Source organism: Pseudoxanthomonas sp. SORGH_AS_0997, assembly GCF_031453535.1.
Lineage (GTDB): Bacteria > Pseudomonadota > Gammaproteobacteria > Xanthomonadales > Xanthomonadaceae > Pseudoxanthomonas_A > Pseudoxanthomonas_A winnipegensis.
This window is the reverse complement of the sequence record NZ_JAVIZI010000001.1, coordinates 3,464,120-3,521,181: the sequence shown is the minus strand read 5'-3', so window position 1 is coordinate 3,521,181 and position 57,062 is coordinate 3,464,120. Positions and strand designations below refer to the sequence as shown.

The 57,062-nt window shown below is 69.5% G+C and carries 49 protein-coding genes and 2 pseudogenes (2 of these 51 running past the window's edge); 17 read left to right on the top strand and 34 right to left on the bottom strand.

What is annotated here, in order from left to right:
- The 7 genes from QE438_RS15370 to QE438_RS15340 form a co-directional block, all read left to right on the top strand.
- Window positions 1–316 carry the 3' end of a restriction endonuclease gene (locus tag QE438_RS15370; protein WP_306994441.1) on the top strand. The gene continues 518 nt to the left of window position 1, outside the view, so only the last 316 of its 834 coding nucleotides appear in the window; its start codon lies off the left edge, out of view; its stop codon occupies window positions 314–316.
- Window positions 317–377: 61 nt separating this feature from the next.
- Entirely contained in the window at window positions 378–2,066 is a 1,689-nt protein-coding gene (locus QE438_RS15365) for an RNA-directed DNA polymerase (protein ID WP_306994443.1), read from the top strand.
- A complete protein-coding gene (locus QE438_RS15360; RefSeq protein WP_309735196.1) occupies window positions 2,059–2,271 on the top strand; it encodes a hypothetical protein in 213 nt (70 codons plus the stop codon). Before QE438_RS15365 ends, QE438_RS15360 begins: the two co-directional genes overlap by 8 nt.
- Window positions 2,216–3,631 (top strand): DNA polymerase, encoded by a 1,416-nt coding sequence (locus QE438_RS15355; RefSeq protein WP_309735190.1) that lies wholly within the window; start codon window positions 2,216–2,218, stop codon window positions 3,629–3,631. Before QE438_RS15360 ends, QE438_RS15355 begins: the two co-directional genes overlap by 56 nt.
- Window positions 3,632–3,736: 105 nt before the next feature.
- Entirely contained in the window at window positions 3,737–4,069 is a 333-nt protein-coding gene (locus QE438_RS15350) for a hypothetical protein (RefSeq protein ID WP_306994447.1), read from the top strand.
- A gap of 160 nt (window positions 4,070–4,229) precedes the next feature.
- Window positions 4,230–4,667: a DUF6393 family protein gene (locus QE438_RS15345; protein WP_306994449.1), complete on the top strand. Its 438-nt coding sequence runs from the start codon at window positions 4,230–4,232 to the stop codon at window positions 4,665–4,667.
- Window positions 4,668–4,684: 17 nt separating this feature from the next.
- Window positions 4,685–5,611, top strand: coding sequence for an XVIPCD domain-containing protein (locus tag QE438_RS15340; RefSeq protein WP_307184095.1), 927 nt, complete (start codon window positions 4,685–4,687; stop codon window positions 5,609–5,611).
- Between the two features lie 111 nt (window positions 5,612–5,722).
- On the opposite strand, the gene QE438_RS15335 is transcribed toward QE438_RS15340, so the two are convergent.
- The 5 genes from QE438_RS15335 to QE438_RS15315 all read right to left on the bottom strand — a co-directional run bounded on the left by QE438_RS15335 (window position 5,723) and on the right by QE438_RS15315 (window position 17,131).
- The gene (locus QE438_RS15335) at window positions 5,723–6,736 is read right to left on the bottom strand and encodes a virulence RhuM family protein (protein WP_309735185.1); all 1,014 of its coding nucleotides are present in this window, start codon (window positions 6,734–6,736) and stop codon (window positions 5,723–5,725) included.
- A gap of 75 nt (window positions 6,737–6,811) precedes the next feature.
- Complete coding sequence (gene recD, locus QE438_RS15330) at window positions 6,812–8,842, bottom strand: exodeoxyribonuclease V subunit alpha (RefSeq protein ID WP_306994456.1); 2,031 nt, start codon at window positions 8,840–8,842, stop codon at window positions 6,812–6,814.
- Between the two features lie 250 nt (window positions 8,843–9,092).
- Window positions 9,093–12,851 carry an exodeoxyribonuclease V subunit beta gene (locus QE438_RS15325; protein ID WP_306994458.1) on the bottom strand — a complete coding sequence of 1,253 codons (3,759 nt, stop codon included), beginning with the start codon at window positions 12,849–12,851 and terminating at the stop codon, window positions 9,093–9,095.
- 178 nt (window positions 12,852–13,029) lie between these two features.
- Complete coding sequence (gene recC / locus QE438_RS15320) at window positions 13,030–16,434, bottom strand: exodeoxyribonuclease V subunit gamma (RefSeq protein ID WP_306994460.1); 3,405 nt, start codon at window positions 16,432–16,434, stop codon at window positions 13,030–13,032.
- A gap of 274 nt (window positions 16,435–16,708) precedes the next feature.
- On the bottom strand, window positions 16,709–17,131 hold the full coding sequence (locus tag QE438_RS15315; RefSeq protein ID WP_306994462.1) for a hypothetical protein: 423 nt from the start codon (window positions 17,129–17,131) through the stop codon (window positions 16,709–16,711).
- 611 nt (window positions 17,132–17,742) lie between these two features.
- On the opposite strand from QE438_RS15315, the gene QE438_RS15310 reads away from it, so the two are divergent.
- The 6 genes and pseudogenes from QE438_RS15310 to QE438_RS15285 all read left to right on the top strand — a co-directional run bounded on the left by QE438_RS15310 (window position 17,743) and on the right by QE438_RS15285 (window position 21,883).
- The gene (locus QE438_RS15310) at window positions 17,743–18,531 is read left to right on the top strand and encodes an ATP-binding cassette domain-containing protein (protein ID WP_306994464.1); all 789 of its coding nucleotides are present in this window, start codon (window positions 17,743–17,745) and stop codon (window positions 18,529–18,531) included.
- Window positions 18,532–18,542: 11 nt separating this feature from the next.
- Entirely contained in the window at window positions 18,543–19,292 is a 750-nt protein-coding gene (locus QE438_RS15305) for an MlaE family lipid ABC transporter permease subunit (RefSeq protein WP_130520537.1), read from the top strand.
- Between the two features lie 10 nt (window positions 19,293–19,302).
- Window positions 19,303–19,839, top strand: a complete 537-nt coding sequence (gene mlaD / locus QE438_RS15300; protein WP_131660521.1) for an outer membrane lipid asymmetry maintenance protein MlaD — start codon at window positions 19,303–19,305, stop codon at window positions 19,837–19,839.
- Window positions 19,836–20,501, top strand: a complete 666-nt coding sequence (locus QE438_RS15295) for an ABC transporter substrate-binding protein (RefSeq protein ID WP_130520533.1) — start codon at window positions 19,836–19,838, stop codon at window positions 20,499–20,501. The genes mlaD and QE438_RS15295 overlap by 4 nt, the downstream gene beginning before the upstream one ends.
- Window positions 20,502–20,508: 7 nt before the next feature.
- Window positions 20,509–20,810, top strand: a pseudogene (locus QE438_RS15290) (STAS domain-containing protein).
- Window positions 20,811–20,860: 50 nt separating this feature from the next.
- A complete protein-coding gene (locus QE438_RS15285) occupies window positions 20,861–21,883 on the top strand; it encodes a VacJ family lipoprotein (RefSeq protein ID WP_306994469.1) in 1,023 nt (340 codons plus the stop codon).
- A 72-nt stretch (window positions 21,884–21,955) separates the two neighbouring features.
- Here QE438_RS15285 and QE438_RS15280 read toward each other — a convergent pair whose 3' ends face one another.
- The 6 genes from QE438_RS15280 to QE438_RS15255 all read right to left on the bottom strand — a co-directional run bounded on the left by QE438_RS15280 (window position 21,956) and on the right by QE438_RS15255 (window position 26,956).
- Window positions 21,956–22,498 (bottom strand): glutathione peroxidase, encoded by a 543-nt coding sequence (locus tag QE438_RS15280; protein ID WP_306994471.1) that lies wholly within the window; start codon window positions 22,496–22,498, stop codon window positions 21,956–21,958.
- Window positions 22,499–22,600: 102 nt separating this feature from the next.
- Window positions 22,601–22,864, bottom strand: coding sequence for a hypothetical protein (locus QE438_RS15275; protein ID WP_130520527.1), 264 nt, complete (start codon window positions 22,862–22,864; stop codon window positions 22,601–22,603).
- A 61-nt stretch (window positions 22,865–22,925) separates the two neighbouring features.
- Window positions 22,926–23,207 carry a hypothetical protein gene (locus QE438_RS15270; protein WP_130520525.1) on the bottom strand — a complete coding sequence of 94 codons (282 nt, stop codon included), beginning with the start codon at window positions 23,205–23,207 and terminating at the stop codon, window positions 22,926–22,928.
- 434 nt (window positions 23,208–23,641) lie between these two features.
- Window positions 23,642–25,228, bottom strand: coding sequence for a DNA recombination protein RmuC (gene rmuC / locus QE438_RS15265; protein WP_306994474.1), 1,587 nt, complete (start codon window positions 25,226–25,228; stop codon window positions 23,642–23,644).
- A 54-nt stretch (window positions 25,229–25,282) separates the two neighbouring features.
- Window positions 25,283–25,780, bottom strand: a complete 498-nt coding sequence (locus QE438_RS15260) for a hypothetical protein (protein WP_131660515.1) — start codon at window positions 25,778–25,780, stop codon at window positions 25,283–25,285.
- A gap of 165 nt (window positions 25,781–25,945) precedes the next feature.
- Window positions 25,946–26,956: a zinc-binding alcohol dehydrogenase family protein gene (locus QE438_RS15255; RefSeq protein ID WP_306994476.1), complete on the bottom strand. Its 1,011-nt coding sequence runs from the start codon at window positions 26,954–26,956 to the stop codon at window positions 25,946–25,948.
- A 100-nt stretch (window positions 26,957–27,056) separates the two neighbouring features.
- On the opposite strand from QE438_RS15255, the gene QE438_RS15250 reads away from it, so the two are divergent.
- Entirely contained in the window at window positions 27,057–27,971 is a 915-nt protein-coding gene (locus QE438_RS15250; protein WP_306994477.1) for a LysR family transcriptional regulator, read from the top strand.
- Between the two features lie 230 nt (window positions 27,972–28,201).
- Here QE438_RS15250 and QE438_RS15245 read toward each other — a convergent pair whose 3' ends face one another.
- The 4 genes from QE438_RS15245 to QE438_RS15230 all read right to left on the bottom strand — a co-directional run bounded on the left by QE438_RS15245 (window position 28,202) and on the right by QE438_RS15230 (window position 33,921).
- Entirely contained in the window at window positions 28,202–28,708 is a 507-nt protein-coding gene (locus QE438_RS15245; RefSeq protein ID WP_306994479.1) for a hypothetical protein, read from the bottom strand.
- Between the two features lie 67 nt (window positions 28,709–28,775).
- A complete protein-coding gene (locus tag QE438_RS15240; protein WP_306994481.1) occupies window positions 28,776–30,221 on the bottom strand; it encodes a heavy metal sensor histidine kinase in 1,446 nt (481 codons plus the stop codon).
- Window positions 30,218–30,901: a heavy metal response regulator transcription factor gene (locus tag QE438_RS15235; protein WP_130520616.1), complete on the bottom strand. Its 684-nt coding sequence runs from the start codon at window positions 30,899–30,901 to the stop codon at window positions 30,218–30,220. The genes QE438_RS15240 and QE438_RS15235 overlap by 4 nt, the downstream gene beginning before the upstream one ends.
- A gap of 272 nt (window positions 30,902–31,173) precedes the next feature.
- Entirely contained in the window at window positions 31,174–33,921 is a 2,748-nt protein-coding gene (locus QE438_RS15230) for a TonB-dependent receptor (RefSeq protein ID WP_306994483.1), read from the bottom strand.
- A 257-nt stretch (window positions 33,922–34,178) separates the two neighbouring features.
- Between QE438_RS15230 and QE438_RS15225 the strand changes: the two genes are divergently transcribed.
- Complete coding sequence (locus QE438_RS15225) at window positions 34,179–35,612, top strand: glycoside hydrolase family 30 beta sandwich domain-containing protein (RefSeq protein ID WP_306994485.1); 1,434 nt, start codon at window positions 34,179–34,181, stop codon at window positions 35,610–35,612.
- A 15-nt stretch (window positions 35,613–35,627) separates the two neighbouring features.
- Here the strand turns inward: QE438_RS15225 and QE438_RS15220 are convergent, their stop codons facing one another.
- The 7 genes and pseudogenes from QE438_RS15220 to QE438_RS15190 all read right to left on the bottom strand — a co-directional run bounded on the left by QE438_RS15220 (window position 35,628) and on the right by QE438_RS15190 (window position 44,639).
- Entirely contained in the window at window positions 35,628–37,616 is a 1,989-nt protein-coding gene (locus QE438_RS15220) for a S9 family peptidase (RefSeq protein WP_306994487.1), read from the bottom strand.
- On the bottom strand, window positions 37,613–38,596 hold the full coding sequence (locus QE438_RS15215; RefSeq protein ID WP_306994488.1) for an alpha/beta hydrolase: 984 nt from the start codon (window positions 38,594–38,596) through the stop codon (window positions 37,613–37,615). The genes QE438_RS15220 and QE438_RS15215 overlap by 4 nt, the downstream gene beginning before the upstream one ends.
- Entirely contained in the window at window positions 38,593–39,234 is a 642-nt protein-coding gene (locus tag QE438_RS15210; protein ID WP_306994490.1) for an FMN-binding negative transcriptional regulator, read from the bottom strand. Before QE438_RS15210 ends, QE438_RS15215 begins: the two co-directional genes overlap by 4 nt.
- Window positions 39,234–40,685, bottom strand: coding sequence for an amidase family protein (locus QE438_RS15205; protein WP_309736342.1), 1,452 nt, complete (start codon window positions 40,683–40,685; stop codon window positions 39,234–39,236). Before QE438_RS15205 ends, QE438_RS15210 begins: the two co-directional genes overlap by 1 nt.
- Window positions 40,685–41,701 (bottom strand): amino acid permease, encoded by a 1,017-nt coding sequence (locus tag QE438_RS15200; RefSeq protein WP_309735159.1) that lies wholly within the window; start codon window positions 41,699–41,701, stop codon window positions 40,685–40,687. Before QE438_RS15200 ends, QE438_RS15205 begins: the two co-directional genes overlap by 1 nt.
- A 160-nt stretch (window positions 41,702–41,861) precedes the next feature.
- A pseudogene (locus QE438_RS15195) lies at window positions 41,862–42,071 on the bottom strand (amino acid permease); the annotation flags it as partial.
- A gap of 318 nt (window positions 42,072–42,389) precedes the next feature.
- Window positions 42,390–44,639: a TonB-dependent receptor gene (locus tag QE438_RS15190; protein ID WP_306994496.1), complete on the bottom strand. Its 2,250-nt coding sequence runs from the start codon at window positions 44,637–44,639 to the stop codon at window positions 42,390–42,392.
- Between the two features lie 317 nt (window positions 44,640–44,956).
- On the opposite strand from QE438_RS15190, the gene QE438_RS15185 reads away from it, so the two are divergent.
- The gene (locus QE438_RS15185; RefSeq protein ID WP_130520497.1) at window positions 44,957–45,445 is read left to right on the top strand and encodes an Lrp/AsnC family transcriptional regulator; all 489 of its coding nucleotides are present in this window, start codon (window positions 44,957–44,959) and stop codon (window positions 45,443–45,445) included.
- A 10-nt stretch (window positions 45,446–45,455) separates the two neighbouring features.
- On the opposite strand, the gene QE438_RS15180 is transcribed toward QE438_RS15185, so the two are convergent.
- From QE438_RS15180 to QE438_RS15125, 12 genes are all read right to left on the bottom strand, one after another.
- Window positions 45,456–45,665, bottom strand: a complete 210-nt coding sequence (locus QE438_RS15180; protein ID WP_131660505.1) for a hypothetical protein — start codon at window positions 45,663–45,665, stop codon at window positions 45,456–45,458.
- 80 nt (window positions 45,666–45,745) lie between these two features.
- Window positions 45,746–46,171, bottom strand: a complete 426-nt coding sequence (locus QE438_RS15175; protein WP_130520493.1) for a VOC family protein — start codon at window positions 46,169–46,171, stop codon at window positions 45,746–45,748.
- A gap of 69 nt (window positions 46,172–46,240) precedes the next feature.
- A complete protein-coding gene (locus QE438_RS15170) occupies window positions 46,241–46,852 on the bottom strand; it encodes a nucleoside deaminase (protein ID WP_306994503.1) in 612 nt (203 codons plus the stop codon).
- Between the two features lie 149 nt (window positions 46,853–47,001).
- Entirely contained in the window at window positions 47,002–47,529 is a 528-nt protein-coding gene (locus QE438_RS15165; RefSeq protein ID WP_306994505.1) for an AAA family ATPase, read from the bottom strand.
- A 141-nt stretch (window positions 47,530–47,670) separates the two neighbouring features.
- On the bottom strand, window positions 47,671–48,018 hold the full coding sequence (locus QE438_RS15160; protein WP_306994507.1) for a hypothetical protein: 348 nt from the start codon (window positions 48,016–48,018) through the stop codon (window positions 47,671–47,673).
- 240 nt (window positions 48,019–48,258) lie between these two features.
- Entirely contained in the window at window positions 48,259–49,092 is an 834-nt protein-coding gene (locus tag QE438_RS15155) for a trypsin-like serine protease (RefSeq protein ID WP_306994509.1), read from the bottom strand.
- Window positions 49,093–49,115: 23 nt separating this feature from the next.
- The gene (locus QE438_RS15150; protein ID WP_307184097.1) at window positions 49,116–49,367 is read right to left on the bottom strand and encodes a hypothetical protein; all 252 of its coding nucleotides are present in this window, start codon (window positions 49,365–49,367) and stop codon (window positions 49,116–49,118) included.
- Between the two features lie 16 nt (window positions 49,368–49,383).
- Window positions 49,384–49,791 carry an MAPEG family protein gene (locus QE438_RS15145; protein ID WP_306994513.1) on the bottom strand — a complete coding sequence of 136 codons (408 nt, stop codon included), beginning with the start codon at window positions 49,789–49,791 and terminating at the stop codon, window positions 49,384–49,386.
- 50 nt (window positions 49,792–49,841) lie between these two features.
- Entirely contained in the window at window positions 49,842–51,083 is a 1,242-nt protein-coding gene (locus tag QE438_RS15140) for a dipeptidase (protein WP_306994515.1), read from the bottom strand.
- Window positions 51,084–51,156: 73 nt separating this feature from the next.
- Window positions 51,157–53,247 carry a S9 family peptidase gene (locus QE438_RS15135; RefSeq protein ID WP_306994517.1) on the bottom strand — a complete coding sequence of 697 codons (2,091 nt, stop codon included), beginning with the start codon at window positions 53,245–53,247 and terminating at the stop codon, window positions 51,157–51,159.
- Between the two features lie 2 nt (window positions 53,248–53,249).
- Window positions 53,250–55,397, bottom strand: a complete 2,148-nt coding sequence (locus QE438_RS15130) for a TonB-dependent receptor (RefSeq protein WP_307184098.1) — start codon at window positions 55,395–55,397, stop codon at window positions 53,250–53,252.
- A gap of 264 nt (window positions 55,398–55,661) precedes the next feature.
- Window positions 55,662–56,630, bottom strand: a complete 969-nt coding sequence (locus QE438_RS15125) for a LysR family transcriptional regulator (protein WP_306994520.1) — start codon at window positions 56,628–56,630, stop codon at window positions 55,662–55,664.
- Window positions 56,631–57,049: 419 nt separating this feature from the next.
- On the opposite strand from QE438_RS15125, the gene QE438_RS15120 reads away from it, so the two are divergent.
- Window positions 57,050–57,062 carry the 5' portion of a hypothetical protein gene (locus tag QE438_RS15120; protein WP_306994522.1) on the top strand. The gene runs 485 nt beyond the window's last position, so 13 of the gene's 498 nt are visible here — the first part of the coding sequence; the start codon lies at window positions 57,050–57,052; its stop codon lies off the right edge, out of view.

Sequence of the window (57,062 nt, the reverse complement as noted above, 5' to 3'; positions counted from 1 at the left end):
CGCGGTGAAGATCGTCTGCATCGGCACGTACACCAAAGACGCGGAGCGCTTCTCCCACGGCAAGCCGATTGAGCTAATCGGTGGTCCCCAGCTATTACAGATGATCCGAGCAGCGCAGCAGGATGCCGCCGTCGCCGTGCCGCCGGCTGCTTCGCAACGGATCGAGCCCGTGTTGATGATGATCACACCGCCAATCGCTGACCCGGCACCCAGTTGCCCGCGCTGCGGCAGCGCGCTGGTGCCGCGCACGAATCGCCGTACCCGCGAACCCTTCCTCGGCTGCAGCCAATTCCCCAAGTGCAGGGGAACCGCGTAAGTGAACTGAGCCCGCTTCTTGGCGCGGCGCTTAACCTTCTAGACCTGAGGGATTGATTAGAGTGGACACCAGTGATGGAGCCGACTATGTGCTTAGTCCTGCTTTTTGGCAAAACGGCCAAGCGCTTGGATTTCCAGTTCAGTTCGATTTGGTGCTGAAGCATCTCCGCCAAGACATGCGCGACGACTGGTATTTCGACTGTCTACAGTACGACGACCTATTTAAGCATCCTGCCGAAGCGAGGAAAATTATCATCTCGCTCCTGCAGGAGTGGAACGGCGTGTATGAAGGCACTCGTAGCGTCGTCCGGAACATACCAAAGAATGGGTACGGAGAGCGCTACGGACTAGAAACTGATTTCTTTGACCGCTTCGTCTATCAGGCGATCTGCAGCTTCTTAATCCCGTTCTACGACCCTCTCCTCGGTCACAGAGTACTGAGCTACCGCTACGAATCGGCTCCGATAGATTCGAAATACCTGTTCAAAAACAAGATCGACCGCTGGTTCACGTTCGAGGGTGTGACCCTTACGTTCCGCAGATCCGAACGCCATCTTCTGGTCACTGACCTGAGTAACTTCTTCGAGAACGTATCGCGCGTACAAATCATTGAGGCACTCGAAAAAGCGGTCCCCGATCTGTCAGCATCCGGCCCGGAAAAGCTACAAATCCGCAACGCGATCGCCACGCTCGATCGACTACTCACTCAATGGACGTTCAGCGGTAATCACGGTCTCCCTCAGAACCGCGACGCATCCTCTTTCCTGTCCAATATTCTGCTTTCGTCCGTGGACAGGGAAATGGCTAGGAAAGGCTACGACTACTATCGGTACGTGGACGATATCCGCATCATCGCCGACTCTGAGCTCCACGCACGACGCGCACTGCAAGACCTGATCAGACAGCTGCGGACAGTCGGTCTGAACATCAACGCAAAGAAGACTGAGATACTCGCTCCAGATGTTCCTATCGAGAAGGTTGCGGAGTACTTCCCCTCGCAGGACAGCTCTACAATTGCGATCAATCAAATGTGGCAGTCCCGCAGTCGCCGCATCGTGACCCGATCGGTAACTTATATCTTTGAAATTCTAAGCCGGTGCATCGCTGCCGGAGATTCGCAGACGCGGACCTTCCGCTTCGCGGTGAACCGCGTGGCAAAGATCGTCGAATCCGGCCTTTTCGACGTGGGTGACGCTCTATCAATTGAACTGCTCGACACCCTGTCACGTTCGCTGTCCCAGCACGCGGTGACGACCGACCAATACTGCCGACTAATAGCCACGCTGGACCGCAATGGTCGATGCATGCCGGCGCTGGAGGCGTTCTTGCTTGCAGAAGAGGGGGCCATCCACGACTGGCAAAACTACAACATTTGGATGCTGCTCGCGGTGCGAAAGTACCGTTCCGACGATCTCTTGGCGCTAGCCGACCGAAAGCTACTAGAGGACGTGAAGTCGGGCGAGGCGGCAGCGATCCTCATCTGGCTATATTGCGTGGGCGAGAAAGCCCTTGTCGAGAGGTGCGTTGGAGAATTCGTCTCCCTGCCTTACCAGAACGCTCGCTATTTCTTGATCGCATCTTCTTTGCTTGATAAAGAAGCGCTGCGACCCCTCCACGGCCATGTGCCAATCTATCTGAAGGGAACCAAAGATAGGGCCGAGCGCCACTACAACGAGGACGGCCTTCCCTTCGCCATCCGCGAGCGCACGGACCTGCTGAACCTTGTCGACGAGGTCAGCGGGTATGACTGAATTGGACTTCAGGCTGATGCTCTTCGTGAAGGACTTTACCGGTAGAGGAGCCGACCTCTTTTATTGGTTCTTTGATGGTCAACTCCAAGAGACCGATGCCACCAGCATCGTCGAGTTTGCCGGGATCGTGGTGTGCCACGATGTTTTGGATGATCCGCGACGTGTTATTCGACAGAACGGAGACTCTGCCTCTCAAAATCGTTGACCTGGACGAGTTTCGCATCTCGATCAGCGGCGTCCCTGATGACCGGCTCATGCGCGAGAAGCGCGACGTGACGATACAGCTGGGACGCTATGGGATAGAGCAGGAAGTCTGCGAGATCTATCAAAAAATGTTCTACAAGGGCACGGCGTTCGACGTTTGTATCGCCGCCAAGGCCGCGACGGCGATCTTGGCGATGTATCTGGATCTCTGTAAGCAGGCATCTGCCGATGGCGAGTCCGAGCGATTTTTTACCGTCGAGGTGCCCGCATATCGCCTGCTCCAACTCTCTATGACAGCCGGTATCTCAATCGACGCCACCGGGCTTTCAGAGAAACGATCGCAGGCGGAGCACGACTACTTCCTGTCGCTGAAGAATTACTCAGCCAAGCACAACATGCCGCTCGAGACGCCGAGCAGGCGCGCCATAGAAGCCAAACTGCTTTTGGAGGGTTTCGCCCTAGATGAGGTTTCGGTCGAGTACCTTCTCGAGTTCGTTCCTCACGACCGCGACTTCGGTGGCGAAACTATGGCACTGCTCGCTCTCGATGCGGCGCGACGCGTGCTCGGCTCCTTGACACTGAGCAGTAGAATTAGTCGACCGGTCGTAGACGTCTTCGGCTCGCGCACGTCCCGCGTCCAACTCCGCAGCCCCAGCCTCCAAAACATCCCGAAACTGTATCGCTCCATCATTAGTGCGCGCCCTGGGACCCAACTTAGCTACGTCGATTTCGACCAGTTCGAGGTCGGAATTATGGCCGCCCTCTCTGGCGACAACGAGCTTAAGCGGCTCTATGCAGCAGGCGACATGTACGATCTGTTCGCGAATACGCATCTTGGGTTAGTCAATAACCGGAAAGCCGCCAAGCAACTGTTCCTTTCCTACGCTTATGGAATGAGCCGGCCTGCCCTGATCGATGCGGCCGTTTCGCTCGCAGTAGACCGCCAGAAGGCCAAGGAGGCGTTCCGGGTCTTTCAGCAGTATGAAGAATGGAAGAAGTCCATATTGTCCGAGTTCCAGCGTACGGGCCGTGTGGCCACAGTTTTCGGCAACCACTACCGACGGACCGGCGTGGGTCCGCTAACGGGCAAAGAGCAGCGCTCAGCCGTTAGCCAGGTAGTCCAAGGGACCGCGTCATTAATATTCAAGCGCGCGCTCTTGGCGGCGGCCTCCATCGTCGACGTGAGGATTGTCTTGCCAATGCACGACGCGTTGCTGTTCGAACATACTCATGCAGAAACCCCAGCCAAGGTTATCGGCGCCTTCGAAAGCGCAATGACCGACGTACTTAATTCTCAAGTCACAGGTAAAGCCTCGATCAGCGACTTTGCCGAGCGTGAGCAACCCCTTTTAACCCCATGAGATAACCCTTGACTACATGGAGAATCATTGCCAATAAGGCATTGACCTCGCGTACATCCACCCTCACCCATCCTCACCGTCAGCTCAACTAACGGAGTACACACAATGATGAAGTGGATGGGGGCCGCACTGGCCGCGGCGTTGCTGGTGTCCGGCTGCGCCAAGGTAGAGGGCGAGAAGTTCGTGGGCCACTGGGTCAACGTGCAGACGCAGGACGAGACGATGGACATCGAGCGCAGCGGCGAGGCCTTCATGGTCCGCAGCACCACGCCGAAGTTTTTCAGCCGCAAGCCCCAGACCGACAGCTACCCGGCCATCTACAAGGACGGCGCGCTGCAAGTGAACAACGACGGCGAGACGGTCACCTTCGCCATCGACGAGGCCAACGGCCACCTCAACACCGGCAGCGATCAATACCGGCGCGTCGAAACCAAGTGATGGAAAGGCTGCCCCCCCAAACGTGGGCTCAGCCGACCCGATCAGGGGTACGCTGTGGTCCTCGCATGGAATGCGGACGCGCTCCACCGGCGTGGTCCGGGACTGGCAGACGCCATGGCGCTCGCTCCATGCGGTGGACCTCAGGAAAAGGAAGATCGCCATGCCACGCTTCACGCCTTGCGGCTGGACTGCATCGATGGCCTTGATTGCCGCCGCGGCCCTGCCGCTTGCATCCTGCACCAACACGGGCACGGCGCACCGCGCGCCGACACAGGAAGCCTCCATGAAATCAGGAGTTGGTCCCATGCTGGAAGAGATCTACGCGTCCCGGAAACCTGTCCGGTTCGAACAGTTGGATGTCAGCGACATCGTGCGCAGGCACTTCCCCGCCGGCACCGACAAGGCCACCGTCATTGATGCGTTCGCAGACTCCTCCACCTCGAAGGTGGTCGAGGACACGGCGGACAAACTGGTGGTCCGCGACAACCATGGTCAGGCCATGCTGGACCCTGATGCGCGCTCTGTCGTGATCACCTTCCATCTGGATGCGGATGGCAAGGTGTCCGGGATCGAAGCGCTGCACCTCAAGAACCAATAGGGATCCTGGAGCGCCTCATGGACGAGAAGATCGAGGTCGGGTACCGCAATATCGGGTCGCAGCTGGGCAAGGACTATCACCACAAGTTCCTGCTCTACACGGACAAGCAGGGTCACCAGCACACCATCAGTGGATGGACGGGGGATCCTCAGCCCGGCCTGCCCTATGGAAGGATGCACGTCGAAACCGACCTTCCCTACGACAGGACAAATCCCGACCATCCCGCCAACCCCAACGCGGTGGGCCAGAAGCAGTATCGGGAGGGCATCGCGCACGGTCCGGACTTGTCCAAGACCTGGCAGCAGATGATCGCCAACGCCAGGAGCAAGGACGACAGATACCCTTACGACCCGCTGGAGCAGAACTCCAACACGCTGGCAGACAGCGTGCTGCGGGACGCAAAGCTGCCGGAGCCCAAGCAGGATGGGTTCACCGGTCATTGGGCGCCCGCATCGGGACGGCAGCTGGATGAGTCGATCAAGCCGGTCGTGCCTGGACTCGGCAATTCAGGCCGGGTCTCCAGCGCCGGGCAACCCGCCCTGGATGCCGATCGCGAGGCCCAGCTGCGCAACGACCCGTATTTCAGGCAGGCGCTGGCAGGACTGGACAGGCTTGGCCCCGAGGCAGGCGTCTACACGAACCAGCAGGACAAGCAACGGATGGCAGGTGCGCTCGCGGTAGAAGCCAAGCAGGGCCGCCTGCCGGGGATCCAGGAGGTAGTCGCCAATCCGGCCAACGGCAACCTGTTTGCGGTCTGGAAGAATCCGGGAAACGATCAGGACGTCATGCGCGTCCACATCGACAGGGGCGAAGCGATCAAGCAGCCCTTGGCCGACCATCTGCACAGGCTTGAAATCGCCAACCAGCAGGCCGTGCAGGCGCCCACTCAAGAAGCCCATTCGCGCTCGATGGAGCAGCCCCACCACGGCGCACTCGCGCGGTAAGTGGCTGTTGAGGGCCAAGAGGCCCCCGCCTTTACGGGGACGAGTGCTGGCATGCGTCGACTCGGTGCGCGACGGTAAACAACCCCGATGGGCGGCGCCTGCAGTGGCTGGCTAACGCTTCTTCCGACCGGGGCCGGGCTTCGTGCCACGCACAGGCTGCTTGCGTGCTTGCTCGATCTGTTTCAGATCCCGTGTCGCCGCGTCGAAGTCGCGCTCGACAGGCGAAGGCTGGTTCAGCTGGTGTCGCTTGAACCTGGCGAACTGCGCCTTGCCATGTTCCAGCGACTGTTCGCTGCTGACGCTGCCTGCGTGCGTCAGGACCGCGCGATCGCTCAGACGCAGAAAGTCATCGAGCTTGGCGATCCAATCGGCCATGGTCATCGGTTTGCGGTTGAGTGCCTGCAGCTCGGCGAACTCCAGATACGCCGTCACGATGCGGTTGAGCGCTTCCAGTTCATCGGCCTGCAGATAGCTCTTGGCCACCACCGCGTCGGTGCCGCGCGGCGCGCTGCCGACCCAGTTGGTCATGCCGGCCTGTGGCTTGTCGCCATTGGCACGCGCCAGGATCAGTTCCGCGGCGGTGTGTCCGTGCGCCGCCCAGTGCATCTTGTTCTGCACGGTGGCGAAGAAGCGCTGGCTGGCTTCGGCTCTCGCATCGTAATCGACGCTGGTTGCGTAGATATCCAGCACCTTGCGCCAAAACATCTTCTCCGAGGAGCGGATGTCCCGAATCTTCTCCAGCAACTCTTCGAAGTAACCGTCGTCCGGGCCGCGCTTGAGACGCTCGCTGTCCAGGGCGAAACCTTTGACCAGATAGCTGGAGAGGCGCTCGGTTGCCCACTGGCGGAACTGCGTGCCCCGGGCGGAGCGGACGCGGTAGCCGACGGCGAGGATGGCGGCCAGTTGATAATGGTCCACAGGACGCCGCACCTGGCGCGCACCCTCCATCTGAACGATCCGGAATTTCCGGATAGTTCGTTCAGATTCGAGCTCGCCCTCTAAGTAGATGTTCTGCAAGTGCTCGCTGATGGTCTTGACGGAGACCTGATACAGCTCGGCGAGCTGAGCCTGTGTCAGCCAAACGTCTTCGCCCTCCAGACCGAACCTGGATGCGCGTCTGCGCATCCTCCGTGCGGTAGAGGACCAGCTCCGAATGCGGCGCGTCTTGATCTTCCTGGTTCATTCCGTCTCCTATCTGCGTCAGAACAAGTCGCCCTGAATCGGTGTCGCCGCATCCTCGGCGCGCGCGGGCTCCGTCGCATTCTCATGTTCACCCAACCGCCACGCCAACCCTGACATCCGCTCGGCGTGGCGGGCCAGGGCGTCGCGCAGGACCTGGGCGCTGCCGGCGATGTGCAGGCGGGTGCGGGCGCGGGTGATGGCGGTGTAGATCAGTTCGCGCGAGAGGACGCGGCTGTCGTTGCGGGGCAGCTGTAGCCAGACTTCGTCGAATTCGCTGCCCTGGGCCTTGTGCACGGTCATGGCGAAGGCGCTGTCGTGGGCGGGCAGCGTGGCGGGGTGGAAGGCGCGCACTTCGCCAGGCGCGTCGCCGGGGAACCAGGCCATCAGGGGGCCGCTGTCGTCCTGTGCCGCAAGAGCGCTTGCTTCGCTGCACCCCGAGAAGGGACTGGCTTCGCTTCGTCCCAAAACGGGACTTGCTCCGCTGCGCAAACAGATGCCGATGTCGCCGTTGAACAGGCGGTGGCGGTAGCTGTTCTGGGTGATCAGCAGCAGGCGGCCGTGGAACCAGGCTGGGGTGGGGCCGGTGCGGCGGCCGGAGAGCAGTTCCTCGATGCGGGCGTTGAGGCCGCGCGCGCCCTGTGGGCCTTCGCGCACGGCAGTGAGCAGGCGCAGGCGCTGGGCGCGGGCCAGGGCGGTGGCCGGGTCGGGCGCGTCGGCCAGGCTGCGCCAGTGCGCCAGCAGGGCCTCGCGCTGCACGTCGAACGGATCCAGCACGTCTTCGTGGAAGTGCACGCCCTGCAGCCCGCCGCCGCGCAGCAGGGCCAGTGCGGTGTCGGCCTCGCCGCTGCGCGCGGCTTCGGCCAGCGGGGCGAGGTCGAAGTCCGCGTCCTGGCGGTAGCCGCGACGCAGCTGCACGCGGTGGCCGCGCAGGCCGGTGGCGTCGGCGTCGATGGGCGTGCCGGGGCCGAGCAGCGGCTGGAGCGCGCGCGCGTCGTCCTCGCGCAGGGCATCGCCCGGGCCGGCAGCGGCGAGGATCGCGGCCAGCACGTCGCCGGCCTCGACCGAGGGCAGCTGGTCGGCGTCGCCCAGCGCGATGAGCTGGGTGCCGTCGGCCACGGCTTCGACCAGCTTGCACATCAGCGGCAGGTCGACCATGGAGGCCTCGTCCACCACCAGCACGTCCAGCGGCAGCGGGTTGTCGGGCGTGTGGCGGAACGCGGGGCTGTCGGGGATGACGCCGAGCAGGCGGTGCAGGGTGCTGGCGGTGTCGGGCAACGCGGCGCACAGGGCCGGGTCGATGCCGGCGGTCAGCATCGCGGCCACCGCGCGGCGCAGGCTTTCGGCCATGCGCTCGGCAGCGCGGCCGGTGGGCGCGGCCAGGGCGATGCGCGGCGGCGGCGCGCCCGAGGCGGCGGCCAGGGCGATGCGCAGCGCCAGCAGGCGGGAGATGGTGGTGGTCTTGCCGGTGCCGGGGCCGCCGGTGACCAGCAGCAGGGCGCGACGCAGGGCCAGCGCGGCGGCGCGGGCCTGGCGGTCCTCTCCCTGGGCGGCGTGGGGGAACAGCGCGGCGAACACCTCGCGCACGCGGCCGGGATCGTCGGTGAGCGGTGGCTGCGCGGCGATGCGGCGCAGGCCGGCGGCCAGGCGCGCTTCGTACTCGCGGTAGCGGCGCAGGTAGAGCAGGCCGGCGCCCTCGCCGGTGTGTTCGAACACCAGCGGTGCGTCGGTGGCCGAGGTGGTCAGGGGATCGTCGGGCTGCGCGATCCAGGGCGAGGCGCGCAGCTGTTCGATCCAGTCGGCTGGATCGGGCCAGGGCAGCGGCGGGTCGGCGCTGGGGGCGGGGCCGGCGTCGATCAGCAGGCGCGGGCGCGCGGGGTCGAAGCCGGCGTGGCCGTTGGCCACCGCCAGCGAGGCCAGGGCGGCGGCGGCCAGCACCGCGTCCGGTGTGTCGGGGCGCAGGCGGCGCAGGCTCTGTGCGAACGCGTGGTCGAGCGTGCGCAGGTGGCCTTGGGTGTGGAGGGCGGTGAGGAGGGAGGGGGTGGAGCTCATGGTGTGCGCTCGCTTGGTGCTTCGGCACCGTGATTGCGAGCGTGCTTGGGGTCGCGGGTGGGGGTGGGAAGGAAGCGCGTGTTCGGTTGGGCGTGGAGGGGTTTGCGCTTGTTGCCTTCGAGCGGTGTGCTGCGTGCGTTTTGTGCGTGACTTCGGAGGCGCCCCCTCACCCCAGCCCTCTCCCCCGCACGCGGGGGAGAGGGGGCAGGACGGTGCGCGTGCGGGTGAACCGAAGCGTGCAAGTGAGCGCTCATGCTGCGGCCTCGGCGGCGTTGCCGGCGAACAGGGCGTCCAGGGCGTGAATCAGTTCCGGGGCGAAGCGCTGGGCATGGACGCCGGGCGAGTCGGCGCGGGCGGCGTCCAGGCCGCGGCAGAACAGGTAGCGCAGGCCGCCGAAGTCGCGGGCGTAGTCGTAGGCCGCGCCCAGGCGGAAGCGCAGCCAGCGGTGCAGGGCCAGGGTGTAGATCAGCGCCTGCAGGTCGTACTCGCTGTGCGCCATCGCCTGGGCCATGGCCGCCGCGTCGTACTGGGGCAGGCGGTTGGACTTGTAGTCCAGCACGTACCAGCGCCCGTCATGGGTGTAGGTGAGGTCGATCAGGCCGGTCATCAGGCCCTCCAGCACGCGGCGCAGGCCGAAGCCGTGGCGCTCGCGGATCACGCCATGGGCGTGCAGCAGCTGCAGCAGCGCGTCCACCTGGGTGGGCTGCAGGGCGAACTGGAATTCGATCTCGGCGCGGCGCGCCTCGGGCGGCAGCTCGCACAGGCGCAGGCCTTCGGGCAGGGCGACGGTCAGGGTCTGGCCGATCAGGTCGGTCAGCGCGGCCACGCCGTCGTCGAGGGCGTCGAGCGGGTAGCCGCCGGCCTTGAGCGCGGTCTCGATCGTGCCGCGCTCGTCGGCCGGCGCGAGGTCTCCGGCCTGCCAGTCGCGCCAGGCGCCGAAGTCGGCCTCCTCCAGCGCCGCGTGCAGCACCACGCCGAAACGGTTGCCGGAGAAGCGCGCATCGAAGGCCTCGGCCGGCTGGGTCGCGTCCGGCGCGGGGTCGGCCTCGGGTTCGTCGCGGCCGCCGGCGGTGGCCACCGTGGCGCGCGTGGAGGTGTCGACGCTGCCGCCCTCGGCGTTGGCCAGCTGGGTGAAGCTGTAGACCCACCAGTCCGGCGCCAGGTGGCGCGTGGCCTGGCGTGCGGGCGGCGTGTCGCCGGCATGCGGCGGCGGCAGCCACGGCAGCGCGGCGGGCTGGGCGTCGTCGCGGACGATGTCGGCGAGCTCGGGCAGGCCGTCGAGCATCGGCCACAGCGGGGTCCTGCGGTGCTCGTAGAAGGCGCCGGTGGCGATCCACAGCGCGTGCTCGGCGCGGGTCAGGCCGACATAGAGCAGGCGCGCGTCCTCGGCGCGCTGGGCATCGACCCAGCGCTGCCTGGCGGTGGCCCAGCCGGAGGTCTCGACCTGCAGTCGCCAGTGCAGCGCGCGCGTGCCGTCTTCGTCGGCCACCACGCAGGCACGGCCCGGGTCGGGCGGCTTGCCGCCGATGCCGGCGAAGGGCAGGAACACCAGCGGGTACTCCAGGCCCTTGGACTTGTGCAAGGTGACGATCTGCACGCGGCGCGCGTCCGATTCCAGCCGCAGCAGCTGGGTCTCGTCGTCCGGGTCGGCCTGGGCGATGCGCTGGCCCAGCCAGTCCACCAGCCCGGCCAGGCCCAGCGCGCGCGCATCGGCCTGCTGCAGCAGTTCGCCCAGCTGCAGGTAGTTGGTGAGGCGGCGTTCGCCATCGAACAGGCCCAGCAGGCGCTCGGCGTTGTCGGCGCACAGGTCCGAGACCAGGGCCAGCGGGCCGCCGCGCTGCCAGCGCTCGCGCCAGGCCACGGCGCGCTGCTGCCAGGCGCCGAGCGCGGCGCCGTCCTCTTCCAGCGCGCCGATGCCGGCCGCGTCCACGCCCAGCAGCACGGTGGCCAGCGCCGCGCGCAGGCGGCCGTCGTCGGCGGTGTGCAGCAGCGCCAGCAGCAGGGTCAGCAGGTCGCGCGCCTCAGGTGTGGCGAACAGGCTCTGCTTGCCCGCCGCCACCGCCGGGATGCCCACCGCGGCCAGCGCCTGCTGGATGCGCGTGGCCTCGCGGTGCGTGCGCACCAGCACGGCGATGTCGCCGGGCTGCACGGGCGCGCCGTTGAGCGTGGCGTCGCCGTCGCGGGCTTCGCTCAGCACCGCATGGATGGCCGCCACGCAGGCCTGGGTGGCCAGCTCGCGCGAGCGCTGCGCGCTGTAGGGCTTCTGCTTGCCGGCCTCGTCGCTGGGCGGCGGCGGCGCCTGCCACAGCGTCAGCGCGGGGGCGTCGCGCCCGCCGCGCAGGTAGTCGGCATCGCGGCGCTGGGTGCCGGGCAGCACCGGGTGGAAGGCGATGTTCTCGTCGAGGAAGGCCTGCGCGCCGGCCTGCGCGTACAGCGCCTGGATGGCGCGCAGCACGGCCGGGCGCGAGCGGAAGTTGCGCTCCAGCGGCGGCGCGGCTTGCGCGGTGGCCGCGGCGCGCAGGTAGGTCTGCACATCGCCACCACGGAAGCCGTAGATGGCCTGCTTGGGGTCGCCGATCAGGGCGAGGAAGCGGCCGTCCGCACCCTCGCCCGCGCCCTCGCCGAACACCGTGTCGAAGATCGCCCACTGGCGCGCGTCGGTGTCCTGGAATTCGTCCACCAGCGCCACCGCGTACTGCGCGCGCAGGCGCTGAGCGAGCGCGGCGCCGTGCGGCCCGGCCAATGCGTCGGCCACGCCGTCGATCAGGTCGTCGTAGGTCTGCACGCGCAGCTGGCGCTTGCGCTGGGCCAGGCGCGTGCGGGCGGTGTCGCGCAGGGCGTGGAGCAGGCGCACGCTGGCGCGTTCCTGCGCATCGGCCAGCTCGGCGACCGCGGCCAGGTACGGCGGGATCAGCGCGCACAGCGGCGAGGTCGGCGTGGATGCGGCCTTGCCCTTGTTCGTCCTGGCCTCCAGCGCCTCGGGCGCCAGCATCGCCAGCTTGGGGTGCGGCGGGGTGGCCCAGTCGCCGCGCGCGCAGCGCTGGGTCAGGTCGTCCCAGAGTTCGTGGATCCAGGCGGCCTTGTAGCTCTGGCCGTTGAGGATCTTGGCTTCGACCGCCTCCAGCAGCGCGGCGCGCAAGGTATCGCCATGGGTGGCGAAGGCGTCGGCCAGCGCCTGCGAGGCGCGATGCAGTTCGGCCGCGCTGCGCTCGGGGTCGTCGGCCTGCGCGGGCAGCGGCGGCAGCAGCACGGGCTGGCGGATCAAGGCGTCCAGGTCGCGCGCCAGGGCCTCGGGGCCGGCGGGCCACAGCGTCATCAGCAGCGGCGCCTGCGTCGCGTCGGCGGCGGTGGTGCGCCACAGGTCGGCGGCCAGCTCGTCGCGCAGCGCGCGGTCGTTGGCCAGCAGCTCGGGCGCGGCGAAGGTCTGGTCGCTTTCCAGCGCGTGCTCGCGCAGCACGCGCGCGCAGAAGCCGTGGATGGTGAAGATGGCGGCCAGGTCGATCTCGTCGGCGGCCTGGCGCAGGCGGCGACGCAGCTGCGCGGGCGTCTCGTCGCCGGTCTGCAGGTGCGCGGCGATGATGGCGCGGCTGAGGGCGATGTCGGGCGCTTCGGCTGCGTCCTGTGCTGGGTCCTGTTGCCCCTGTGGGAGCCGCCATGGCGGCGAGGGGCTTTCCCCGGTTACTGCGCCTGCGCCGCCTTGCCGCGGTGGGATATCGGAGGAGTCGGCGAGTTGGTCGGTAGAGCCACTCGCCGCCATGGCGGCTCCCACCGGGTCGGGGACCAGGGAGGCGGCCAGGGCCAGGCGCTCGCGGATGCGCTTGCGCAGCTCCTGCGTGGCCGCGTCGGTGAAGGTCACCGCCAGGATCTGGCCGATGCGCAGGCGCCGCTCGACCACCAGCCGCGTGACCAGCGTGGCCAGGGTGAAGGTCTTGCCGGTGCCGGCGCTGGCCTCGATCAGGCGCGTGCCGGTCAGGGGCAGGTGGAGGAAGGGGTCGGTGGGCGGGGTCATGCGCGGGCCTGGTGCGCTGTGCGGCGGGCGCATGCGAAGGGCGGCTGCATTGCCGAGCGGCTCGCGAACACATCGAGGTGCAGCGGCCCGCGTCCATTGGGCAGGCTGCGTCTGCTGGCTCCGCCTTGGCCGCCGCGCCCATGCTGCAGGCAGTAATCGCGTGAGCCGCCCTGCCCCGTCATGGTTCTCCCTCGCTTTCCGCTTCTGCGGCGAAGGCGTGCGCGTCGTCGAAGCCGGCGTGCAGGGTGCCGTGTTCGACCGCGCCGAAGATGTCGAAGCTGGTCTGCGCAAAGTCGCGCAGCAGGGCCGGGTCGGTGAAGGGGTCGCGGCCGCGCAGGGCGAGCTGGTAGGCCTCGCCGTTGCCTTCGCCCCAACTGCGCTCGCTGCCGCGCCAGCGGGCGACAGCGGCCTTCAGCGCCTTGTTGGCGTCCTCGGCGATGAAGTATTCCCAGCCGCTGTACGGGCCGAACGGCAGCGGCGCCTGCAGGCCGCGGGCGCGCACCTCGAGCAGGCGCTGCAGGGCGGCACGGGCCTGGTCCGGGGCCAGGGGCGCGCGCACGAACGGGCCTATGCCGGGCAGGTCGCGGCTGCCCGGATCGAAGAAGCGCACCAGCGGCAGCGCCAGCCCGGCCGCGCTGGCGAGCAGCCAGTCCAGCCCCTGGCGGATCGCGGCCGGGCCGTTCATCGCGCCCAGACGCACATGGGCCAGGCCGTGCTCGTAGACGCCCTCGAGGCGGCCCTGCAGGCGCAGCGCATCGAGCTCGACCTCCACCCGTACGCTGCCGCGCGGCGCGGCGTCACGCCAGGCGATGAAGGCCTCGGCATACGGCTGCAGCCGTGCGACCAGTGCCGTCAGCTGCTGGCGCCCCAGCGGCCCGGACGGCAGCAGCGCACGCGCGCGCAGCGTCTCGTAGAGGCCCTCGTCGTGGCCTTCGAGCAGCGCGTCGAACACCTGCTGCTGCAACAGCGCCTTTTCCAGCCCGGCGGCGGGCGCGAGCAGCGGCTCGACGTCCTGGCCGACGTCGTGGTCCTCGGCCAGGCGCAGGCCCAGGCGCTGGCGCAGGAACTGCTCGGCCGGCGCGGTGAGGAAGCGGCGCAGCGCTTCGAGCGGCAGCACGCTGTCCGGCTCGCCGCCCGACGCGGGCAGCCCTGCCTGGTACCACGGCGCCAGCGCGGTGCGCGCGCCGCCGATGCGGGCCGAGGCCGGCTGCCACTGGGTGCGATAGCTGAAGCGCCGCGGATCGCCGTTCGCGCCGAAGGCGGCCGGCGCGAACGGCTGCAGCGCGTGGCGCACCGTCAGCCCCTTGGCCGCCGCGACCGGATCGGCGTGGTAGCGCGCGGCCTCGGCGATCAGCTCGCTGACCAGCGCCGAGGGCTCGCGCACGCTGCCATCGCGCGCATCGGCGCCCAGGTAGCTGACGTAGAACACGTCCTGCGCGGCGGCGAACAGCTGCAGGAACAGGAAGCGGTCGTCCTCGCGCGTGGAGCGGTCGCCGTGACGGCGCCGCTCGCTGCCGAGCTCGGCGGTGAGACGGTTGAGGCCGGCGGCCGGATCGCGGCGCGGGAACTCGCCATCGTTCATGCCCAGCAGGCAGATCACGCGGAACGGCAGCAGCCGCATCGGCACCATGCGCCCGATGCTCACGCCGCCGGTCAGCAGCGGCGCGCGGGTGTCGGCCTGGCCTAGCACCGCGGCGAAATGCGCGCGCACCACCTCGGCCGGCACGGCGGCGGCGAAGCCGGCGCGCGCGGCGTCCTGGGCGAAGGCATCGATCAGCGTGCGCAGGCGGTCCAGCGCGCGCTGGGTGTTCGCCGCCGTCGGGGGCTGCGGCAGCAGGGCGTCGAGCAGGGCCAGCAGGCGCTCGCGCCACTGGGTGGGCGAGAGCGCCTCGTCCAGGCTGCGCTGGGTGCGGGCCAGCACCCGCAGCAGGCGCAGCAGCGCATCGAGCGCATCCAGCGCGCCGCCCTCCAGCGCCGGATAGGGCGCGACGCCGGCGATCTCGTCGCTGCTGCCGCTGGCGTGGCCCAGCAGCAGCCGGTCCAGCGCGAAGGCCCAGGTGTAGGCGTCGTCGGCCGGCGCGCCGTGGCGCACGCGGTGCGCCGCGTCCACGCCCCAGCGCGCGCCGGCGGCGGCCAGCCAGCCGTGCAGGCGTTCGAAGGCGGCGGCGTCCAGCCCGGCCGCGTCGGCCAGCGGCGGACTGGCGAGCAGGTCCAGGATCTCGTGCAGGCCGAAGCGCGAGACCGGCAGGTCCAGCAGGCGCACGAACACCTCGGCCAGCGGCTCGCCGGCCAGCGGGCTGGTGTCGGCCAGCGCATAGGGAATGCGCGCGCCGGCCGTGTCGCCGCCGAACACGGCTTCCAGGTACGGCAGATAGGGATCGATGTCCGGCGCCAGCACCGCGATCTGGCGCGGCTGCAGCGGCGGGTCGAAGCGCTTGTCTTCCAGCAGGCCGCGCAGCTGGTCGTGCAGCACCTGCAGCTCGCGCAGGCGTGTGTGGCAAGCGTGCACCTGCAGGCTGGGGTCGGTCGGGTCCAGCTTGGTGAGCGGCGCGGGCTCGGGCGGCGCGGCGCGGCGCAGCAGGTCGTGCTGCAGGCGGCGCAGCAAGGTATCGCCCAGGCCGCCCTCGGTCAGCGTGCGCTGGCCGGTGTCGAGCGGGTCGGCATAGACCTCGATCTCCGCGCTCGGGTGTACCACTTCGTAGCTGCCCAGCATCGCCATGAAGTCGCGCCCGGCCGCGCCCCAGGCCTGCAGCAGGCGGTTGTCGCCGGCGGTGCCTTCGAACAGGTCCGCGTCCGCCGAGGCGGCCGCGCGCGCGCGCGGACCCAGCGCCTGTAGATCGCCCCAATAGCCCTGCGCGGGCGTGGGCAGGTAGAAGTGCAGCGTGCCCACGCGCGCCTGCGTGGCCAGCACGCGCAGCACATCGGGCGAGACATTGAGCGTGGCGAAGGCGAACACGCGCCGCGGCAGGCCCTGCGGCAGCGCGCCGGTCTCGAACCGGTCCAGGTACTCCTGGATGCGCCGCGCGCGGTGCGTGGTGCCGGCGGCGACATGGCGCCACAGCAGGGCCTGCGGATCGCGCGGATCGGCGCCGGCTTCCCAGCGCAGCAGCCAGTCGCGGCGCCAGGCCTGGTACTTCTCGAACACGCCGGCCAGTTCGCCGGCCAGCGCCCAGGGCTTGAGCGCGTCGTCGCCGCGCAGATAGCCGGCCAGCTGCGCCAGCGCCGGGTTGGCCAGCAGCGTCGGGTCGGTCAGCGCCGCATACAGGCGCCAGTGCAGCGTGGCCGCGTCGAGTTCATCGCGGGCCGCGTCCGCTGCCTGGCCGGGCGCGGGATTGGCCGCCAGCGCGCGGGCGACGAATTCGCCCGGGGTGAGGAACTCCAGGTTGGCCGCCACGCCGTGTTCGGCCGCCAGCGTGGCCTGCAGCCAGCGCCGCATCGCCACCTGCGGGATCAGGATCACCTCGGGCGTGAGGATCGACTGGCCGGGCACGGCCGTGCGCAGCTCGGCCGCCAGCAGCTGCGCCAGCAGGTCCAGGGCATTGGAGGGATAGAGCCGGAAGTCGGCGGGCGGCGGCGCGGGCATCGTGCGGGATTGTGCCGCAGACAGGTCGCCGGGGTTGAGATCGGGTCAGGGGCTGCAACTGCTGGCGGCAGCGGTTCTTCCAAGATGCTTCCTCGCTTGAGGTGGCTCGGAACGTGGCCGGATGCCTGCAGGAACCTTGGCCCTCAAAGGCTGAGCGAGCTGATCGACGAACGTCGCCGTCGCAAGAGGAGCGACATGTGCGTTTTAGCGCTGGATCCAGGCGGAGATCGCGCGCATCGGTTGCCTCAGGTCGGTCCTGAGCCTGGCCGGCAGCTCATGGGTCGTCTTCCCAGGCAATGGAAGCGATCCGCCAGCCGCGGAGCGTTCGCACGAGTTGGAACAGTTTGGCGCCGCCGGCGTCGTAGGGCGTGCCCTGGTAGAGGCCGCGTTTCTCGTAGGTCGAATGGCGGCAGGCGATGTCGCGCAGCACCTGTGTCCGCGCGTGCGTCTCCCATTCGTGGAAGTCGGTGAGCGTGCCGTCGGACAGCATCCGCGCCCGGGGCGCGATGAAGCTGTCGACCGTCATCGTGTCCGTTCCGCTGCCGGCTGCCCGCGTGACGATGGCCTCGGGCAGGAACATGTCACGCAGCGCCTCGGCCGGAGTCGCCCGTCCGCCGCGATTGTCGAACGCGCCATAGAAGGCGGCGATCAGCGCATCGATCTCCGCGTGGTCCTGCGCGTCGTCAGCGCCTGTCATGTCGTGCCAATCGCGTTCTTTGGGAGAGACGATCGGGGCGTCTCGCGGGAATTGCGTCGAAGCATAGGTGTGTCGGGGGCAGACGCACCATGGCGACTCCAGGCGAGGGGCTTCGATGGGCAGCGATCCGGCGGGCAATGGTCCGCTACCGCGCGGGTCAAGTCACAAGGCTTCGGTTTGCGCGGTCACTCGAGCCCCCTCCCTTGCGCGTAGCGCAGGGGAGGGATGGGGAGGGGTTGGGGCTTTACCGGGCAAGCCACAGAAGCAAGAGCAAAAGCACCCCACCCCAACCCTCCCCTTCGCCTGCGGCGAAAGGGAGGGGGCAGATCAGGGCCAGGAGCGGGAAGTCGTCGACTTGCGGCTCCCTCCCCTGCGCGTAGCGCAGGGGAGCTCGAAGTCGCGGCTAGCGACTGACACGCGGAAGCACCGCCACCACACCGCCCCTGTCACGCAGCGTTGCGACAGCGGGAACGGACCGGCGTGCAAGCATCGACGCCGACGGGCTACAATTTCTGAACTGGCCAGTCCAGTCATGGTGGCATTCAGTCCGTGCAGGCCATGCTTAACCGATTTTTCGCATTCCGCCCTCCTCTCGCCTCGCCTGCCCACGCATGCCGCATTCCACCTCCCCTGCTGCGAAGTTCGAGGCGGTCCGCCTGGATCGCGGCGGGCGCGCGATCCTGTCCGGGCTGGACCTGGTGGTGCCCCAGGGCAGCATCACGGCCGTGCTGGGGCCGTCGGGCAGCGGCAAGTCCACGCTGCTGGCGGCGCTGACCGGTGAGCTGGTGCCGGCGGCCGGCACGGTGGAGCTGTTCGGCCAGCCGATCCCGCGCAATGCGCGCGCGCTGCTGGAGCTGCGCAAGAACCTCGGCGTGCTGCTGCAGGGCAATGGCCTGTTGACCGACCTGACCGTGGCCGAGAACGTGGCGCTGCCGCTGCGCACGCATACCGCGCTGCCGGGCGAGCTGATCGACCAGCTGGTCGATCTGAAGCTCAACGCGGTCGGCCTGCGTGCCACCGGTGGGCTGTATCCGCGCGAGCTGTCCGGCGGCATGGCCCGGCGCGTGGCGCTGGCCCGCGCGCTGGCGCTGGATCCGCCGCTGATGATCTACGACGAGCCGCTGACCGGGCTGGACCCGATCGCCTCGGGCGTGATCATGTCGCTGATCGGCCGGCTCAATCATTCGCTTGGGCTGACCAGCGTCATCGTCAGCCACCACGTGCACGAGACGCTGCCGGTCTGCGACCAGGCGCTGGTGATCGCCAACGGCAAGCTGGTGTTCTCCGGCACGCCGGCGCAGCTGGAGGCCAGCGAGGACCCGCTGGTGCTCCAGTTCCTGCGCGGCGCGCCCGATGGCCCCATTCCCTTCGACAGCGCCGCCTCGGCGCGCGCCGCATAGGACCCGTGCCGATGGCCTTCGCCGCTTCCATCCGCTCGCTGGGCGCCGCCGGGCTGTTCTCGCTCTCGGTGCTGCGCGCCTCGGTGCCGACGCGTGACTTCTGGGCCGAGCTGACCAAAGAGATCTACAAGATCGGCGCGCGTTCGCTGCCGATCATCGCGGTGGGCGGTGCGTTCGTGGGCCTGGTGCTGACCCTGCAGGGCTATCGCACGCTGACCACCTTCGGCGCCTCCGACGCGCTGTCCACGCTGCTTGGCTTGTCGCTGTACCGCGAGCTGGGCCCGGTGCTGACCGCGCTGCTGTTCATCGGCCGCGCCGGCAGCTCGATCGCCGCCGAGCTGGGCCTGATGCGCGCCACCGACCAGATCAAGGCGCTGGAGCTGATGGCCATCGATCCGGTGGCCAAGGCGGTGGCGCCGCGCTTCTGGGCGGCGGTGCTGACCGTGCCGCTGCTGACCGGGTTCTTCTGCTCGCTGGCGATCAGCGCCAGCTGGTTCGAGGCGGTCAAGGTGCTGGGCCTGGACAACGGCACGTTCTGGTCGGCGCTGCAGGGCAGCGTGGATCTTTGGGACGACTTCGGCGTGGCCCTGCTCAAGTCGGCGGTGTTCGGCGGCGTGGCGGCGCTGGTCGCGGCCTACGTGGGCTTCAACGCCGAGCCGACCATCGAGGGCACCTCGGTTGCCACCACCCGCGCGGTGGTCAACGGCTCGCTGCTGGTGCTGATGCTCAACTTCATCCTTTCCGCCCTGTTGTTTCAGTGAGAGACCTCTAATGGCCGCACGCGGACCACGACTCGAATTTGCCGTCGGCGCCTTCCTGCTGCTGGCGCTGGCCTCGCTGCTGGTGCTGGCGCTGGCCTCGACCAACCGTTCCTTCGGCTTCGGCGGAGGCGGCTACGACCTCAAGGCCCGCTTCACCAACCTGGGCCAGCTGCGCGTCCAGGCGCCGGTGAAGATCGGCGGGGTGGTGGTCGGCCAGGTCGCCAGCATCGCGCTGGATCCCAAGTCCTTCGACTCGGTGGTGACCCTGCGCATCGACGGCCAGTACAAGGGCCTGCCGGCCGACACCGCGGCCGGGATCTTCACCAGCGGCCTGCTGGGCGAGAACTACGTCGGCCTGTCGCCCGGCGGCGACCCGGACGTGCTCAAGGCCGGCGACGAGATCACCTACACCCAGCCCGCAGTGGACCTGCTGCAGCTGGTCGGCAAGTACATGTTCAGCGGCGGTGGCAAGCCGGCTGGCGACGATTCCACCGCCAGCCCGGCGCCTGCGCCGGCGGCGCCCGCCCCCAAGGGAGATACCCCATGAAGCGTTCCACGATCACCCTCGCCCTGGCCGCCGTCCTGGCCGCCGCCGCACCGACCGCCGTTCTGGCGCAGGCCTCCGCCGCTTCGGCCGCCGCGCCGGCGCAGGGCTCGGCCAGCGCGGTGGTGCTGAGCCAGTCCACCCGCGTGCTGACCACGCTGGAGCAGCGCCGCGCCGAGTTCAAGGCCAACCCGGCCGCGCTGAAGGCGTTCATCAAGACCGAGTTCAACACCGCCTTCGACGGCAACTACGCCGCGCGCCTGGTGCTGGGCGTGCACGGCCGCGGTGCGTCCGATGCGGAGGTGAGCGGCTTCGCCGATGCGCTGGCCGACAACCTGACCGCGCGCTACGGCCAGTCGCTGCTGGACTTCAACTCGCGCCTGCGCGTGCGGATCAAGTCCGAGACCCCGCTGCCCAACGGCAAGGGCGTGCGCGTGTCCAGCGAGATGCTGCGCGAGAGCGGCGACCCGGTGCCGGTGGACTACCTGATGCGCAACGTCGGCGGCCAGTGGAAGATCTTCGACGTGATGATCGAAGGCATCTCCTACGTGCAGACCTTCAAGAACCAGTTCGACGGTCCGCTGCGGCAGAAGTCCATCGCCCAGGTCACCGCCGACCTGCGCGCCGGCCGCATGCAGGCCTCCGGCGACACCGGCCAGCGTTGAGCCGCCGATGAGCACCGCGACACTCCGGCGCGAGGGCACGGCCCTGGTCTTCAGCGGGGCGCTGGACCGGGCCGCCGCGCAGGCCCTGTGGCCCTCCGCGCAGCGCGCGCTGGACGGCGCGCGGCGGCTGGACGTGTCGGCCGTGTCGGCGCTGGACAGCGCCGGCCTGGCGCTGCTGGTCGCGCTGGCCGCGCGCCTGCGCGCCGCGCGGGCAGCGGCCCGGTCACCGTGGAAGGCGCCGCGTCCGGCCTGGCCGAGCTGTGCGCTGCGTATCGCCTGACACCGGCGCTGGATTATCAGCCGGCTTGATTGCCCGGCGCCGACATTGCGTCGGTCCGCCCCCTGAAGGGATCTTAGGAATGAAGACCTTGCATCTGTTGTCCCCGCTGCTGACCGGCCTGCTGCTGGTCGGCTGCGCCTCCAACGCCACCAAGCCGGCGGCGCCGTCGGCCGGCGCCACCGTGCCGCCCCCCCCTCCTGCCGCCGCCGCGCCCGCGGTCGAACCGCCGCCAGCCGCTCCGATCGCCCAGGCGACCGCGCCGACCGCGGCCGCGCCCAGCACGGCGACGAGCGCGCCGCCGACCAGCGCCGAGAACGACTACAGCGCGATCTACGACCCGGTCGCCGATCCCACACTGCCGCCGCCGGCCGAGGGCGCGCCGCCCAGCTACGACCCGTGGGAGAAGTGGAACCGCAAGGTCCACGCCTTCAACAACGTGGTCGATCGCAATGTCGCCAAGCCGCTGGCCACCGCCTACATCAAGGTGGTCCCGCGCCCGGTGCGCAACGGCGTGCACAACTTCTTCGACAACCTGGGTCAGCCGCTGACGGTGGTCAACAGCCTGCTGCAGGGCAAGCCGGGCGAGGCCTGGGACGCGCTGGGTCGGTTCCTGATCAACACCACCGCCGGCGTCGGCGGCGTGGTCGATGTGGCCACTCGCGATCAGGTGCCCAACACCAGCGAGGACTTCGGTCAGACCCTGGGCGTGTGGGGCTGGCGCCAGTCGCGCTATCTTGAGCTGCCGCTGTTCGGGCCGCGCACCGTGCGCGACACCTTCGGCCTGATCGGCGATGCGCCGCTCTCGCCGGTGCAGCGCGTGGAGAACGACAAGGCGCGCATCTTCCTGCAGGGCCTGCAGCTGGTCGACGTGCGCACCCAGCTGATGTCGCTGGACTCGATCCGCGAAGGCGCGGTGGACGAGTACGCGCTGTTCCGCGACGGCTGGCTGCAGCGCCGCAACTACCAGATCAGCGACGAAGGCGAGCGCAGCCGCCGCAAGGGTCACGCCAACGACGACCTGCCGGCCTATCTGCGCGACGACGACGACAATCCGACCGTGCCGATGGACGCCATTCCCACCATCATGCCCAACGCGCGCTGATATCAGGCGCGCCTCAACGAAGAAGGCCGCCCTCGCAGGCGGCCTTCTTCGTTTGCGGCGGGACGTTGGCGATCAGGCGGCCAGCGCGGCGTCCACGGCCTCGCGCAGGCGTGCGTCGTCGGCCGCCACGTCCGGCGAGAAGCGCGCCACGACGCGGCCGTCGCGACCGATCAGGAACTTCTCGAAGTTCCACAGCACGCCCGGCGCCGGATTGACCTTGATGTCCAGGCCCTTGAGCTTCTCGCGCAGCGGGCCTTCGCCGATGGCCACCGGCTGGGCGTTGACCAACGCCTGGTACAGCGGATGCACGCTGTTGCCGGCCACCGAGATCTTGGAGAACAGCGGGAAGGTCACGTCGTACTCGGTGCTGCAGAAGCTGGCGATCTCCGCATCGCTGCCCGGCTCCTGCTCCTTGAAGTTGTTGGCCGGGAAGCCGAGCACTTCCAGGCCGGCGTCGTGCTTGTCGCGGTATAGCGCTTCCAGGCCGGCGTACTGCGGCGTCAGGCCGCACTTGGACGCGACGTTGACCACCAGCAGCACCTTGCCGCGGTAATCGCCGAGCTTGGCCGGCTGGCCATCGATGGTGGTGAGGGGAATGTCGTACAGGCTGGTCATCGGCGCGGACTCGGGCTGGATGGGAGAACGGGCCGCTAGTCTAGGCTGGAAATGTTGACGCCCGCTTCCGCCAACCCTGCAGGCACGTGAACGCCCGTCTCGTCAGTCCCGCGCGCGGGCGACCAGGCCACGCCGGTCGAGCACCGGCGCGGCGGCCAGCAGCCAGTCCGGGTAGGCGCGCACGCTGACGACCAGCGTGCAGGTGCCCGCCGCATCGACGCAGGGCGGGCCGTGGATGGCGCCGATGGACACGGTATGGCCGAGCAGGCCCAGCTCCTCGAGCGAGCCGACGACCTCGCGCATCATCCGCTCCGTGCTGGTATTGGCGCGGACGAAGCGGTAGTAGCGGCGGACCTGGTCGTTCATCGAAGACTCCTGCGACGCACGTGGGACGGCCGGACCTTCGTGGCGGTCTCCTTGCGCGGGATCACACACCGGCGATGCCGCAGAGCGTGACGACCCTGGCATTCAGATGCCGGGCCTCGAGCAGGGCGCACAGGCGCTGACTGACTTCGCGCACGCCGCACAGGTTCTGCGGGCCATACAAGGTGTAGGTGGGACGGTCATCGCCGTAGGGCTGAAGGCGCCGGCCGACATGGACCGCGTTGACGCCGCTGGCGCGGGCCCAGAGCTCACGCAGTTCGGCGGGACCGATGCTGTTGTTCCCGCCAAGGGTGAACGAGAACATCGCCACCTGCGACTGCGCCATGGATCCAGCTCCTGGTATGCGCCACATGCCGGTCGCACCCAGTCGCAGATCTGGAACCTACGCGCGCGGCCGTTCCGGAAACGTGAGGGGCCGCACAGGCGCAGCGCTTCATGGCGACGCGGATGCCACGCTCCACGCGATGGACGCGCACTCGCTATGAACTTTGAACTGCCTTCCGAGACTGGACACGCACAAAGCGTCGGGCATTCCCGCGAACGCGGGAGGTGCTTTTCGGCAGACGCATGTCTGACGGTCCAGCGTCTTTGCTGTTTGCAGAGGAAGTCGCTGGGTTCCCGCTTTCGCGGGAACGACGGTAGTGAGGTCTTACGCGACGGAGCCTGCGCGGCGGCACTCGAGCGCGTCTGTCGCTGCAGTCGCAGGAGCGCACGGCTGCAGGTGTCGGCGAACGCGCCGCCAGACACCGAGCCCCGCGGTCAGGCTTCCTCGTCCTCGCCACCCGCAGCGGCGCCCTCGTCGGCATCGCCGATCAGGTCCTCGCCCAGCAGCGCCTGCGATTGCGCGCCGACCAGCGTTTCCACGCCGCGCAGCTTGCGCTCGATGGTGCGGGTCTTGCGGCTGGCATCGCCCAGGCTCTTGCCGACGGTGTGGATCTGCTTCTCGGCCTTTTCCAGGATGCCGGCGAACTTGCCGAACTCGCCCTTCACCGCGCCCAGCAGCGCCCACACCTCGCTGGAGCGCTGCTCGATGGCCAGGGTGCGGAAGCCCATCTGCAGGCTGTTGAGCAGCGCGGTCACCGTGGTCGGGCCGGCGATCACCACGCGATGCTCGCGCTGCAGCAGATCGACCAGGCCTGGGCGGCGGATCACTTCGGCATACAGGCCTTCGGTAGGCAGGAACATCACCGCGAAATCGGTCGTGCGCGGCGGCACGATGTACTTCTCGCAGATGGAGCGGGCCTGCACGCGGATGGCGCGTTCCAGCTGCGCGCCGGTGGCGCGCACGGCCTCGGCGTCGCCGGCCTCCTGCGCGTTGAGCAGCTTCTCGTAGTCCTCGTGCGGGAACTTGGAATCCAGCGGCAGCCACACCGGCGCATCCTGCGCGCCGCGTCCGGGCAGGCGCACGGCGAAGTCGACCATCTCGTTGCCGTCCTCGCGCAGTTTGACCCCGCGCTGGTACTGCTCGGCGGTGAGGGTCTGTTCGAGGATGCTCTCCAGCTGCACCTCGCCCCAGCCGCCGCGCGACTTGACGTTGGTCAGCACGCGCTTGAGGTCGCCCACGCCGGTGGCCAGCTGCTGCATCTCGCCCAGGCCGCGCTGCACCTGCTCCAGCCGCTCGGAGACCAGCTTGAACGACGCATCCAGGCGCTCGTTGAGCGTGCCCTGCAGCTTCTCGTCCACGGTCACGCGCATCTGCTCGAGCCTGGCGGCGTTATCGGCCTGCAGGCGCTGCAGCTGTTGGTCGAGCGTGGCGCGCATCTCGCTGATGCGGGTCTCGTTGCGCTGGGTCAGCTCGGTCAGGCGCAGGCCGAGCTGCTCGTTGAAGCGGCCCAGCGATTCGCCGCTTTCGCTGCGTGCCTTGCGGCTGTCCTCGGCCAGCTGCTCGCGCAGCGTCGCCATGTGCGTGTCGCTGCGCGCGATCAGTTCGGCCAGCTGCTGGCCGAAGGCGACGATGCGCGCCTCCTGCTGATGGCCGAAGGCGTCCAGCTGGGTGCGCATGTCCTGAAGGCGCGCGCCGAGCAGTTCGGCGGTGCGCTGCTGGGCCTCGCTACCCTCGGCGCGGGCCTTGCGCGCGTCCTCGCCCAGCGCCTCGCGCAGCTGGTCCAGGCGCGTGTCGGTGCGGGTGGACAGGTCGGTGAGGTTGCGGGCGAACAGATCCAGCCGCGCGTCCTGCTGGCGGGCCAGGCCATCGAGCTGTTCGCGCAGTTCGCTGCGGCCGTTGCGCTGTTCCTCGCGCAGGGCGTGCTCGAGCGTGGCGTGCTGGCCGCGGCGCAGCAGCAGGACCAGCTGCAGGAGCAGGACGAGGGCGATCAGCGCGCCCAGGATCAGAGTGTCGGCTTGCATGGCGCGCAGTGTATCGGCCGCGGGTCTCAGGCATTGCGCCTGGGTGCCCGGCTTCTAACGTCTGGGCAACTGCCAGATGCGGCGCGCCAGGCGGCGCGCGGCGGGCGTGTCGGCCACTTCGATGCGCACGCCGTAGGGCGCCAGGCGGCGGCCCAGCTCGACCAGCGCCGCCGCCGGCAAGGCCTGCAGGCCGATCACCAGCGGCGGCCCCTGGCGCGGCGCGAGCCCGAGCATGGGCACGGCGCGGCCGTAGGACCACAGACCGCGCGGCGCCGACAGCCAGGCGCGCGCGACCTGCGCCAGCGCGATGCGACGCACGCCGAACAAGGTGCGGACCTGCAGCGCACCGGCCTCGAGCGTGAGCCGCAGCCGCCACACGCCGGCGACCAGCAGCGCCGCCGGCACCAGCGCGAAGAGCGCCAGCCCGAGGCTGCCGCCGCGCAACCCGGCCGCGCTCAGCGCCAGCAGCAGCGCCGCCAGCACGCCCGCGCCGATGCGTGCGGCCGGCGTGGCGCGGTAGTGCTGTGCGGTGTGCGGCGCTGGCGCGTCCAATGGCGACTCGCTCCCTGTGTGGGCCGCGAGTATGCCGCGTGGACGCAGGGATCAGGGATCAGGGATCAGGGATCAGGGATCAGGGATCAGGGATCAGGGATCAGGGATCAGGGATCAGGGGTCGGGGGTCGGGGGTCGGGGGTCGGGGGTCGGGGGAGGATGGCCTCAGTCGAAGCCTTCCAGCACCAGCTTGCCCTTGGCCTTGCCGCTCTCGACCAGGGCATGGGCGCGGCGCAGGTTGGCGGCGCTGATCGTCCCGTAGTGCTCGCCGAAGGTGGTGCGCAGGGTGCCGGCGTCGATCAGCGCGGCCACGCGGGTAAGCAGGTCGTGCTGGGCCTGCATGTCCGGGGTCTGGAACACCGAGCGGGTGAACATCGATTCCCAGTGCAGCGAAATGCTCTTGGGCTTGAGCGGCATCGCATCCAGCGAGGGCAGGTCGTCGATCAGCGCCAGCTGGCCCTGCGGCGCCAGCAGTTCGATGAACTGGCTGTAGTAGCTGCCGGTGTGGGTGAGGCTGGCCACGTGCTGGACCTGTTCGATGCCCAGCGCCTGCAGCTGCGGACCCAGCGGCTGGCTGTGGTCAATCACGTGATGCGCGCCCAGTTCGCGCACCCAGGCCTGGGTCTCGGGGCGCGAGGCGGTGCCGACCACGGTCAGCGCGGTCAGCTTGCGCGCCAGCTGCACCAGGATCGAGCCCACGCCGCCGGCCGCGCCGGTGACCAGCAGCACCTGGCCCTCGCCCTGGCCCTCGGGGATGCGCAGGCGGTCGAACAGCAGCTCCCAGGCGGTAATGGCGGTCAGCGGCAGCGCCGCGGCCTGGGCGTCGTCCAGGCTGGCCGGCTTGCGCGCGACGATGCGCTCGTCCACCAGCTGGTATTGCGCATTGCTGCCCGGGCGGTTGATCGACCCGGCGTAGTAGACGACCTCGCCCGGCTTGAACAGGGTCACCGCCTCGCCCACCGCCTCGACCGTGCCGACCGCATCCCAGCCGAGCACGCGCGGCTCGGTCACCTGCGCGCGATGGCGCACCTTGGTGTCGACCGGGTTGACCGAGACGGCGTGGACCTTGACCAGCAGGTCGCGCGGGCCCGGCACGGGCTGGGGCAGGTCGACATCGACCAGCGCGGCCGGGTCGTCGATGGGCAGGCCAGCCTGGAGATAGGCGACGGCTTTCATGGGGAAGCTCCGTGAGGTGGGGACAGGCGCCCATCTTCCTCCGCGCGTTTTGCCATGTTAACCGGCAGAATCGAGCATCACTTTCACTCCAGGAGCGCAAATGATCCGGCTCGAGGACCTGGCCCTGTTCGTGCGCACCGCGGCGCTGGGCAGCTTTTCGGCGGCCGCGCGCGAGGCCGGCCTGCTGCCCGGCCAGGCCAGCGCGGCGATCAAGCGGCTGGAGCGCGAGCTGGACCTGCGCCTGTTCGTGCGCACCACCCGCGCCCTGCGCCTGACCGCCGAGGGCGAGCAGTACCTGGAGACCGCGCGCGAGGTGCTGGACACCCTGCGCCAGGGCCGCGAACGCCTGCGCGGCGACGATGCGCCGCTGTCCGGCACCCTGCGCCTGGCCGCCCCCTCCGACCTGGGCCGCAACATCCTGCTGCCGTGCCTGGACGACTTCCACGCAGCCCACCCCAGGCTGAGCGTGCAGCTGCTGCTGTCCGACCAGGTCACCGACGTGTTCCGCGAACCGGTGGACGCGGCGGTGCGGCAGGGGCGCTTCGACGACGCGCGCTACGTGACCCTGCCGCTGCTGCCCGACAACCGCCACGTGCTGGTCGCCTCGCCGCGCTATCTCGCCCAGCGCGGGCGGCCCGAACGCCTGGAGGACCTGCGCGAGCACGAGGCGGTGCTGTACATGCTCGGCGGCCGCGCCTACGACCGCTGGAACTTCGAGGTGGACGGCCAGCGCCAAGTGGTGCAGGTGCGCGGCCAGCTGCTCAGCAACAATGCCGATGTGACCCGGCAGTGGGCGCTGGCCGGGCACGGCATCGCCTACAAGTCGTGGCTGGACGTGCACCGCGACATCGCCGCCGGCCGGCTGGAGTGGCTGCTGCCGCAGTTCGGCGAACCCTTCCCGATCCTGCTGGTGTGCCCGCACCGGCGCCAGTTCTCGCCCGCCGTGCGCCAGCTGCACGCGCTGCTGGCGCAGCGCCTGCAGGCGCTGGCCGGAACGGATCGATTGCAACCTTAGGGGGTTGAAGAAGCGCTCCATGGGAGCCGCCACGCCGTCGATGAGGCTTCGCCGTTCAATTCCCTCGCCGCCATCGGCCCAACGCGCCGCCACCTGTAGAGCGGAGCTTGCTCCGCTGGGGCCTTCCCTAAGAACCGAACGAAGAGCAGCGTAGCAAGCTCCGCTCTACAAGGAGGGCGCGAGGCGATTGGAAGAGACAGCTGCTCCCGCAGATCACCCGCGGCTGGCGGTCAGGTCACGCAGGTGATCATCGCGAAGAAGGCGGTGGCCTCGCCGTCGATGGTGGCGCTGAAGCCGCCGGCCGGGGCGTCCAGGCCGCAGCTGTCCTGGCGGATGCGCAGCGTGGCCGCCAGCGCGTTTGACTGCGCCGACCACACCGCCACGCGGCCGGCCTCGATCAGGGGAATCGCCACGTAGCCGGCATCGTGCAGCGGCGCCAGCGACACCGGCTGGCAGCCCTGCGCATCGGCCGGCTGGTCCTTGGCTGCGGCCAGCACCGCCTTGGCGCGCTTGCCCATGATCCGCACCATGCGCGCATCCAGCGGCAGGCCGTCGCCGCGCTCATCGGCCAGCGCCTGCAAGGTATCGGCCGAGACCAGCAGATGGCTGCCGTGCGGCGCGTCCTGGTACAGGGCAAGGCAGTGGGCCGGCACCTGCGTCTGCACGGTGACGGCGCGCGCGGTCGGCGCGGTGGCCGCGGCGGCGGCCAGGAGGGTGGACAGCAGGGGGACGAGCATGGCGGGCGACGCGGTCCTTCGGCACGGCGGCCCCGGGGGGCCGACCCGTGCACTGTAAACGCGTCGGTCAGTGCGAGGGCTGCGGCAGCTGCGCGGGTTCGCGCCCGGCGCGGCCGGGCTTGTCGACGCGGGCCAGCGATTGGGCCGGGGTGACCCGCGGCAGGCGCAGGCCGATGGCGACCTTGCCCCCGCGCGACTGCGCGAACACGCTGCCGCCATGCAGCTGGGCCACCGCCTTGACGATGGCCAGGCCCAGGCCGTGGCTCTGGTCGCTGCCGGTGCGCGAGGGATCGGCGCGGTAGAAGCGGTCGAACAGGTGTGCCAGCTTCTCCGGCGGGATCGGCGCGGCCTGGTTGCGCACGGTCACCGTCACCGCGTCCGGCCCCTCGGCGATGTCCACGTCCACCGCGCTGCCGGCCGCGCCATGGCGCAGCGCGTTGTCCAGCAGGTTGGTGATGGCCCGCGCGTACAGCGACTGCTCCACGCAGGCGCGCGCATCGCCCCGGATGCGCAGCTCCAGGCCGGCGTCCTCCATCAGCATTTCCATGAACTCGGCCGCGTGCGTGGTGGCCTCGTTGAGCGAGACCTCGACCAGGTCGCGCGCGGTCTCGCCGCGGTCGGCGCGGGCCAGGAACAGCATCGAGTTGACGATGTTGCGCAGGCGCTCGAGCTCCTCCAGGTTGGACTGCAGCGTGGCCTCCATCTCCTCGGTCGTGCGGGCGCGCGAGAGCGTCACCTGGGTCTCGCCGATCAGATTGCCCAGCGGCGTGCGCAGTTCGTGGGCCACATCGGCGTTGAACGCGTTGAGCTGCTCGTAGGCGCGCTGCAGTCGGGTCAGGGCCTCGTTGAGCGAGACCACCAGGCCGTCGAGCTCGGTCGGCAGATCGTTGGCCGGCAGGCGCAGGGTGACGTCGCGAACGTCGAGGCGGCGGGCGTGTTCGCTCAGCCGGTCCACCGGCGCCAGGCCGCGCCGGGCGATCCACCAGCCCAGCCCGGACACCGCGCCGATGGCGACCACGCACAGCACGACGATGCCGACGGCCTGCAGCCACTCGGCCGCCTCCACGTCGCGCCGGCCGGCGGCGACCATCAGCTGCACCGCCGGGCGCTCGCCCATCGCCGGCAGGGCGTGGGTCAGGGTGATGTAGCGCTGGCCGTTGGGCAGCGAGGCGCTGCCGAAGCCCTCGCCATGCGCATCGAAGCTGGCCCGGTCCAGGAAGCCGTTGCCTACGCGGAAGCGTGCGTCCGCGCTGTCGGCCAGGAAGTACAGGCTGCCGTCCTCGGGCGTGAAGTCGGCCAGCTTCTCGCGGAAGTACGACCAGTGCTCGGCGTCGTTGGCGCGCTGGGCCAGGCGCTCGACCAGCATCAGCCGCGCGCTGAGCTGCTCGCGCTGGTTGCGCTGCAGCTCGTAGGACTGGAACAGGAACAGCGAGACGGCCAGCACCGCCAGCACCACCGTGGCCGCCAGCCCGAACATCAGGGCCAGCCGCGCCGCGATGGAGCGGGTGGTCATGCCACTTCGCCCTCGCGCTGCTCCAGCACGTAGCCCATGCCGCGCACGGTGTGCAGCAGCTTGGTCTCGCCCGGATACTCCAGCTTGGCGCGCAGGCGCTTGATCGCCACTTCCACCACGTTGGTGTTGGTGTCGAAGTTGATGTCCCACACCGTCTCGGTGATCACGGTCTTGGACAGGATCTGCGAGCGGCGGCGCGCCAGCGCGGCCAGCAGCGCGAACTCCTTGGCCGACAGGTTCAGGCGGCGGCCGCGGCGGGTGGCGCGGCGGGCGAGCAGATCGATGTGCAGGTCGCCGACCTGGATCTGGGTGGACTCGTGGGCACGGCCGCGGCGGGTGATGGCCTGCACGCGGGCGAGCAGCTCGAGGAAGGAGAACGGCTTGATCAGGTAGTCGTCGGCGCCCGCGCCCAGGCCGCGCAGGCGGTCGTCGACCTGATCGCGCGCGGTGAGCATGATCACCGGCGTGTCGCGCTGGGCGCGCAGGGACTGCATCACCTGCAGCCCGTCCATGCCCGGCAGCATCACGTCCAGCACGATGGCGTCGTAGTCGCCGGTCAGGGCCAGGTGCAGGCCGTCCACGCCGTTGGCGGCATGGTCGACGCTATAGCCCTGCTCGCCCAGGCCCCGGGTCAGGTAGCCGGCGGTCTTGGGCTCGTCCTCGATGATCAGCAGTTTCATGGCGTCGTGGTAGGTGGCGGGAGCGATGCTCATGCGGCGGTCCTGTCGAAAGGTACGGACCCAGTGTGTCCACCGGGTCCCAACGCCTTCCTGACAGCACGCTGACGATTCTGTCAGCGATTCAAGCAGTGTTGCATGAACCGCGCTGCCGCCCGGTAGAGCGGAGCTTGCTCCGCTGCACTTCGGCCGGATCGTTGGGAAGGCCCGGCGGAGCAAGCTCCGCTCTATGGCAGCTGGATCATTGGGGAAGCCGCAGCGGAGCAAGCTCCGCTCTACAGCTCGTAGCGGAAGCCGAGCAGGTACTGGCGGCCGTACTTGGTGTACTCCTCGGGGAAGAACAGCCCGGTGCCGGTGCTCTCGCTGACCTCGGTGCGGAACGGCTCGTCGGTGAGGTTGTTGACCTGCCCGATCAGGGTCAGGCCCTCCAGCGCGCTGCCCTTGGGGAAGGCGTAGCTGAGCTGGAAGTCCAGCGTGCGCTCGCTGAGCGTGTTGCGGTACTGGCGCTGGCCGAACAGGGCGCTGTACTCGCCGCGGTAGCCGTCGCGATAGCGTTGGCTCAGGCGCGCCGAGAAGCCGTGCTGCTCGTAGTACACCGTGGCGTTGGCCACGATCTTGGACAGGCCCGGGATGGTGTCGGTGCCGGGCGTGTTGTCGTTGGGGTCCGGATCGATCGAGGAGGCGGTGTAGCTGATGTTGAGCTGGGTGCCGAAGCCGGACAGCGCATCGCTGATCAGGCCGCCCGACAGCGCGGTGGACAGCTCGGCGCCGCGCATGTAGCCGCCCTTGCCGTTGGCCCAGGTGTTGAAGTTGCCGATGTTGGAGATCGGCTGGGTGCCGTCCGGATCGGGCGTGTAGCCGCTGAAGTCCCAGGTCAGGTTCTGCCGGTAGATGTAGGTCTGCAGGTTCTTGCGGAACAGCGCCAGGCCCACGTAACTGCCTTCTCCGAAGTACTTCTCGAAGGACAGGTCGAAGGCCATCGCCCGGTAAGGCTCCAGCCGCGGGTTGCCGCCGCTGCCCGACCAACGGCCGGCCTCGGCGCCGCTGTCGATCACACCGGCGCCGGCATCGGCGCTGAGGTAGTTGATCGGCGGGCGCATCATCACCTTGGCCGCCGAGGCGCGGATCAGCCAGCCTTCGCCGAAGTCGAAGATCAGGTTCACGCTGGGCAGGAAGTCGCTGTACTGCGTGCCCAGCGTCAGCGGCGTGATCTGCGAGGTGTTGGAGGCGTTGAAGCCGGTGGAGGACTGGTCGGTGGTGATGTACTGCATGCCCGCGTTGCCGCGCACGCGGATGCGGTCGGTCAGGTCCATGTCCAGGTTGGCGCGCACGTAGTAGGTGTTGACCTTTTCCTCGACGGTGAAGTCCTTGCGCTGGTCGTCGTTGGATTCGCTCAGCACCACGTCGTAGTAGCGGTCCATCAGCGCCCACGGGTTGAACGCCAGCACGTTGCCCATGCCGGTGAAGTCCAGCGACACCGGCGCGTCCAGCAGCGAAGGATCGACCCGCTGCGGCACCTCGCCCGGCAGGAAGGCGAAGTACACCTCGGCCGACTTCTCCTTGGTGCGCTTGTTGAGGTTGACGCCGACATCGACGCTGCGCACCACGGCGTTGTCCAGCTCATGATTGAAGTTGAAGCGGCCGGCCTTGATGGTGTCCTTCTGCCGCGAGTTCTCCAGGCGCCCGTCGTGGTTGTAGTGCTGCGGATCCCACAGATAGACGGCATTGGGATCGGCCATGTCCGGCAGGGCGAACTGCGAATAGCCCGGCGAGGTCTTCAGGTCGAAGTCGATCGACTGGCCGTCCAGGCGCCCGGCATACAGCTCCAGCGCGGACTGGTCGCGCTTGGCGCGCGAATAGCTCAGGTCGGCGGTGAGCGTGCTGGCCTGGCCGAGCTTGAAGACGTTGTTCCAGCCGACCGAGAACAGCTTGTCCTGGCGCCGGTTGCTGTCGTTGCGCACCAGCGGCTGCACGTTGTTCAAGGTGCCGCTGGTCACCACCGGACGACCGTCCTTGTCGGTGGTGGCGGCGTTGGAGAAGCTCACGCCCTGCCCGTTCTCGCCGACGAACCACGGGTCGTTGTTCCACATCGTCCCGTGCATCACCTCGTCCTGGTCGAACTTGGAGTAGTACAGGTCCAGGATCGAATGGAAGCGGTCGTTGGGCTTGAACTCGAACACGCCCATCACGCCATCGCGCTGCAGGTCGCGCGACTTGATCCAGCCCTCGGCGCCTTCGAGCGTGATCGCGTTGGTCGGGCGCCCGGCCTGCGGCGGATCGCCCCAGTCCACGCCGTCCAGGTCCGCCCACCACCACGACTTGTAGTGCTGCTCCTGGAAGGGCGAGTTGAGCCGCGCCACGCCCAGGGCCACGCCGATGGTGTCGCCCGCGAACTGGTCCACGTAGGACGCGCTGGCACGATAGCCGCGCTCCTTGCCGTCGTCGCTGAGCTTGCCCAGCGAGTTGTACTCGCCCTGCCCGCCGAACACGATGCGGCGCTCGGACAGATCCAGCGGGCGGATGGTCTGCAGGTCCACCGTGCCGGACAGGCCCTGGCCGATCAGCGCCGCGTCCGGGGTCTTGTAGACGGTGACCGCGTTGATCAGCTCGGACGGGTACTGGTCGAATTCCACGCCGCGGCTGTCGCCGGTGCTGACCTGTTCGCGCCCGTTGAGCAGGGTGCCGGCGAACTGCTCGGACATGCCGCGGATGTTGATCACCTGGGCGCGGCCGTCCACGCGCTGGGTGGCCAGACCGGGCAGGCGCGAGAGCGAATCGGCGATGGATACATCGGGCAGCTTGCCCAGGTCCTCGGCCGAGATGGTCTCCACGATCGAGGTGGCCTCGGCCTTCTTCTCCACCGCATTGGCGATGGCCGCGCGGATGCCGGTGACCTTGACGCTGTCCAGGGTCTTGGCGTCCTGCGTCTGGCTTGCAGGGGCCGGATCGGTCTGCTGGGCCTGCGCCTGCAGCGCCAGCAGCGCCAGGCAACAGGCGCTGGCCAGACGGCGAACGACAAGCATGCGACGGGCGGAGGCGCACGGCCCCCGTGATGGAGTGGACGTCATCTTCATTGCCCTCCCAGGCGTCTGACAGGCGCCGTGATACGGCCATCTGCCAAAGCGTGTCAATCGATTGCACGCCTTGAAGCAATCGATTGCACGTGCGCCACGCCAAAGCGCCGCCGACACACGCCGCGCGATGCGGATCTTGCGCGGCGCAGCATGTCATTGGCGCAGGCTTGAGGCAGGTTGTGGGGCCGTCGATGAGGCCGCGCGGCATGAACCGGCAGTCGTTTCGCACAGGCCTGCCCGGCCTGTTCCTCGCCTTCGCCCTGTGCGCCACTGCGTCGGAGCCGGAGCCGGCGCAGGTGCAGGCGTGGCTGACCACGCACGATCATCGCCAGGCGCTGGCGCCGATGGCGCCCATCGCGCTGGGCGCGCCGGTGGCGCTGCCGATCGCGATCGAGGTCCAGGCCGATGCGCCGCGCCAGGCGATGGTCGGCTTCGGTGCCTCGATCACCGATGCCTCCGCGCAGGTGCTGCAGCAGCTGTCGGCGCATGCGCGCGAGGCGCTGCTGCGCGAGCTGTTCGGCCGCCAGGACGGCGGGCTGGGCCTGGGCTTCACCCGGCTGACCATCGGCGCCTCGGATTTCTCGCGGCACCACTATTCGCTGGACGACACGCCGGGCGATGCGCCCGATCCACAGCTGGCGCACTTCTCCATTGCGCCCAACCTGGGCGATGTGGTGCCGGTGACGCGCGCGGCGCTGGCGATCAATCCGCAGCTCAAGGTCATGGCCTCGCCGTGGAGCGCGCCGGCGTGGATGAAGTCCAACCGCAGCCTGGTGCGCGGCACGCTCGACCCGGCGGCCTACGACGCGTTCGCCCGCTATCTGCTGCGCTATGTCGACGCCTACGCACAGCAAGGCATCCCGATCTGGGCGCTGACCGTGCAGAACGAGCCGGATTTCGAGCCCAAGGACTATCCCGGCATGCGCCTCAACGCGCCGGCGCGGGCCCGCTTCATCGGCGAGCACCTCGGCCCGCTGCTGGCGGCGCGCGGCCGGGCGGCGCCGCTGCTGTTCGACTGGGACCACAACTGGGACAAGCCCGAGGAACCGCTGGCCGTGCTGCGCGATACCAAGGCCAACCGCTACATTGCCGCGGTAGCCTGGCATTGCTACGGTGGCACGCCGGACGCGCAGTCCAGGGTGCAGCAGGCTTTTCCCGACAAGGACGTCTACCTGACCGAGTGTTCGGGCGGCGACTGGGAACCGCTGCGCAGCGGCGGCCTGACCCTGCAGGCGCGCCGCCTGATCATCGAATCGGTGCGCCAGGGCGCGCGCGGCGTGCTGTTCTGGAACCTGGTGCTGGACCAGGACGGCGGCCCGCACGCGGGCGGCTGCGACACCTGCCGCGGCGTGGTCGACGTCGACACCCGCAGCGGCGCGGTCACCCGCACCGACGAGTACTACGCGCTGGCCCATGCCAGCCGCTTCGTACGGCCCGGCGCGCGGCGCGTGGAGTCCAGCGGCGAGATGGACGGCGTGGACAATGTGGCCTTCGTCAACGCCGACGGTGGGCGCGTGCTGGTGGTCACCAACAGTGCGCAGGCGCCGCGCACGTTCTCGGTGCGCGAGGGCGCGGTCGGCTTCCACGCCACTCTGCCCGCGCGCACGCTGGCGACCTTCACCTGGGCGCCGGCGCGCTAGGGCCTGTCCGGAGCCTCAGCGCAGGTGCGTGTCGAGCCAGTCCAGCACGCGCTGCTGGACGTCGCGGCCGGCGGCCTGCTCGGTGAACCAGTGCGGCCCGCGCGGATAGGTCACCATCTCCACCGGCGTGCCATGGAACTTGAGCGCGCGATAGAACATCTGTCCCTGGCTCAGCGGCACGCGTGCGTCGGCCTCGCCGTGCAGGATCAGCACCGGCGCGCTCACCCGGTCCACGTAGCGGATCGGCGAATGCGCGTCGTACTCGGCGCGGTGGGTCACCGGGTCGCCGAAGTAGCCCGGCGCGTAGGTCGGCACGTCGGTGGTCAAGGCTGCGGCGCCGATGTCGATCACGCCCGCGCCGACGATCGCGGTCTTGAAGCGCTTGGACTGGGTCACCGCCCAGGCCGACATGTAGCCGCCGTAGCTCCAGCCGCCGATGCCTAGGCGCTGCGGGTCGATCACGCCCTCGCGTTCGAGCATGTCCACGCCGTCGAGCAGGTCCTGGAAGTCGGCGCCGCCCCAGTCGTGGCGGGCCAGCTCGGTGAAGGCGCGGCCCTGCCCTTCCGAGCCGCGCGGGTTGGGCAGGAACACGGCATAGCCGCGCGTGGACAGCAGCTGCGCCCAGTCGTGCCAGGAGCCCATCCAGCCCGACCACCAGGCCTCGGCCGGTCCGCCGTGCACCTGGACCAGCGTGGGCAGCGGCGTGCTGGCCTTCCAGCCGGGCGGGGTGAGCAGCACGCCGGTGATGCGGCGGCCGTCCTTCGAGGACGTCCACGCCAGCTCGCGCACCTGGCCATGCGCCCAGCCGGCGACCTGCGGATTGGTGTCGGTGTGCGCGGTGAGCTTGCCGCCGTCCAGGGTCCACACCTCGGCCGGCTGGGCGTCGCGCAGGCCGATGAAGGCGGTGCGCCCGGTGCGCGCGGTGCTGAAGCTGGGATAGGCGATCTGCGGCGTAGCCAGCGTGCGCCATGCGCCGGTGGCGGCATCGACGCGCAGGAATTCGCCGCGCACGCCGTGCAACCCCTGCGCGATCAGCGTGCGACTGTCCTGCCAGCGCGCCAGCCACAGCGTGCCGGGCCAGTCCTCGGCCAGCGCCACGCGCTTGCCGCTGGCCAGTTCGTGCGCGTACACGGTGGCGACCATGCCGTAGGGCGCGATGCGGCCGTACAGCAGCCGGGTCCCGTCGGGCGAGAACTGCAGCGGGAACGCCGAGGCCATCGGCTCCAGCGGCGGGCTGAGCGTGCCATCGGCCAGCGACAACAGCACCACGCGCGACCGGTACCAGTAGCCGTTCAGCGTGGTGTCGTCGGACACGCGCAGCGCCAGCGTCCGGCCATCCGGCGCCCAGGCCACGTCCTGCACCTGCAGGCCGGGCGGGCTCAGCACGCGCGCCTCACCGCCGGCCAGGTCCTGCACCCACAGGCGCTTGAACAGGCGGGGATGATCGACCTCGACCGCATCGTCCTTGGCGGCGATGCGCACCTGCATGGCCGGCGAGGGCGGATCGATCGCCAGATACGCCAGCCGCGTGCCATCGGCCGACAGCGCGAAGCTGGCGACGTCGCTGGCCGCGCGGGTCAGCGCCTGCGCCTGGCGGCCTTCGGCATCGACGCGCCAGACCTGCGTCGCCGCGGGCTTCGGCGCCGCCTCGGCGCCGGGCAAGGCACGATCGGACAGGAACAGGAGCTGGCGCCCGTCGGCCGACCACTGCGGCGCGCTGTCGTCGGCCTTGCCCGCGCCGTCCAGCGGCCGCGGCGCGGCCTTGCCGGTCGCGGCGATCAGCTGCAGCTGCCGGTGCGCGGGCTTGCCATCGCCCTGCGGCGTGGCCACGCCGTAGGCGATGCGCGCGCCATCCGGGCTGATCTGCGGATCGCCCACCTGCGCCAGCGCGACGAAGTCGGCCGGCGTCGGCAGATGCGGGGACGCGGGCGTCTGCGCCCCCGCCGACATCGCGCCCATGCCGCAACACGCGGCGAACAGGCAGCTCAACACGATCCGCTTCATGCGGCGCTCTCCTGCGAGGAACAAACCAGATGGCGGCGCAGCCAGGCCGCGCCCGTGGCCACCGCCGCGCGTGCCTGCTCGGACACGGCCATGGCCTCGACGAAACTATGCGGCGCGCCCAGGTAGCGGCGCAGCTCGACCTGACCACCGGCCTCGCGCAGGCGCTGGGCCATGAGGACGCTCTGTTCGCCCAGCACGTCGCGGTCGCCGTAGAGCAGCAGGGCCGGCGGCAGGCCGTGCAGGTCGGCGCGCAGCGGCTGCGCCAGGGGATCGTCGTTGCTCATCGCGTCGGGGCCGAGGTAGCTGGTCCAGAATTCTTCCATCTCCGCCACGGTCAGCAGATCCTCCGGGGTGCCCAGGCGCGCCGCGGCGGCGGAGATCCGCGTATCGAAGGCCCCGTAATTGAGCAGCAGGGCCCGCACGCCGGACAAGGCCTGCGCCTGGCGCAGCCGCAGCGCGGTGGCGACGGCCAGATTGCCGCCGGCCGAGTCGCCGCCCAGCGCCAGCTGCCCGGCGTCGATACCCAGCGTCCCTGCCTGCGCGCGCAGCCAGGCCAGCGCGGCCTCGCACTGCTGCAGCGCCAGCGGATAGCGATGCTCGGGCGAGAGCGCGTAATCGATCGCCACCACCACCACGCCTGCCTCGTGCGCGTAGGTGCGCAGCAGCCGGTCGTGCGTGTCGATGCTGAACATGCACCAGCCGCCGCCGTGGAGGTAGAACAGGGCCGGTGCGTTCTTCGGTGCGGTGGACGGGCGCAGCACGCGCACGCGGAAGGCCTGGCCTTCGGCTTCCAGCCTATGGTCTTCGACATGCTGCATCGCCGGGCCGCCCGCGCACCAGGGCGCACGCACCTGCGCGGCGATCTCGCGCCGCTGTGGCCAGTCCAGCGCGCGGCCTGCGCGCAGGCGCGTGCCTTCCTCGCATACACCCTCGACGAAACGGCGCAGCTGCGGGTCAAGCGCATCCAGCGAGGCACTCATGCGGCGCCTCCGTGTTCGCGCTCGGCGAAGTCGCGCATCCACGCCACCAGCGTGTCCTCGCCGCCGGCGCTCAGCCCCGCCAGGATCTGGGCGAAGTCGTGGCGGGCCTCGTCCTGGCCGAGCTTGAAGGTCGAATGCCGGGCCACGATGCGGCCGCGCAGCGCGGTCACTCCGAGCGCCAGGCGCGCATAGCGCTCGCCCATCTCCTCCAGCGCCCAGGCGCGCGCGCGCCCGGCCTCCATCTGCGTGACCAGGGCATCGAGTTCGGTCGCGATGTCCTGCGGCGCCTCGCTTAAGGTGACCTCCAGCTGGAACACCGCTGCGGCGTAGTTCCAGGTCGGCGCCTGGGTGCGATCGTCCAGCCAGCTCGGCGAGACATAGGCCTGCGGGCCCAGCACCAGCGCGGTGGCCAGCGGATCGCGCGCCAGGCGCGCGACGTGCGGATTGCGCCTGGCCAGGTGGCCCATCAGGCCGATCAGTTCGCCGGCCTCGTCCAGCTGCGCGCGCAGCGGCAGCGGGCTGAAGCAGGCATCCTCACCGCCGGCCGACACCAGCCAGGCCAGCGGCTGGGTGGCGAGCAGGCGCAGCAGGTCGTTGCTGTCGCGCGCGGCGAAGCGGCTGTCGCGGGCATGTCCCATCAGTGTGTGTCCTTGCCGGATTCAGAAGCGGCCACCGACACCGGCGGCCAGCGGTCGCGCCAGGGCGCGGCCGATTCGAGCTGCAGGGCCAGGGCCAGCAGCAGCGGTTCCTGGCCGCGATCGGCGGCGAACTGCACGCCGATTGGCAGGCCGTCCTCGCCGTGGGCCAGCGGCAGGCTGATGGCCGGGGTGCCGGCCAGGTTCTGCAGCGGCGTGTAGCCCATCCAGTCGAACATGCCGCCGAACACCGCGGCGAAATCGCCGTCCGGCGCGAAGGTGCCGATCAGCGGCGGCGGCGCGCGCAGCGTCGGCGTCAGCAGCACGTCGTAGCGCGCGTGGAAGGCCTTGAACGCGGCCGGCAGCGCGGCCAACACCGCATAGGCGCGCTCCAGCTCGGCCACGCCGCAGTGGGCGCGGTTCCAGTCCGACAGGCCGACGGTGAACGGCTCCAGGGCCGTGCGCGCGCCGGCCGCGCCGAAGGCGATCTCGGCCAGGTCCAGCGCATCGGCGCCCAGGTGCGACCACAGCGTCATCGCCGCCTCGAACACCTGCGCGCCGCATAGCGGCAGCGAGGCGAGCTCGACCCGATGTCCCAGCGACTCGCACAGCGCCGCCGCCTGCGCCAGCGCCGCGGCGACCTGCGCATCGGGCGCCACGCCCTGCAGCGTCTCGGCCGCCAGCGCGATGCGCAGCGGACGCGCCAGCGGCGCGGTGACCGGCGCCGGGCGATCGGGATGCAGCGCGGCGAAGGCCCAGGCGCTGTCGCGCACGCTGCGCGACATCAGGCTGTCGGCGACGATCAGATCCTCGATCGGATGGCGCGCCCGCACGCGCACCGTGGTGCCGCGGCCGGGCTTGAGGCCTACCACCCCGCAGGCCGAGGCGGGGATGCGGATCGAACCGGCGCCGTCGCTGCCGTGCGCCAGCGGCACCACGCCCGCGGCCAGCGCCGCGCCGGCACCGCCGCTGGAGCCGCCGGGCGAACAAGCCTGCGACCACGGGTTGCGCGTGACCGGGCCGAGCAGCGGTTCGGTCACGCCCATCAGGCCGAACTCCGGCATGGCGCTCTTGCCCAGCGCGACCAGGCCCGCGTCGGCGCAGCGTTGCGCGAACGCGTGCTGGTCGCTGGCCGGCACGCCGGTGCGGCTGCGCGAACCGCCGCGGGTCGGCATGCCGATCACCCGCAGCGAGTCCTTCGGCAGCCACGGCACGCCGCGCATCGGCGCGTCGGCGTCGGGACGCGACAGCGCGGCGGCCTGCGCCAGCGCGCGCGCGAAGTCGGTGTGGCTCAGCGCGCCCAGCGCCGGCTCGAAGTGCTGCGCGCGGGCGATCGCGGCGGCGGTCAGTTCGGCCGGCGACAGCTCGCCGCGCGCCAGCAGTGCGGCCTGGTCGTGCGCGTCGAGGCGTCCCAGCGACAAGGCCTGGGATAGGGGAACTTGCGGGAAGGACATCAGGATTCCGATGCGTGCACGGCGGCATGCGCCAGGCGCCGGGCGCGGCGCTGGCCGTAGAAGACATAGACGAGCGCGCCGGCCAGGACATAGCCGGCCAGGATCAGCGCGGCCAGCGGATCGCCGCGACGCACCTGCTGGACCATGTCGCCCAGCACCGGCGCCATCATGGTCAGGCACAGCACGATGCCCAGCACCGGCACGGTGCCGATCCAGGCCTTGCCGATCCACACCCCGCCCAGCGGCACGCGGAAGCCGCCGCGCAGCTCCGGCCGGGCCGAACGCAGCCACATCACTGCGATGCACACCACGATGAAGGCCGAGGCGATGCCTAAGCAGATCAGGTCGCCGAGCACGCCGATCGGCAGCAGCGCCGCCAGCACCGCGGCGATCACGCCGAAGGTCAGATTGCCCAGCCACGGCGTGCGCCGGGTGCGATGCACGTGCGCGAACAGCCCCGGCAGCAGCCCATCGCGACCGATGTTCACCGCCACGCGCGACACGCCATAGCCATTGGCCAGCAGCACCGAGCCCAGGCCGGTGAGCGCGCCGATCTTGATCAGCACCGCGAACCACGGCCAGCCCATGCGATCCACCGCCAGCGCGACCGGATCGGGCACGCCCAGCTCGCGGAACGGCACGATCCCGGTCAACACCGCGCCGGCGGCGACGTACAGCAGCGTGCACACCACCAGCGAGCCGAGGATGCCGAAGGGCACATCGCGGCGCGGGTTGCGCGTCTCCGAGGCCGCCATCGACACGGTCTCGAAGCCCAGATAGGCGAAGAACAGCATCGCCGCCGCGCGCAGCACGCCCGGCCAGCCGTAGGCGAAGCCGCCTTCGTTGGCCGGCAGGAACGGCTGCCAGTGCGCGCTGTCCACGTAGCGCGCCCCGACCGCGATGAAGGACACCAGCACGCCCACCTTGATGACCACCAGCACCGCATTGACCAGCGCCGACTGGCTGACCCCGGCGATCAGCACGCAGGCCGCCGCCAGCACCGCCAGCGCGGCCACCAGGTTGAGGGCCGCCGCTGTTCGCCAGCACGGTATGGCCGTCGTGCTGCAGCGCGGTGATGGTGGAGGTGGCCAGCCACGCCGGCACGTGCACGCCGATATCGCCGAGCAGGCTGGTGAGATACCCCGCGAAGCCCGCCGCCACCGCCGAGGCCGACAGCACGTATTCCAGGATCACCATCCAGCCCAGCGCCCAGGCGCAGCCCTCGCCCAGGGTCACGTAGCAATAGCTGTAGGCCGAGCCGGACACCGGGATCACCGAGGACAGCTCGGCATAGCACAGCCCGGTGAAGCCGCAGGCCAGCGCGGCCAGCACGAAGGACAGCAGCACCGCCGGCCCGGCGAAGCTGGCCGCGGCCTCGCCGGTCATCACATAGATGCCGGCGCCGAGGATGTTGGCGATGCCGAGGATCAGCAGACTGCCGGCGCCGAGCTTGCGCTGCAGGCCGGCGCGTTCGGTGTCGGCCACCACCACGTCGATCGACTTGCGGTGCAGGGCTTGGCGCCAGCGGTCCAGCGGGCGGGAGGCGTCAGCCATGGCGGGGATCCTGGGGGTCATGGGGCGTGCGTGCACCATCGCGCGCATCGAGGGCGAAGGAGGCGGACATGGCGTGGAGGCTCAGGCGGCGCATCGATGCGATCCGGGCCGAAGCGCCGCAGCATGGCGCCGCATCGGCCCGCCGGCGGCTCAATACTTCCAGTGCACCGTCATGCCGACGGTGCGCGGCCGCACGATGCCCTGGCCGATGCCGTTGACCTCGGCCACCTCGCGGGTGATGCCGCGCTTGTCGGTCAGGTTGGTGCTCCACAGGCTGACCTCGGTGCTGCCGAAGGTCATGCTGTAGCGCAGATCGAACAGGTTGTAGTTGCCCTGCACGTTGGGCGTCATGCCCGGCACGGCCGAGTTGAGATCGCTGATGCCCTTGGACAGGTACTGGTGCGACAGCGACAGGGTCGGGTCGTAGGCCGCATCGAAGTGGTAGCGCAGCGTGTTGTTGATCGACCAGTCGGCCGAGCCCGGCAGCTGCGAGCCGGCCGGCGCGGTGCCGTAGTAGAGGATGAACAGATCCTGGTCCAGACGCGCGTGCTGCCAGGTCACGCTGCCGGCCCATTCGAACTGATCGGTCGGGCGCCACTGCGTGGACAGTTCGATGCCACGGCTGTACGCCTTGCCGCCGTTGGCCGCGTAGTTGTAGAAGTCCGGCGTCTGCAGGCGCAGCTGGATGTCCTTCCAGTCCACGTAGAAGGCGGTGGCGTCGAGCAGGAAGCGGCCGCCGGCCCAGCTGGTGCGCGTGCCCAGCTCGTAGTTGACCAGGCTGTCGGACTTGGAGCCGGACGGAATCGGATAGGCGCTCAACCCGCTGGTGTTGGGCGTGCCGAAGCGGAAACCCTCCGAGACCAGGCCGTAGAACATGACCGTCTCGTTGGGCGTGTAGGACAGCGCGACCTTGGGGTTGAAGCCGTCCTCCTTGGTCTGCGACGGGGTGACGATCGGATTGCCCGGATAGGTGGAGAAGCCGACCTGGGTCGAGCGCGAATCGACCTTGGTGCGGAACAGGCGGCCGCCGAGGGTCAGCTTCCACTCCTGGGTGAAGGAGAACGACCCTTCGCCGAACAGCGCCGCCTCCGAGCCCGACAGGTGGGTGTAGTACGCATTGAAGATGCGTCCGTCCGGCGCGATCACCGCACCGGCGCCCGGGCCGTACAGCGAGGATTGGTCGAAGGCCGCGGCCGCGCCGTCGGCGCCGATGGTCTCGTATAGGTCCTTGCTGGTGTCGAAGTACATGCCGCCGACCAGCCATTCGAAGCGGCTGCCCTTGTCCGAGGCCAGGCGCACCTCGAGGCTCTTGCCGGTGCTCTCGCCGCCCGAATAGATCGACAGCGGACTGGTCAGGTCCAGATCCAGATCGGCGTTGTAGGCGCCGCGGATGGGGGTGTAGTCGAAGCGCCAGTCCTGCTTCTTCTTCTGGTAGGCCAGCAGCGCGGTCAGGGTCATGCCGTCCAGGTCCTGGTCCAGGCGCAGGCTGTGCACGGCGACCTTGGTGTTGGTGTATTCGGGCACCGCGGTCTTGCGGGTCAGGTCGGCCAGGCCCTTGATCTGGTAGGCGTTGTCGTCCGAGTCGGTGTTCTGCAGCAGGCTCAGCCACGACAGCGTGGTGCCCTGCGCCGGGGTCAGCACCGCGGAGAAGCGCCCGCCGGCCAGCGTGGTGGTGTTGGCGCCCTGCTTGCCGGTGCCGATGTTGTCCAGGTAGCCCGGGTCGTCGCGATACTGGGCCACGGCGCGGAACGCCAGCAGGTCCTGCTTGACCGGCACGTTGACCATCGCCTTGGCGCCGAAGCCGACATCGGCGTTCCTGGTCTGGCTGACGGTGGCCTCGGCCGCCGCGTCGAAGCCGCTCGTGTCGGCCACGTTGGCGATGTAGTTGATCGCGCCGCCCATCGAGGCCGAGCCGAACAGCGTGCCCTGCGGGCCGCGCAGCACCTCGACGCGGTTGAGGTCGAAGGTGTCGATGTCGGGCACCACGATGGTCCAGCCCGGCTCGGTCAGCGGCACCTCGTTGAGGAAGAAGCCGGTGGTGGCCTGGCCCTGCACATTGCCCGCGCTGGTGGCGATGCCGCGCATCACCACCTGCGACACGCCCGGCTGATAGCTGTTGAACACCACGCCGGGCGTGCGCTGGATGTAGTCGGACAGGCTCTGCGCGCCCAGCGCGTCCAGTTCGGCGGCGGTGACGGCGCTGACCGAGCCGGCGATCTCGCGCACCGATTCGTTGCGCTTGCCGGCGGTGACGACGACGGTGTTGAGGTCCTTGGTCTGCGGCGCGGCGGCGCTGTCGCCGTCCTGGGCGAAGGCCGGCGCGGCGCCGGAGGCGGCGATGCCGAGCAGACAGGCGGCGCGCACGGCGCGGGAGAGAGCGGTGATCGGCAACGACTTCATGGCGGACGGTCCCCTTTGGACGGTTGGCGGGTTGGCGGAACCTCCGATGTCCCCCTGATGGCCAGCGCGACCTCCCCATCGCCTGGCAGCGAACTCCTGCTCGGGATCAGTAGTAGGTGAAATCCCAAACCGCGTCCAGCAGAAACCACGGGGCGCCTCACGCCCTCAATCGATTGATCTGAAAGGGAATTTATTCCATACACGCCGCAGGAACGGCGGGTTACCATCGGCAATAACGCAGGATCTGCAGTCCCGGCCCGCCAATTGCGCACATCGTGCAGCGCGGCGCTTGGCCCCAACGCCCCAAGAAGCCCGCCATGTCAGCCAAAGCGCCCGATCGCACCGACCTGAAGATCCTCGACGTCCTGCAGCAGGATGCACGGATCACCAACCAGGCCCTGGCCGACCGGGTGGCGCTGTCGCCCAGCGCCTGCCTGGCGCGGGTGCGGGCGCTGGAGCAGCGCGGCCTGATCCGCAGCTACCGCGCCCACGTGGCCGTGGACCGGATCCGCTCGGCGACCATCGTGCTGGCGCAGGTCACCTTCAAGCAGCACGCCCTGGACGAGTTCACCGAGTTCGACCGCCGCATCCTGGACATGCCCGAGGTGGTCGAGGCCAGCCGCGTCTCCGGCTCGTACGACTACCTGCTGCGCGTGATCGTGCACGACGTGCACCACTGGAAGGACATCGCGCGCGGCCTGCTGGGCGGCGACTACGGCGTGGAGAAGATCGTCTCCCACTTCCTGATGGACGAGGTCAAGCCGTTCTCCGGCTACCCGCTGACGCGCGACGCACCGCGCGGCTGACTCACACCGATCAGGTGCCGCCGAACAGGCTGAAAAGCAGCCCTGCCAGCGAGGCGAGCCATGAGATGCCCACGTAGAACCGCAGCTCCCTCGCCGTGAGCGTCCAGGCGAACCAGTCCAGCGTCACCAGAGCTCGCCATCCCTCCAGCGTGTCCGCGCCGTCCAGGAACACGACCCAGAAGCAGAAGACCGAATAGAGCGCAAAAAAGAGGATGGCCATGGCGTCGCGAGTCCCTGTGCGTAATGGGGCATCGCCCCTGCGGCATCCTGCCACAGGATTCGCCGACACCTCGCCGGCAATCAATCAGCGGTAGGCGCGTCTTCGTCCTGCGCATCGCCCGCGTCCATCCACATCGCGCCCCACACGTGGCCATCCGGGTCGCAGAAATCGCGGCCGTACATGGTGCCGTGGTCCTCGACCGGATTGATGTCGGTCGTGCCGCCATGACGTCCGGCCGCCTCAGCCATCGCATCCACCTCCTGGCGCGAGGCGCAGGAGATGTTCAACGCCACCTCGCTCGAGGTGCTCGGCGGGATCGGCCGCGTGGTGAACGTCGCCCAGCGCGCATGGGTCAGCAGCATCACGCTGATGGTCTCACTCCACTCCATCAGCGCCGCCGTGGGATCGGCGAACTTCGCACTGGGCGTGAAACCGACGGCCGTGTAGAACGCCCTGGACGCCTCCAGATCGGCGACGGGCAGGCTGATGGTGATGGTCTTGGTCACACGTAGCTCCAGGGGTCCGGGAACGGATTGGCCGGGCAGGCGACCATAGCGCGTCGGCTTGGCGACGCGTCAGGCCCCGACGCAGAACGAAACGACGGATTCGTAGAGCGCCTCAGGGCCGAGCGACGCACGCCGCCACCGCGCGTGAGCGCCCTCGGCGGCCAAGCGCCTGCCGACGGTGAGAGCCACAGGCTGATAGGCCTCCCACGCAGACTGCCAGCGCGTGTGACCCGTCCGCATCCGATGCTCGGTCACCAGCGCAACGACAACCTGTTCGAGCGCGGGAATCCGCGGCGCATGCACCGCGCAGGGGATCTCACGCATGAAGCCGTCGTCCTGCAGCAGGCGGGTGGCGCCAGCGGCCGGATCCCTCGCCGCGAAGTGGACGTTGCCGAGCTGCATCATGCGCAGCGCCCCCGCGCACATCGGACACGGCTCCACCGTCACGAAGAGCCGGGCCGCGCGCGGATCCAGCGTCGCCGGGACACCGGCGAAGGCCTCCATCTCGGCATGCGCCAAACGGTGGCTCGAGATCGCGTTCCCACCCCGGGAAACGATCGCGCCAGCCCCATCCGTGACCACCGCGCCAATCGGCGCAGCGTCCCGCCTGAGGTACGAGTCCACGGCAAGGCCGAATGCCTCTTGCCAGGCGGAGGGCAGCGACGACCAGCTTGATTTCACGTGCGTCCCACTCTTTCAGATAAGGCGACTCGCGCAGCGGAGTTAGATCGCATCGTGCGACGGCCTCGGCTTGAATCAAAGCAGGACAAGGAACAGCCCTAAGTTACCCCTGCCTACCGGGACACGGTACGGAGGTCAGAGCCACCGACTCAACGTTTCAAGCTGTTCGAACGATAGAGATCATCCAGGGCCTTGGGCGAATCGATCAGCACCTTCGCTAGGCCGATGCCGGCGAACATGCTCCGGTAGCGGCTGCGGTTAACTCTTGTCGCGCCGACGATGTGACGGATCATGTCCCACTTCACGCTGTCCTGCCCGCCCGCCAAGGCGCCGCGACGATCGCGCTCGAACCAGCAACGGCGAAAATAGCGGTAAAGGCTTGTCGTCGTGGGAACGTCGAGCAGGATGAGCCCGGTGGCCCACTCCAACCGTTGCGGAAGCAACCGGGAATAATTGCCGTCTACCACCCAGCGCGAGTCGGAGATCGCCGCATCGTGGAGTGCGGCGAACTCCTCGAAGGGCCTGGGCACCCAGTCTGTGTCGGGAAGGTGATGGAGCTGATCGAGGTGAACGACCTTCAGGCTACGCGCACAGCCTATCGCCTCCGCCAGCGTGGACTTGCCGCTGTTGGAAGGCCCCATGATGCAGATCCGTGGCCCCAACGCATCCAGCGTCATGGCGCGGGAGCGAGCACGAGGGAGCCATTCGCCTCGGCAGACCCGTTAGATTTCAGCGCGTGAAGCTGCCTAAAGACCAGCATCTCGTTTATACCCAACCCGTTTCGAGAAACGGTCTCGCGTTGAATGCGTCGCCAGCCCTTACGCCGAACACTGCAGCGCAAGGTGGAGATCTCTTACGGTGGCCCAGGTCTTGGTATCCACGGTACCAGTCGCCGTGACCTTATAGCTTCCGCAATCGCTGTTGTCGGGCAGCGGATTGAGCTCGCAGGTGCCGCTGTAACTGAACTTGCTCGTCTCACCGCGCGACAGCGTTTCCGCGGTACAAGGCCCGAGCACTTTGACGAACACCTCGTTGGTGGCCTTGATGTGGTGAATGAGGGCCGCGTCGTCCTGGGTGAGATCGGCACCACTTGCCGCGCTTGAGAACGCGGCGCAAGCCAGCAGGCCTGCGATGAAGACTTGACGGGCTTTCATGAGGGCCGACACCGCGTGGACTCCGTCCGGAGCATCGCGGCGATTGTTCGGCTGGGAAGACGGAGCCGTCAAGATCATTTCCGCCCTGCAAGCATGATTCTTCTCGCCTCGTCGGCTTTAAAAAATGCATGTCGTCGCGAATATGCCTGCGGCGCCCGCATATGGCCTATGCAACAAAGCGCAGGCATCGCAGGACAAGGACGGCCATCGCTCGTCAAGGCGCGTCGGTCCGCCCGACGACCGGCGTGCGGATCAAGCTGCGCCTGGGCGAGGACCGGCCTGCACCGCTCCGGCGGTGACACTTTCGATCCAATCCTGGTAATGGCTCAGGCGCACGTTGCAGGTGATCTGGCCATACCGCCCTGGCGTCCTGATGCCGCTCTGCGGGTCCGACCACGAGGTCAGTCCGGCCAGTCGCCAGTCGTTCCCGGCCTGGAGCAGGACCGGACCGCCACTGTCGCCGCTTCCCGAGCCGCCCTCGAGCGGCAGCGCTGCCGATGGCGGATCGAACATGTAGCAGAGCCAGCGGCCGTCGGCGCTGGTGACCTTGTTGTAGGCGCGACGAAGTTCGGTGCGATGCGGGCTGCTGAATGCGTAGCCCTTGATCCCGTTGCCCGTGGCGCCGGCGCCCAGGATCTTGATGGTCTGGCCGAACTCGTCCTCGCCTACGTTGAGCGCGACGGGCGTGACGTCGGTAACGGGGCGCGCCAGCTTGATCAGTGCGATGTCATCGGAGGAGGAGAGCACCACGCGGAACAGGGTCCAGTCCCAGGTCGCTAGCGCCTGGTCGAGCAGCGCCTGCGACGGTTTCCTGTAACCAGGATGGACCACGAGGCGTTCGACCTCCCTGGGCGTCCCGTTCAAGATCACCTGCTTGATCTCGGTCTGCCACATGACCGCATGGGCGGCGGTCACCACCCATTGCGGCGCGATCAGGACACCATGTCCTTCGCCAGGCAGGTCGACCAGGGCCGGGAACTCCGACGCCGCGACGCGATACTTCGCATCGTCCACATCGTCTCGTATGACGATCGCGCCCGCGCCGAAGGGCAAGGCGAACAGTGCGAGCAGCAGAATGCGGAGCATGGTGCAGGTCCTTGTTGGTGGTCTCATCTGTTTCTTTCCCTGGCCTTTTCCCGGACGACAACGAGCGCCGCGACGACCAGATACGCGAGTGCCGCGGCCAACACGAGGGCGCCGTCTCCGAGAAACCACAGCTCGCCCCGCCCGCCGCGGGCAAGCGTGAGGGCCAGCGGCGCGGCGGTCCACAGGAACAAGGCGACGACCGACGCGGCGGTCGCGGTCAGCGTCCAGAACAGGACGCGGCGCAGCCAACGCCAGCGATACGCACGCTCCCTCATGACCAAGGCAGCGGACTCAGTGAAGCCGCACGACCGGTGCCACCAGAACCGCCCACAGCGCCAGCACCGCCAGGAAGTTCACGGTGAATACGAGCCCGCGCAGGCGCAGGTTGGGGATGAAGATCTGCACGAGGCTGTGCAGCACGCGCCCGGCGACGAACAGCCAGGCCAGGCCGACCACCAAAGGCCCCGTCGTGCCCTGCATCAGCAGCAGCACGCAGGCGACATGGAAGAACAGAGGCCATTCGAACTGGTTGGAGAGGTTGGCGCCGATGCGCGGCTCCAGCTGCGCGAAGGGGTTGCCGCCATCGCGCGCGCGGCCGATGCCCCACACGGCCGGTGCGCGCGCCACGGTCAGGGCGACGTAGAGCAGGGCGGCCAGCGCGACATGCGCAGCCATCGGCGGGATCAGCGTGGATGTCATCGGCGATGCGTCCTTGTCCTGGGGCGGTCGTGCGGCGCGGCCGGTTTGCGCTAGGACTTCGGCTGTGCCGCCGCCCAATCCTGCGCCTGCTGCATCACGCGCAGGACGTTACCACTCCAGATATCGGCGATCTGCTGTTCGCTATAGCCCTTGCGCAGCAGCCAGGCGGTGATCTTGGGCAGGTCGGCGACATCCTCCATGCCGGGCAGCCCGCCGCCGCCGTCCCAGTCCATGCCGATACCCACGTGTTCGGGGCCGATCAGCTTGAGCACGTGCTCCAGATGGGCGAAGAAGTCGTCCAGCGTGGCGTGCCTGACTGGGTACTTGGCATCCAGCGCCTTCAGGTCGGCGGCCAGGCGCACGCCGTCAGCCGTCTTCATGCCGGCCTCGCCGCCGTACTTGTCCTGCAGCGCCTGCTCGGCGGCCTTGCGCTCGGGCGTGGCGCCGGTGTCGATCAGATAGCCCTGGTAGGAGTTCATCTGGATCACGCCACCGTGCGCGGCCAGCACCTTCAGGCGCGCGTCGTCGATGTTGCGCGGATGGTCGTGCACGGCGCGCGCGCCGCTGTGCGAGAGCAGAATCGGCACCGGCGAGCGCGCGATCAGCTGGTCGAACACCTCGTCCGAGGCATGCGACTGGTCGATGACGATGCCGAGCCTCTGCGCGGCCTGCACCAGCTGCCGGCCCGCCGGGCTCAGGCCATGCCACTCGGGCCCCTTGGGGTCGGTGGCCGAGTCGGCGAACTCGTTGTTGATGAAGTGCACCGTGCTCATCAGGCGCAGGCCCTGCCCGTAATAGAACGACAGCAGCGTGGGGTCGGCCGCCAGCGGGCTGGCGTTCTCCATGCTGATGTAGACCACGCGCTTGCCCTGCGCCTTGATGCGCGCCGCGTCGGCCGGGGTGGTCGCTTCGGCGAACTGCTGCGGGTGCGCGGCCAGCATCTCGCGGATCTGCGACAGGCGCTTGAGGCCGGCGTCGCGATCCTCCAGATGCGCCCTGGCGCTGCGATCGCCCTGGTCGGTGTAGATGGCCCAGAAGCCGCCATCCAGCGCGCCGGCCTGCATGCGCGGCAGGTCCACCTGCGACAGCGCGTTGCCCGGATGCGCGGCCAGGAGGTCGAAGTCCGCCCGCGGGAAGTTGGCCGGCGTGTCCAGGTGCGAATCGAGCGTCAGCAGCCTGCTCTGCAGCGCCTTCGCGCGCGCCAGCTCCTGCGGGCTGAACTCGATGGCGTGTGCGGCCGACAGCGGCAGCAGGGCGAGCAGGCAGGCGGACAGCAGCGATGAGCGGGCCATGGCGGAGGTGCGTTGCGGCGGAAGCGGCCAACGCTAGCAGCGTCGCGCTGGACGAACCAGCGCGACGTGGGGATCACGGCTTGGCGTGCGCCGGTGTCGGCGCCGATTCCGAGGCAGGTACCGATGCCGCACCGGCTGCGGTGGGCAGCTGCGTCTGCATCCAGTCCAGCACGCGCTGCAGGATGTCGCGGCGCAGCGCTTGCTCCTGCGGCCAATGCGTGGTGCGCGGGTACAGCGTCAGCTCGGCAGGGGTGCCGTTGAAGCGCAGCGCACGGTAGAACGCCTCGCCCTGGAAGGTCGGCACGCGCTCGTCGGCCTGGCCGTGCAGCACCAGCACCGGCACGTGGACGTCGTTGGCCGCGCGCAGCGGCGAGCGTGCATCCAGCAGCGCGCGGCGATCGAGCGGGTTGCCGTCGAAGTAGCCGGGCAGGAAGTCCAGCACATCGGTGGTCAGGGCCATGGTGTACAGGTCGGTCACGCCGGCGCCGACGATCGCGGTGCGGAAGCGGTCGCTGTGGCCGACCGCCCACGCCGCCAGGTAGCCGCCGTAGCTCCAGCCGCCGATCGCCAGGCGCTGCGGGTCGGCGATGCCCTGCGCGACCGCCAGGTCCACACCATCGAGCACGTCCTGGAAGTCGCCGCCGCCCCAGTCGCTGCGGATCGCCTCGGTGAACGCCGCCCCCTGCCCTTCCGAACCGCGCGGGTTGGGCAGCAGCACCGCGTAGCCGTGCGAGGCCAGCATCTGCGCCCAGTCGTGCCAGGAGCCCAGCCAGCCCGACCACCAGGCCCAGGCCGGGCCACCGTGGATCTGCACCAGCGTCGGCAGCGGGCCGTCGGCCGGGGTCCAGCCCGGGGGCAGCACGACCTCGCCATGGACCGTGCGGCCGTCATGCGTGTTGTGCCAGGTCAGGGTCTGCAGGCGGCCCAGCGACCAGCCGGCCACCTGCGGATTGGTGTCGGTCAGCGCGCGGGCGCGCCGGCCGCGCAGCAGCCAGACTTCGGACGGCTGATGGGTGCCCTGGCCGAGGAACGCCACGGTGCCGTCTTGGGCCACGCTGAAGGCCTGCCAGGGCGCCTGCACCTGCGCCAGCGGCTTCCAACGGCCATCGCAGGCGCCGGCCTGGAGAAACTGCGCGTCCATGCCCTGCAGGCCCTGCACCACCACGGTGTGCGCATCGCGCCAGCGTCCGCCCCACGGCGTGCCCGGCCAGCCGGGCGCGACCTCGCAGACGCGGTCGTCGGCCAGCGTGCGCACCACCAGCCGATAGGCCATCTTCGAGGCCGATTGCTCGCGGTAGAGCAGGCGCGTGCCGTCGGGCGACCACTGCGCCGCCTCGCCGCCGACGGTGCCGGGCAGGGTCTTGAGCAGGCGGCCATCGCCGGCATCGACGATCACCAGCCGCGCGCGGTTCCAGTGCTCGTTCAAGCCCGGCCGGTCGGCCACCCGCAGCGCCAGGCGCCGGCCATCGGGCGCCCACGACAGTGCCGAGACCTCCTGCTGCGGCGGGCTGACCGCCACCGGCGCGCCGTCGGGCAGGCGCTTGACCCAGGCCTGGTTGAATTCGCGCGGATGGTCCACCTCGATCGCGTCGTCGCCGGCCTTGGTGCGCGCCTTCTGCTGCGCCGACGGCGCCTGGCGCGCCAGCCAGGCGATGGACTGGCCGTCGGGCGACCAGGCGAAGTCGGAAAGCCCGCCGGGCGCATCGCTGAGCCGCTGCGCCGCCGCACCCGGCGCATCGACGACCCAGAGCTGCTGCTTCGGCGCGTCGTCCTCGCCCTCGGCCTTGTCGGCGGACGGCGCCGCCACTGGCGCCGGCGCCGCGCCCGGCGGCTTGCGATCGGACAGGAAGGCCAGCCGGCGCCCGTCCGGCGACCAACGCGGGTGGTTCTCGCTGGCCGCCTCCGGCGCGTCCACCTGCCACGACGGCGCGCCGTCGATCCCGACCACCCGCACGCGGTCCTTGGGCGGCTTGCGCGCCGGCCCCGGGGTGGCCACCACATAGGCCACCGCCTTGCCGTCCGGGGCGATCTGGGGGTCGTCGACCTCCTTCAGCGCCACCACGTCGGCCGGCATGATCGGCCGCGCGGACTGGGCAGCGGCCACCGGCACCGCGGCCCACAGCGCCAGGCAGGCCGCGGCCCGCCACGCCATCGCGGTGGACATGCTCAGAAGTCCAGCTTGAGGTTGAGCGCGACGGTGCGCGGCGCGCCGATCGCGAACTCGTTGAAACCGCCCTGCCAGTAGTTGCGGTCGAACACGTTGTCCACGCCCAGGCGGAGCGTCGTCGGGTGGCCGCCCCAGCGCGTGGCGTAGCTGCCGCCCAGGTCGGTCACCGCATAGCCCTTGGCGTAGACCGTGGCCTGCGAGGCGACGTTGTTGTAGACGGCGGTCTGTCCGTACCACTTCATGCTGGCGTAGGCGGCCAGGCCCGGCACCGCGTCGAAGGCATAGCTGGCATCCGCAGTGGCGCTGAAGCGCGGCGTGCCGGCGAGCTGGCGGCCGACCAGCCACGGCGTGCCGGTCTTGTCGTAGGTCGCATCCATCCAGATCGCCGAGGTGCCGACCTCGAACTGCGGGGTGAAGTGGTAGCGCGCTTCCAGCTCCAGGCCGTCGTAGCGCAGGTTGCCGTCCTGCACGTAGACGTTGGCGGCGTTGGCGTACTCGGCGCCGCGGTTGATCCGGAACAGCGCCGCGCCCGTGGTCAACGCGCCGGTCTCGATCTTGTAGCCCAGCTCGTACTGGTCGCTCTGGATCGGCCCGAGCTGCTGGCCCGCGTTGGCATACCAGCTGCCCACGGTCGTGCCCTGTTCCAGCGACTCCACGTAGCTCAGGTACAGGGTCGAGTCGGGGGTGGGCTTGAACATCAGCGCCACCGTCGGCGTCCACACCGGCTTGCGGTAGCGCACGCTCACATCGGTGGTGTCCCAGGTGTAGGCCACCTGGCGGTAGCTGTTGAAGCGCGCGCCCAGCAGCGCCGACCAGCGATCGCTGAAGTGGATCGTGTCGCTGCCGAAGGCCGCGAACTGCTCGGTCTGCGAGTACAGGAACATGTTGTGCGTGGCCGCCGCGGCGGTCCAGGCCAGCCGCACCCGGTCAGCCAGGCGCGCGCTGCCGATCACCGCCCACGAGCCGATGTTGCCGTCGCCCAGGTCCAGCTTCATCAGTTGCCAGGATGCGCCCACGACCAGATCGTGGCGCAGGGGACCGGTGTCCAGGCTGCCCTGCACCAGCCCCTGGATGAAGCGGAAATCCCAGGCGTCCTTGCCGTCGAACACCCAGTCGTCATAGCGCCCATCGGGGCCGTCCAGTTCGAAGTACTCCTGCTTGAGCCGGTAGTGGTCGCGCAGTTCGCCGGCGCTGAGCGTGGCGCTCCAGTTGGGCGCGAAGTCCCAGCGCAGACTGGAGGTGAGCATCGAGAAGGTGTTGTAGTTCAGCGTCGCCGGCGAGGAATAGTTGGTGCGGCCGGTCACGCCCTTGGGCAGGTACTTCAGGGCGTAGGCCCAGGGATAGAAGTAAGGCGTCGGCTCGTCGATGCGGCGATCCTGGTAGAGCGCATCGACCGACAGCACCAGATCCGGGGCGATCTTGTACTGCAGCGCGACGGCGGCGGCGTCGCGATGGATCTCGCCGCCGGAATAGAAGCTGCCGGCCTCGTGCGTGGCGTTCAGACGGTAGCCGAAGCGGCCGTCGTCGCCGGACTGTCCGCCGTAGTCCACATGCGCGCCGAACACCGCGTCGGTCCGGTAGAACAGGTCCACGCTGGCCACATCGCCCGCCGGCTTCTTGGTGACGTAGTTGACGATGCCGCCGGGCTGGCCGAAGCCGTACATGAAGCCGCTGGCGCCCTTGAGGATCTGCACCTGGTCCATCATCTCCAGCGGCAGGTTCACGCCGAACAGCGCGGTCGGCATGCCGTTGACCTTCATGCTGTCCTCGAAGCTCAGCGGCAGGCCACGCACGACCAGGCGCGAGGACCAGCCGTTGTAGTCGCTGCCAGCGCTGCGCGAGACGCTGGCGTCGCGCGCGAACACGTCCAGCAGCGAGACCGGCTGGTACTTCTCCAGCTGCTGCGCATCGACGCTGTTGACCGAGAACGGTGTGTCCACCGCGGCCTTGTCGCCCAGCGCGCCGTTGCCTTCGCTTTCGCGCTTGCCCTTGACCTGCAGCTTGTCGAGTTCCTTGACGTCCTTGCCGTCGGTGGTGGATTGGGCGGCCGCCGGCGACGCCGACAGGGCAAGCAGCAGCGCGACAGCCAGCGGGCTGCAGACGAGGGCGGGGAGGCGCGAGGACAGGGAACGACGGGCGGCGGACATGGAGGTCTCCGGGACAGGCAGGCGTGGAGGGACAGGCCGCCACCTCGTCCCCCATCAGGAGACAAGCGGCAGCGGCGCGGGAGGCGGGTGTTGAAACAGGTGGCAGTCGAGGTCCGGCCCTGAAGGCCGCGGCAATCGGCGGATCGGTCCCCTTACGCCGCCGACCGCTCCGGTCAGCGGGGATCCGCCTGCGGTCCCTGCACGCACATGGTCTGCGTAAAAACGGCGTGATCGCAATGCAGCATTTCTATCGAATGCATCAGGTCAGCTAATGGATTTCCCGCTGATCCCGAGCCGCTCCAGCGTCCTGGCCTGGCTCGCCTCCATGCGCAGCAGCAGCCAGCGCACCAGCTGCTCGAGCGCCGACCCGGCCCGCATCGGCGCCAGCGACATCATCCGGTAGTGCGCGCTCGGAACCGGCACCACGCAGCAGGCCGGCACCAGCTGCCGCGACTGCAGCATGCGCTCGACGCTGACCGAGCGCGCCATCGCCAGGCCGTCGCCGTACATCGCGGCCTGGTAGGCCAGATAGGCGAGGTTGAAGCGCTGCTCGGCGGTGATCTTCCACGCATCGGCGCAGCGCGCGCCGCCCCCTTCGAACCACTCGCGCCACTCGGCGCCCTGGCGCTCGCCTTCCTGCCAGACGTTGTCGTCGTGCAGCGCCAGCACCTCGCGTCCGCCGGTGCACGTTTCCAGGCGGGACAGCGTGGCCGGCGAGCACACCGGGAAAATCAGTTCGCGGAAGCTGGCCAGCTGGTGCAGGCCGCTGACCTGCACGTGCGAGTAGCCGATCACCAGGTCGACCCGCTGGTCCTCCATCCAGTAGACGTCCGGCGCGACCATCTCGGCGCGGATGTGCACTTCCAGGCCCGGGCTGCCGCGGTACAGGTCGGGCAGATTGGGCATCAGCCACTCGATGGCCAGGGTGGGCGGGCAGGCGACCACCAGGGTCTGCTGGCGCAGGCGCCCGATCTGCACCAGCGCCTCGTTGACCGTGCCGGAGGCGTCGTTGAACGCGGCCAGCAGCACCTCGCCGGCCCGGGTCAGGGAGATGCGGCGGTTGTGGCGCTCGAACAGGGGCACGCCCAGGCGCGCCTCCAGCCGCAGCACGCGCTGGCTGACCGCGCCCTGGGTCACGCTCAGCGCGGAGGCGGCCTGGGTGATGCTGCCCGCGCGCGCGGCCGCGCGAAAAAACCAGAGATCGGACAGCAGCTGGCTGTCCAGCCGCTGCAAAGCAGGTTGGCATCCTTCAAGCGATGGTGTGGACACGCAGCGGCCCCGGATCTGGGTCGCGTACCGCCTCCCCGCGGTCGCCCCCAGGGCCGCATCATGCAGAGCCGACGCGCCGGCGCGCAAGACACCGCGCGGGCGTCGGCGAGTGGCCTGAGCACGGCGATCCATCCGCTGCACCTTCGGCCGAAGCGCCGCGCGGCGCCGATCTCCCCAGGTTGCACGGCACGGGCCCGGGTGGTTCACTCGGCCCCTCGCCTGGCTGGATGCCACCCTGGGGCCAGCAGCGACCTACCGCTGTGTGAGGATTGCCCGCCCCCATGCGCCTTGCCGCTTCGATCCTTCCCCTGCTGGCGGCCTGCGTGGCATTGCCGGCCTGTTCGCGGGCCCCGCTGTCCGCGCCTTCCAAGGAGGAACCCGCCGTGACCACCGCCC

Bases quoted from the DNA above. Each gene is read 5' to 3' on its own strand.
- QE438_RS15275 (WP_130520527.1), bottom strand. From the start codon at position 22,864: ATGAACGACCAGGTCCGCCGCTACTACCGCTTCGTCCGCGCCAATACC.
- QE438_RS15305 (WP_130520537.1), top strand. From the start codon at position 18,543: ATGGCCTTCGCCGCTTCCATCCGCTCGCTGGGCGCCGCCGGGCTGTTC.
- QE438_RS15135 (WP_306994517.1), bottom strand. From the start codon at position 53,247: ATGTCCACCGCGATGGCGTGGCGGGCCGCGGCCTGCCTGGCGCTGTGG.
- QE438_RS15150 (WP_307184097.1), bottom strand. From the start codon at position 49,367: ATGAGGGAGCGTGCGTATCGCTGGCGTTGGCTGCGCCGCGTCCTGTTC.
- QE438_RS15245 (WP_306994479.1), bottom strand. From the start codon at position 28,708: ATGCTCGTCCCCCTGCTGTCCACCCTCCTGGCCGCCGCCGCGGCCACC.
- rmuC (WP_306994474.1), bottom strand. From the start codon at position 25,228: ATGCAAGCCGACACTCTGATCCTGGGCGCGCTGATCGCCCTCGTCCTG.
- mlaD (WP_131660521.1), top strand. From the start codon at position 19,303: ATGGCCGCACGCGGACCACGACTCGAATTTGCCGTCGGCGCCTTCCTG.
- QE438_RS15230 (WP_306994483.1), bottom strand. From the start codon at position 33,921: ATGCTTGTCGTTCGCCGTCTGGCCAGCGCCTGTTGCCTGGCGCTGCTG.
- QE438_RS15335 (WP_309735185.1), bottom strand. From the start codon at position 6,736: ATGCGCAGACGCGCATCCAGGTTCGGTCTGGAGGGCGAAGACGTTTGG.
- recC (WP_306994460.1), bottom strand. From the start codon at position 16,434: ATGCCCGCGCCGCCGCCCGCCGACTTCCGGCTCTATCCCTCCAATGCC.
- QE438_RS15240 (WP_306994481.1), bottom strand. From the start codon at position 30,221: ATGACCACCCGCTCCATCGCGGCGCGGCTGGCCCTGATGTTCGGGCTG.
- QE438_RS15225 (WP_306994485.1), top strand. From the start codon at position 34,179: ATGAACCGGCAGTCGTTTCGCACAGGCCTGCCCGGCCTGTTCCTCGCC.
- QE438_RS15295 (WP_130520533.1), top strand. From the start codon at position 19,836: ATGAAGCGTTCCACGATCACCCTCGCCCTGGCCGCCGTCCTGGCCGCC.
- QE438_RS15215 (WP_306994488.1), bottom strand. From the start codon at position 38,596: ATGAGTGCCTCGCTGGATGCGCTTGACCCGCAGCTGCGCCGTTTCGTC.
- QE438_RS15145 (WP_306994513.1), bottom strand. From the start codon at position 49,791: ATGACATCCACGCTGATCCCGCCGATGGCTGCGCATGTCGCGCTGGCC.
- QE438_RS15255 (WP_306994476.1), bottom strand. From the start codon at position 26,956: ATGAAAGCCGTCGCCTATCTCCAGGCTGGCCTGCCCATCGACGACCCG.
- QE438_RS15285 (WP_306994469.1), top strand. From the start codon at position 20,861: ATGAAGACCTTGCATCTGTTGTCCCCGCTGCTGACCGGCCTGCTGCTG.
- QE438_RS15250 (WP_306994477.1), top strand. From the start codon at position 27,057: ATGATCCGGCTCGAGGACCTGGCCCTGTTCGTGCGCACCGCGGCGCTG.
- QE438_RS15220 (WP_306994487.1), bottom strand. From the start codon at position 37,616: ATGAAGCGGATCGTGTTGAGCTGCCTGTTCGCCGCGTGTTGCGGCATG.
- QE438_RS15235 (WP_130520616.1), bottom strand. From the start codon at position 30,901: ATGAAACTGCTGATCATCGAGGACGAGCCCAAGACCGCCGGCTACCTG.
- QE438_RS15315 (WP_306994462.1), bottom strand. From the start codon at position 17,131: ATGACAGGCGCTGACGACGCGCAGGACCACGCGGAGATCGATGCGCTG.
- QE438_RS15355 (WP_309735190.1), top strand. From the start codon at position 2,216: ATGATCCGCGACGTGTTATTCGACAGAACGGAGACTCTGCCTCTCAAA.
- QE438_RS15155 (WP_306994509.1), bottom strand. From the start codon at position 49,092: ATGCTCCGCATTCTGCTGCTCGCACTGTTCGCCTTGCCCTTCGGCGCG.
- QE438_RS15310 (WP_306994464.1), top strand. From the start codon at position 17,743: ATGCCGCATTCCACCTCCCCTGCTGCGAAGTTCGAGGCGGTCCGCCTG.
- QE438_RS15270 (WP_130520525.1), bottom strand. From the start codon at position 23,207: ATGGCGCAGTCGCAGGTGGCGATGTTCTCGTTCACCCTTGGCGGGAAC.
- QE438_RS15210 (WP_306994490.1), bottom strand. From the start codon at position 39,234: ATGGGACATGCCCGCGACAGCCGCTTCGCCGCGCGCGACAGCAACGAC.
- QE438_RS15340 (WP_307184095.1), top strand. From the start codon at position 4,685: ATGGACGAGAAGATCGAGGTCGGGTACCGCAATATCGGGTCGCAGCTG.
- QE438_RS15130 (WP_307184098.1), bottom strand. From the start codon at position 55,397: ATGTCCGCCGCCCGTCGTTCCCTGTCCTCGCGCCTCCCCGCCCTCGTC.
- QE438_RS15180 (WP_131660505.1), bottom strand. From the start codon at position 45,665: ATGGCCATCCTCTTTTTTGCGCTCTATTCGGTCTTCTGCTTCTGGGTC.
- QE438_RS15280 (WP_306994471.1), bottom strand. From the start codon at position 22,498: ATGACCAGCCTGTACGACATTCCCCTCACCACCATCGATGGCCAGCCG.
- QE438_RS15185 (WP_130520497.1), top strand. From the start codon at position 44,957: ATGTCAGCCAAAGCGCCCGATCGCACCGACCTGAAGATCCTCGACGTC.
- recD (WP_306994456.1), bottom strand. From the start codon at position 8,842: ATGAGCTCCACCCCCTCCCTCCTCACCGCCCTCCACACCCAAGGCCAC.
- QE438_RS15190 (WP_306994496.1), bottom strand. From the start codon at position 44,639: ATGAAGTCGTTGCCGATCACCGCTCTCTCCCGCGCCGTGCGCGCCGCC.
- QE438_RS15205 (WP_309736342.1), bottom strand. From the start codon at position 40,685: ATGTCCTTCCCGCAAGTTCCCCTATCCCAGGCCTTGTCGCTGGGACGC.
- QE438_RS15140 (WP_306994515.1), bottom strand. From the start codon at position 51,083: ATGGCCCGCTCATCGCTGCTGTCCGCCTGCCTGCTCGCCCTGCTGCCG.
- QE438_RS15360 (WP_309735196.1), top strand. From the start codon at position 2,059: ATGACTGAATTGGACTTCAGGCTGATGCTCTTCGTGAAGGACTTTACC.
- QE438_RS15350 (WP_306994447.1), top strand. From the start codon at position 3,737: ATGATGAAGTGGATGGGGGCCGCACTGGCCGCGGCGTTGCTGGTGTCC.
- QE438_RS15325 (WP_306994458.1), bottom strand. From the start codon at position 12,851: ATGACCCCGCCCACCGACCCCTTCCTCCACCTGCCCCTGACCGGCACG.
- QE438_RS15345 (WP_306994449.1), top strand. From the start codon at position 4,230: ATGCCACGCTTCACGCCTTGCGGCTGGACTGCATCGATGGCCTTGATT.
- QE438_RS15165 (WP_306994505.1), bottom strand. From the start codon at position 47,529: ATGACGCTGGATGCGTTGGGGCCACGGATCTGCATCATGGGGCCTTCC.